The organism is Nonomuraea sp. NPDC049695 (genome assembly GCF_040674955.1).
Taxonomy (GTDB): domain Bacteria; phylum Actinomycetota; class Actinomycetes; order Streptosporangiales; family Streptosporangiaceae; genus Nonomuraea; species Nonomuraea helvata.
In genome coordinates, this window is sequence record NZ_JBFANV010000004.1 from 111,825 (window position 1) to 168,932 (window position 57,108).

A 57,108-nucleotide genomic window follows, 5' to 3' on the forward strand; every position below is an offset into this window, starting at 1 on the left:
TTCCACCACCAGCCGGACCTCAACTACGAGAACCCGGACGTGCAGGAGGCCATGCTGGAGGTCCTGCGCTTCTGGCTGGACCTGGGCATCGACGGGTTCCGGCTGGACGCGGTGCCGTACCTCTTCGAGGAGGAGGGCACCAACTGCGAGAACCTGCCGAGGACCCACGAGTACCTCAAGCGGGTCAGGGCCGAGGTGGACCGGATCTACCCCGACCGGGTGCTGCTCGCCGAGGCCAACCAGTGGCCGACGGACGTGGTGGAGTACTTCGGCGACCCGGTGGGCGGCGGGGACGAATGCCACATGGCCTTCCATTTCCCGCTGATGCCCCGCATCTTCATGGCCGTACGGCGGGAGTCGCGCTACCCCATCTCCGAAATCATGGCGCAAACGCCGAAAATTCCGGAACACTGTCAGTGGGGAATCTTCCTCCGCAACCACGACGAGCTGACGCTCGAGATGGTCACCGACGAGGAACGCGACTACATGTACACCGAGTACGCCAAGGACCCCCGCATGCGGGCGAACGTCGGCATCCGCCGCCGCCTGGCCCCACTGCTGGAGAACGACCGCAACCAGATCGAGCTGTTCACCGCGCTGCTCCTGTCGCTGCCCGGCTCCCCCGTGCTCTACTACGGCGACGAGATCGGCATGGGCGACAACATCTGGCTCGGCGACCGCGACGGCGTGCGCACGCCCATGCAGTGGGACCCCGACCGCAACGCGGGCTTCTCCGACTGCGACCCCGGCCGGCTCTACCTGCCGGTCATCATGGACCCGATCTACGGCTACCAGGGCATCAACGTCGAGGCCCAGCAGAAGAACGCCGGCTCGCTGCTGCACTGGACCAGACGCATGATCGAGATCCGCAAGCGCCACCCCGTCTTCGGCGTGGGCGGTTACGCAGAGCTCAACTCCTCCAACCCGAGCGTGCTCGCGTTCGTCAGGGAGCTGGGGGACGACCGGATGCTCTGCGTGAACAATCTGTCACGCTTCCCGCAGCCGGTCGAGCTTGACCTGCGGAGATTCGTCGGGGTTTCGCCTGTGGAGACCATGGGAGGGGTCCCATTCCCGGCAATTGGCGAACTTCCGTATCTTTTGACGCTTCCTGGGCATGGGTTCTATTGGTTCACTCTCCCGCCGGCGATCACCCAGGAGGAGTAGGACGTGCTTGATGAGCTCCTTGCCGCATGGATCGGACGCCAACGTTGGTTCGGCGGCAAGGGGCGCCCGATCGACGACTTGTCGATCGAATCGGACGTCGAGCTGGCGCCCGGGCTGCGACACCTGGTCGTGGCCGTGTGGCAGGAGGGCTCGCGCGACCGCTACCAGATCCTCCTCGGGGAGCGCACCGAGCTCCCCGACCGCCTGACCCACGCGCTCATCGGCATGCTGGGCGACGTCTACGTGTACGACGCCGTACACGACCCCGACTGCACGAGCCGGCTCCTCGACGGCATGGCCCGCGACGAGACCGACAACGGCCTGCGCATGCGCCACGTGCCCGACATCACGATCGACACCGACCAGCGCAGCCTGGTGCTGGGGGCCGAGCAGTCCAACACCTCGCTCGTGTACGGGGACCTGTACATCTGCAAGCTCTTCCGCCGCCTCATCCCCGGCGTCAACCCGGAGCTGGAGATCATCACCGCGCTGGCCGCCAGGAACGCGCCGCACATCGCGCAGCCGTACGGGTGGATCGAGACGGACCTCGACGGCACGGACACCACGCTCGCGATCATGCAGGAGTACCTGTGCAACGCGAACGACGGCTGGGACCTCGCCCTGACCAGCGTGCGCGACCTGTACGCGTCGCTGCCCGAGCTGCCGGCGGGCGATGCGGGCGGGGACTTCGCGGCCGAGTCGCAGCGTCTCGGGGTCGCCACCGCCCGGGTGCACCACGAGCTGGCCGAGGCCTTCCCCACGGACGTCATCGAGTCGCACGAGGTCAAGCGGATGGCCGAGACCTTCAGGCGCAAGCTGGGCCGGGCGGTGGCGGAGGTGCCCGAGCTGCGCCCGCATGTGAGCGCTATCGAGGACGCCTACCACCAGGTGGACCTGCTCACCCACGTGATCCCCGTGCAGCGGATTCACGGCGACTACCACCTGGGCCAGGTCATGCGCACGCCGACGGACTGGGTGGTGCTGGACTTCGAGGGCGAGCCGGGACAGCCGCTGGCCGAGCGCAGGGCACTGTACTCGCCGCTGCGTGACGTGGCCGGGATGCTGCGCTCGTTCGACTACGCGGCCAGGCACCTGCTGGCCGGCCACTCGGAGGCCGAACGCCTGGAGCCCCGGGCCGCGGAGTGGGCCGACCGGAACCGCGCCGCGTTCCTCGAGGGATACCTGGAAGGCGGCGGAGCGATCACACGAGGGGACGCGGCGCTGCTGCGGGCCTTCGAGCTCTCCAAGGCCGTGTACGAGGTCGTGTACGAGGCCCGCAACCGGCCCACCTGGATCTCGATCCCCCTGGCCGCCTTCCGGCCCCGCTAGAGCTCTTCGACCAGGCCCGACAGCCCCTCGTGGGCGAGCCCCCTGGCCACGCGCCGGTCGATGACGGTCTTCATGGGCAGCAGCAGGTCCGGCTTGACGCCCTGCTCCTGGAAGGCGCGGACCAGGTTCTCCATGCCCGCCCGGTTGACCTCCAGGTTGGACACCTCGGTCCTGTGGTCGCCCGCCTCGATGGCCTCGGCCCATCGGGGCTGCTGTGCCGCCATCGCGTTGAGCCACGGGACCAGCAGGTCCGTGGTGAAGTCCGTCAACGGGTACTTCGCGGAGGTGACCAGCGCGGCGGCCTCCAGGAAACCGGCGATCTGGCCGTACATGCCGGTCAGCATGGCCAGGTCGAGCAGCGGGGCCATGCCCGCGTCCGTGCCGACGTACCGGGGCGCGGCCATGGCCGTGAACGCCTGCTCGTAACGGTCGAAAGCCGGCTGCGAGCCGCTGTAGAGGATGAGCGCGCCAGGTGTGGCGATCATCTGGGGCACGGCCATGATGCCGCCGTCCAGGTAGTCGCCGCCGCGCTCGGCCACCCAGGCCGCCGTCTCACGGGCCTCGGCGGGGCGGCCGGTGGTGAGGTTGGCGACGACGCGGCCCTCCAGCGGAACGTCCTTCAGCACCTCGTGGACGGAGGGGTAGTCGAGCAGGCAGACGATCACCAGAGGGCTCGCCTCGACGGCCTCCGCGGGGGTGGCGGCGCGGCTCGCGCCCTTGGCGACCAGGGGGTCGGCCTTGGCGGGCGAGCGGTTCCACACGGTGACACGGTGGCCGGCCTCGATGAGGCTCGCCGCGAGCGCGGAGCCCATGAGACCGAGGCCCAGCACGGAGATATTCTCTGACATTTCGGTGTTCCTTCTGCTCAGGAGTGATGCGTTCACCCTGCAGGTGCACGGTTATGGTCTGGTTCGGGATCGGTTATGGGGGTGGGATGCGGTTCGGGGTGCTGGGCCCGCTCGCGGTGTGGAACGCGGACGGGGAGCCGGTCAAGGTGCCGGAGGCCAAGGTCCGGGCGCTCCTCGCCGACCTGCTGATCCACGCCGGCCGTCCCGTCTCCGCGGACCGGCTGATCGAGGACCTCTGGGGCGACCGTCCCCCCGCGAACGCGCCCGCCGCTCTGCGGGTCAAGGTGTCGCAGCTGCGCAGGGCGCTGGGTGGGCTGGTCGCTCACCGGGTGCCCGGGTACGTGCTGCGGGTGGAGCCGTCGTCGGTGGACGCCGGGCTGTTCGAGTCACTGGTCGGACGCGCGCAGCGGGCCACCGAGCCGGGGGCGCGGGCCGCGCTGCTGCGCGAGGCGCTCGGGCTGTGGCGCGGGGACGCGTACGCGGAGTTCGCCGGCGAGCAGTTCGCCCTGGCCGCTGTGGCGCGGCTGGAGGAGCAGCGGCTGGTGGCGCTCGAGGAACTGGCCGAGGCGCGGCTCGGGCTGGGCGAGCACGCCCTGCTCGCGGCCGAGCTGTCCGACCTGGTGGCCCGGCACCCCCTGCGTGAACGGCTCCGTGCCGTACACCTGCGGGCCCTCTACCGGGCCGGGCGGCAGAGTGAGGCGCTGGCCGGCTACGGGGAGTTGCGGCGGCGGCTCTCCGAGGAGCTGGGCCTCGATCCCGGACCCGAGCTGGCGACCCTGCACCAGGCGATCCTGCGACAGGACCCGGTCCTGGAGGCGCCCGCGCTCCCCCGCACCAACCTGCCCGCGCCCCTGACGAGCCTGGTGGGCCGGGACGAGGCGGTGGCCGAGGTCCGCTCGCTCCTGCGTGCCGGCCGGCTCGTCACGCTCACCGGGCCGGGAGGAGTCGGCAAGACGCGGCTGGCGCTGGCGGCCGCGGCCGGCCTGGAGTCCGCGGAGGGGTTCGACGGCGAGGTGTGGCTGGTCGAGCTGGCCTCGCTCGGTGCCGGGGCACCGGTGGCCGGGGTCGCCGAGCTGATCGCGGACGTGCTCGGCCTGCGTGATGACGTGCCGGAGTCCATGCTGGAGCGGCTGCCCGCCGCGCTGGCGGCCAAGCGGACGCTGCTCGTGCTGGACAACTGCGAGCACGTGGTGGAGCAGGTGGCGGCGCTGGGAAGCAGGCTGCTGCGGGCGGCCCCCGGGCTGCGCGTCCTCGCCACCAGCCAGGAGGCTCTGCGGATCGAGGGCGAGACTCTGGTGAAGGTGCCGCCGCTCGGGCGGGAGCCCGCGGTGGAGCTGTTCACGGCGCGGGCGGGCATCGAACCCGATGCCGACGTGGCGGAGATCTGCGAGCGGCTGGACGGCATCCCCCTGGCCCTTGAGCTGGCCGCCACGAGGATGCGGGTGCTGACCCCGCGCCAGCTCGCCGAGCGCCTCGACGACCGGTTCCAGGTGCTCACCTCAGGAGTGCGCGGCGCCCCGGCCAGGCAGCGGACGTTGCGGGCGATGATCGACTGGAGCTGGGAGCTGCTGGGTGACGCCGAGCAGGTCGTGCTGCGGCGCCTGGCCGTACACGCCGACGGCTGCACGCTGGAGGCGGCCGAGGAGGTGTGCGCCGAGCCGGGCGTGGACGTGCTCGACACGCTGGCCAGGCTGGTGGACCGGTCGCTGGTGGTGCGGGCGGCCGGGCCCCGTTTCCGGCTGCTGGAGTCGGTGGCGGCCTACTGCCAGGAACGGCTGCGCGAGGCGGGCGAGGACGACCAGATCGCGCTGCGGCACGTCCGTTACTACACCGCGCTGGCCGAGCGGGCGGAGCCCCGCCTGAGAGGCCATGAACAGCGGCTCACGCTCGCGCTGCTGGACGCGGAGGGCGCCAACCTGAGGCTGGCGCTGGAGACGGCGGTGCGGCTGGGCGCGGCCGGCGAGGCGGTGCGGCTGGTCAACGCGATGGCCTGGTACTGGGTGCTGCGCGGCAAGCTGGGCGAGGGCCGTCGGGCACTGGAGAGCGCCCAGGCCCTCGCCGGGGGCTCCGCGGAGACCGAGGTGTGGCTGGCCGGGCTGCGGATGCTGGCGGGGCGGCCCAGCATGCCGGACGCCGCCGTGTTCGAGGCCATCGCCGACCCGCTCGCCAGGGCCAGAGCGCGGTGGTTCACCGGGTACGCGCTGTTCGGCTACGACGACCTGTCGGCGAGCGTGGACCTGCTGCGGAGCGCGCTGGAGGGCTTCCGCGAGCTGGGCGACGCCTGGGGCACGGCCGCGGCGCTGAGCGTACTGGCCAGGTACGCCGCCATGCGGGGCGACCTGGACGCGCTGCGGCGCGACGGGGAGCGGGGCCTGGCGCTGTTCAGGGAGGTCGGCGACCGGTGGGGCGAGATGCGGGCCGCGGAGAACCTCGGCACGCTCGCCGAGATCACCGGAGACTACGAACGGGCCGCCGAGCTGCGCAGGGAGGGCCTGCGCATGGCGGAGGAGCTCGGGTTGTGGAGCTCGGTGTCCGACGCGCTGTCGCGGCTGGGCCGGATCGCCCTGCTGACGGGCGACTACGCGGCGGCCGACGACTACCACGAGCGGGCCAGGCGGCTGGCGGTGGCGCAGTCGAACCGGCCCGCCGAGGAGTTCGCCGAGCTCGGTCTCGCGCTGGTGGCGCGGCGGCGCGGCCGTCTCGACGAGGCCGAGTCGCTGCTGCGCAAGTGGCTGGACTGGGTCATGGACGTGGCCGGTGAGCCCGGCGCCGCGCTGATCCTGGCCGAGCTGGGGTTCACCGCCGAGCTGCGGGGCGACGCGGCCGGAGCGCTGGAGCTGCAGCTGCGCGGGTTGGTGGTGGCCCGCAAGGTCGGCGACCCGCGGGCCATCGCGCTGGCGCTGGAGGGACTGGCGGGCGCGCGGGCCCTGAGCGGGCGGCACGAGGAGGCGGGACGGCTGCTGGGGCGGGCGGCGGAGCTCCGGGCGTCGGTGGGTGCGCCGCTGCCGAAGGCCGAGCGAGCCGACGTCGACCGGATCACGGCCGTGGTGGAGACCGCCCTGGGTCAGGAGGCGGCCGGAGCGGCCATGTCCCGGGGCGCGATCCTGCCGCTGGACGGCCTCCTGGCCGAGTACGGCTAGTAGGCCGGATATGCCCCGGGAAGGCCGGGTGCGAAGGCCGCCGAGCGGTGCTCTTCCTGGGCGCCGGTGATGCGCTGGATGACGAGGATCGCGAGCACGGCCGCCCCGAGCATCAGCCCGATGCACACCACGTCGAAACTGGCCGCCGCGGCGACCTGCTCCGGCTCGTCGGCCCTGAACAGCAGGCGCGCTCCTACGTTGGAGACCCAACTGCCGACCAGCCAGGCCGCCCACCAGGCGTTGAAGAGGCCCCTGGAGCGGGACGGAGTACGGCGCGAGGCGTCCCAGATGTCGTTCACGATCTGCTTCGGGATCCAGAACGAGATGATCGGGATTATCCAGCCGAAGACCAGCCAGGGTTTGGCGTTCCGGTGCCCGTGGGGCGCGAGGATCTCGGCGTTCGCCCTGACCCTGAAGAGCCAGATCAGGAACGCGACGATCGCGCCGACGTACACGCCGGTCTCCAGGATGCCGGAGAGCCCGTAGACGAGGTCGCCCGCGTTGATCTCCGATTCCGGCACGGAGTCGACGTCGGCCATGATGCGGTCGATGAGGTCCGCGTACCAGAGATCGATGACCGCGGCGATGACGCCCACGAGCGAGTAGCAGACGAGCATCACCACTGCGAAGATCGCGAGTCCGCGGACCGGGCGTAACGGCGGGGGCGGTGGTGGCGGGTAGCCGTGAGCGGGGGGTGGCGGGTACATGACTGCGGCCTTTCTCGGTGCTGGTTAAACCTAGGATTTCGCACTTTCGGTGATTGTCTCGGTGAAAGCGGGCAGTGCCTGAGGTGGACGGTCATCATAGGGCAGTGTTGGGAGCATGCCGATGAGGACAGAGCTCGACCGCCTCGCGGGTGGGGCGCACCACGATCCGCACTCCGTGCTCGGAGCGCACCCCGGGACCGGCGGGGTGGTTTTCCGCACCTTGCGCCCGCTGGCCGAGCGGGTGCGGGTGGTGCTGGACGACGGTACGGCCCATGACATGAAACACCAGGCCCACGGGGTGTTCGAGGTCACGGTCCCGGGGCTGGACAAGGTGCCCGACTACACGCTGAGCGTCAAGTACGCCGGCCACGACCCGTACGAGGTGCGCGACCCGTACCGGCACTGGCCCACGCTCGGCGAGGTGGACCTGCACCTCATCGGCGAGGGGCGGCACGAGCGGCTGTGGGAGGCGCTCGGCGCCCGCGTGATGAAGCACGAGGACGTGGAGGGCACGGCGTTCGCCGTCTGGGCGCCCAACGCGCGCGGCATCCGGGTCGTCGGCGACTTCAACCACTGGGACGGCACCGCCTACCCGATGCGCTCGCTGGGCCGCTCGGGGGTGTGGGAGCTGTTCGTCCCCGGGGTCGGGGTGGGCGAGCGGTACAAGTACCAGATCCTGGGCGCCGACGGCGTGTGGCGCGACAAGGCCGACCCGATGGCCAGGCGCACCGAGGTGCCGCCGCTGACGGCGTCCGTGGTCGACAAGTCGGCCTACGCCTGGGGCGACGACGCCTGGCTCGCCGAGCGGCGCGAGAAGCGTCCGCTGGACGAGCCGATGAGCGTCTACGAGGTGCACCTGGGGTCGTGGCGCCCCGGGCTGTCGTACGTGGAGCTGGCCGACCAGCTCTCCTCGTACGTGTCCGACATGGGTTTCACGCACGTGGAGCTGCTGCCGGTGGCCGAGCACCCGTTCGGCGGGTCGTGGGGCTACCAGGTGACGTCCTACTACGCGCCGACGGCCAGGTTCGGCACGCCCGACGAGTTCCGCCATTTCGTGGACCTGATGCACCAGCGCGGCATCGGCGTGCTGCTGGACTGGGTGCCCGCGCACTTCCCGATGGACGACTGGGCGCTGGCGCGCTTCGACGGCACCCCGCTCTACGAGCACGCCGACCCGGCCAGGGGCGAGCATCCTGACTGGGGCACGTACGTGTTCGACTTCGGCCGCAGGGAGGTGCGCAACTTCCTGGTGGCCAACGCGCTCTTCTGGCTGAAGGAGTTCCACATCGACGGGCTGCGCGTGGACGCGGTCGCGTCGATGCTCTACCTCGACTACTCGCGGCGCGAGGGCGAGTGGACGCCGAACATCTACGGCGGCAGGGAGAACCTCGACGCGGTCGAGTTCCTCAAGGAGATGAACGCCGTCGTCTACCGGGAGGCGCCCGGCATCTCGACCGTCGCCGAGGAGTCGACGGCCTGGCCGGGGGTCTCGCGCCCGGTCCACCTGGGCGGGCTCGGGTTCGGGTTCAAGTGGAACATGGGCTGGATGCACGACACGCTCGAATACCTCCGCCACGAGCCGGTCTTCCGCCAGTACCACCACCATCAGCTGACGTTCTCGCTGCTGTACGCCTACTCCGAGAACTACGTGCTGCCGCTCTCCCACGACGAGGTCGTGCACGGCAAGGGCTCGCTGCTCGGCAAGATGCCGGGCGACGAATGGCAGCGTTTCGCGCAGCTGCGGGCGTTGCTGGCGTTCATGTGGGCACATCCGGGCAAGCAGCTGCTGTTCATGGGCGGCGAGTTCGGCCAGGGGTCGGAGTGGTCGGAGGAGCGCGGGCTGGACTGGTGGGTGCTGGAGTTCGACGGGCACCAGGGCGTGCAGCGGCTGGTACGCGACCTGAACCGGATCTACCGCGAGACCCCGGCGCTGTGGGAGCAGGACGCCCGGCCGGAGGGGTTCCGGTGGATCGACGCCGACGACGCCTCAGGTAACACGTTCTCGTTCCTCCGGTACGCGAACGACGGGTCCGCGGTGGCGTGCGTGATCAACTTCAGCGGCGCGCCGCATGAGAACTACCGGCTCGGCCTCCCGTACGCGGGCCAGTGGTCGGAGGCCGTCAACACCGACGCCTACGACTACTGGGGCAGCGGCGTGGGCAACCTCGGGACGGTCGAGGCCGACGGCGAGCCCTGGCACGGGCTGCCGCATTCGACCACGCTCCGGGTGCCGCCGCTCGGCGCGGTGTGGCTCACACACGAGGGAGACACACTGAACGTTTGAGGTGCATGCGCTGAAAGTTCGGTGAGAAACGGCCAGGGGGTCTGTGCCTGTCCGATAAATCACCCTAAACTCCGAGATCATCCCCCTCGGAGGACGCGTGCGACTTCGCCCCCTGATCGTAAGCACGATCGTGCTGGCCCTGCTGCCGCTGTCTGGTCCGGCCTACGCCGAGGACCCGACACCCACCCCCAGCGTTTCGCCGAGCGAAACCAAGGTGGAGGAGGGGTTAGGCGTCGACGGCGGGGCCGTCCGGGCCATCGTCGAACTGACCGACCCCGCCCAGAACGCGCCCGTGGCGGCCCAGGCGACGACCGAGAGCGTGGATGTGCTGCTCCAGCCGCCCAGCCAGCCCTTCATGGTCGTGGAGGGCACCGCCGAGGAGCTGGCCAGGCTGTCCGAGGACCCGCGGGTCACCTCCATCCACCGGGACAGGACGTACTCGCCGGTGGACGTCGGCCCCAACCTCAAGCTGATCGGCGCCGACCAGGCGCAGGCCAAGGGGTACACCGGAGCCGGGCAGGCGGTGGCCGTGCTGGACACCGGCATCGACGAGGACCACCCGTGGTTCCAGAACCGGATCGTGGCCGAGGCCTGCTTCTCCGCCGTGGAGGACGGGGTCCAGTCGCTCTGCCCGAACGGCCAGACCTCGCAGATCGGCACGGGCGCGGCGAACGCCACGACGGCCAAGTGCCTGGCGGACGGCGTGAACCTGTGCGAGCACGGCAGCCACGTCGCGGGCATCGCGGCCGGCACCGGAGGGGTGGCACCGGGGGCGAACATCGTGGCGGTGCAGGTGTTCAGCCGGGTCGACGACGAGGACGCCTGCTTCGGCGAGTCCGCGTGCCTGCTGGCGTACGAGTCGTCGCTGCGGCAGGCCATGGACTACGTGACGGCGCTGAACCAGCCGATCGCCGCGGTCAACCTGAGCCTGGGCGGCGAGCTCTCCGAGACCGACTGTGACACCAGCGAGGAAGGCGCGATCTTCAAGCCGAAGATCGATGCCCTGCTGGCCAAGGGCATCGCGACCGTGGTGGCCGCGGGGAACGAGTACTTCGAAGGGGCCTCGTACCCGGCCTGCGTCTCCTCCGCGGTGGCGGTCGGGGCGAACGACAACAACGACGTCATCGCGCCCTTCTCCAACCGCGGGGCCACCGTGGACCTGTTCGCGCCTGGCGTGGACGTCGAGTCGTCCGTCCCGGACAACCGGACGGCCGTGTTCAGCGGCACCTCGATGGCGAGCCCGCACGTGGCCGGCGCGCTGGCGCTGATGAAGGCGGCCTCGCCGGGCACGCCGATGACCGATCTGATCAACAAGCTGAAGTCGACCGGCAGGCCGTACGTGTACGACGTCAACGGCACGCAGGTCACGACGCCGCGGCTGGACCTGGCGGCGGCCCTGACCGGGGCGGCGCCGCAGCCGTCCGTCTCGCAGTCGCCGCCGACCATGCCGACCGACGACCCCGACCCCGAGCCGGGCCCGTCGGACAGCAGCGGCCCCACCCCCGAGCCCGAGGACCCGGGTGACCAGACGCCGGAGCAGCCCTCCACCTCCAGCACCCCGGTCCCGCTGCCCACGGTCACCGTGACCGTGACGGTCACGCCGACCCCGAAGACCACGGCGCAGGTCTGCACGCGCGGCACGGCCGCGGCGAAGCTGACGGCCGCCAAGTGGGCCGTGGAGATCCACCGCAGCAGCGGCACGATCCCGGACGCCACGCTCACCTGCTACCTGAAGCTGATCGGCAAGTCGAGCAAGGTGTTCCCCGAGGTGACCAAGGCGTCCTCGCTCGGCAAGGCGTACCGGGTGCTGAAGAACACGAAGACCAGCAAGGCCAAGCTGGACCGCGCGCTGCTCACGGCCTGGCTGAACTGGGCCCACGGCACGAACGGCACCACGAAGCTGACCGCCGCCGAGAAGGTGCGGCTGAGCGGCAAGTCGTCCGCCACGGCGCTGAGGAAGGCGGCGAAGAACGTCAAATAGCGAGCCTCTGGCCCGCACGAAGGCAAAAACGCCTCCAACGTTTCTCTGGGCGACATACGCCACCGACATCACTGTTGTCGCAGGTGGGGAAGTATGCGGCTGTGGATGAGCCGGAAGCCGGGAGGAACACGTGAGGCCACGATCCCTGCTGGGCGGCGCCCTGGCGCTGGTCGCGACGTCCGCCGTGCTCTTCGCGGCCCCGGCGCTCCTGGCGGAGAGCGAGCCGCCGGTGGGGCCGCCGGTGCCGCGCGCCGCGGGCAACGGGCCGCTCATCAGCCCCGCCCTCGTGGCGGAGGTCCGGACGAGGTCCAGGGTCCGCTCCATCATCCAGCTCAAGCCGGGAGAGAGCGTCGCAGCCGTCGCGAAGGACGTGGAACAGGCCTCCGTGAGCAGCCGGGTCGTGGACGCCACGTCGTCGCCGCACTTCTTCGTCGCCGAGGTGGACCGCGTGACCCTCGCGAAGCTGGAGAAGGACGCCCGGATCCAGGCCGTCTACAAGGACGAGCTGCGAACGACCACCCTCGACGACAACAGCACCGCCCTCATCCGCTCGGACCAGGCGAACCAGGCAGGCTGGACCGGAAAGGGCACGACGGTCGCCATCCTGGACACGGGGATCGACCGCGACCATCCCTACCTCGCCGGCCGGATCGTGGACGAAGCATGCTTCTCCACCTCAGACCCCCGCGACGGCACCGTCTCGCTCTGCCCGAACAACCGGCCCACGCAGACGGGCCCCGGGGCGGCCGACGCCGAGACGGCCCAGTGCATCGTCAGGGGCGCGAACGCCTGCTCCCACGGCACGCACGTGGCGGGCATCGCCGCCGGCCGGATGACCGCGGGCGCGCCCGCCAACGGCGTCGCCCCCGACGCGGGCATCCTGCCGATCCAGGTCTTCAGCCGCGTGGACAACGCGGCGACCTGCGAGGTGGGCCGTACTCCCCCGCCGTGCTTCCTCAGCTACCTCTCCGACGAGAAGCTGGCGCTCGAGTACGTCGCGCGGGTCGTCAGGGCCCACAACATCGCCGCGGTGAACATGAGCCTCGGCGGCGGCGGCCCGTACACCGAGGCGTGCGACACGGACGCGGCCGCCTCCGCGGTCAAGCCGGAGTTCGACACGCTGGTGAGCATGGGCGTGGCACCTGTGGTGGCGGCGGGCAACAACGGCTTCGCGAACGGCATCGTCGCCCCCGCCTGCCTCTCCAGCGCCATCGCGGTGGGCGCCACCGACGGCTTCGACCAACCGGCCCGCTTCACCAACCGGGGGCCGATGCTCGACCTGTTCGCTCCGGGCGTGAGCATCAGGTCCTCGGTGCCCGACGACACGTACGTCGAGCGCAGCGGCACCTCGATGGCCGCGCCGCACGTGGCGGGGATGTTCGCGCTGATGAAGCAGGCATACCCGGACTTCACGGTCGCGCAGAGCCTTCAGCGCCTGCAGGGAACGGGCGCGGCGATCCGCTACTCCGCCGCGGGCACCCTCGTGACCACGGCCAGGATCGACGCGCAGCACGCCACCGCGGCCGCGCACGCCTGAGCCCTATGACACCAGTTGTCCAATTAACTACACTTCTGCAACAAACGCCCCCGATCCCCCCGGAGGAACAGTTGAGACTGTCGTCTCTACTGGCCGGCGCCATCGCGTTAGCCGCAACCTCGGCCGCGCTGGTCGCCACACCCGCTCTCGCCGACCCAGAATCCAAGATCGACCCTGCGATCACCACGACCGGCGAGCACCGCGCCATCGTCCGCGTGCAGCAGCCCGCACAGGTGAAGTCCGTGCAGTCCAGAGCGGAAGCGGTGAAGCGGGACAAGAAGAACGTCTACGCCGAGCCGCCTGCAGAGGTGGCGGACAAGCTGGACTTCTTCGTCTACCGGGGCACCCGCGCCGAGCTCGAGCAGATCGCCGAGCAGTCCGACGTCGTCTCCATCCGCAAGGACCGGCTCAACGAACCGTCGCTGGTGGAGAGCATCCCGCTGATCGGCGCGGACCGGGCGCACCGGCAGGGCTTCACGGGCAGGGGCACCGCCGTCGCGATCCTGGACTCCGGCATCGACGACGATCACCCTGCCTTCGGCAACCGGATCGTCGCCCAGGCCTGCTTCTCCTCCGCCGATCCTGCCGACAACTCCACGCCGCTCTGCCCGAACGGCAGCCAGTTCCAGATCGGTGACGGCGCGGCCGACGCCGAGACGGCCGCCTGCATGACGGGCGCCCCGCAGCCGCAGTACGGCCTGTGCTACCACGGCACGCACGTCGCGGGCATCACGGCCGGCCAGGCCACCGCCGACTTCCCGGCGAACGGCGTGGCACCCAAGGCCAAGATCATTCCGGTGCAGGTGTTCAGCCGCTTCGACGACTCCCCGTACTGCGCCGGCCGCCCGGTCTGCGTCCTGGCGTACGACTCCTCGATCCTGACCGGTATGGCGTACGCCGACCTGCTGGCCGACCAGTACGAGATCGCCTCCGTGAACCTGAGCCTGGGCGGTGGCCAGTACACCGAGGTCTGTGACGAGGGCGACGGGGCCGACTTCAAGGCCGAGGTCGACAAGCTCCTCGCCAAGGGCACCGCCACGGTGGTCGCGTCCGGCAACAACGGCTTCGACGCGGCGGTGTCGTGGCCCGCGTGCGTCTCGAACACGGTCGCGGTGGGCGCGACGGACAAGCAGGACGCGGTGGCCTCCTTCTCGAACCGGGGGGCGCTGCTGGACGTGTTCGCGCCCGGGGTGGCGATCAAGGCGGCGATCGCGGGCAACACGTACGCGACGCTGAACGGCACCTCGATGGCCGCTCCGCACGTCACAGGCGCCCTGGCCCTGCTCCACCAGAAGCGGCCCCGCGCAGGGGTGGACCAGCTGGTCGACCTGCTGCGGCGCACGGGCAAGCCGATCACGTACACGAGCGCGGGGGCCGAGGTCACGACGCCCCGCATCAACGTGTACGCGGCCCTGCACAGCCGCTGAATCCGCAGGCCGGGGCAGCGGACGCCCGTTGCCCCGGCCAGCGCTAGATCAGTTCCCGGAGCACGTCGTCGACCGGGGTGGCGCCCACGCCGAGGATCTTCTCGGTCTCCGAGAAGTCGACGACGAAGGGGTGGCCGGGCTGGATGAGCACTTCGTGCATCTCCCCCCAGAGCGGGTCGGTGAAGCCGAGCAGGGTCAGGTCGCGTTCGGTCATCTCCTCCATCCGCGGCTCGGGCGCCCCCGCGAGCCGCGCGAGCCGCCGGGCCAGCTCCCGCACCGACAGGGTCGCGGTGGGCACGTGCCAGGCCCTGCCGTACGCCTGCTCGTCGCGGCTCGCGGCGACCAGCGTGCGCGCGGTGTCGCCGATCGACGAGTAACTGTGGGGCACGTCGAGCTCCTGCGGCACCAGGGCGAGCCGGCCTTCCAGGACAGGCCGCTGCACCATGAAGCTGAACACGGAGAAGGCGCCCGCGCCGTAGAACTGGGCGGCCCGCACCTCGGTGACCTTCACGCCCGAGGCGGCGGCCTCCTCCCATGCCCGCGCCCTGGCCCGCCCCTTGGGCCCGGTGGCGGCCAGCGGGAAGTCGGGCGCGACCGGCCTGTCCACCGGCCCGTAGGCGTACATGTTGCCGAGCATCACGTAAGCGGTCCCGGTCCGCTTCACCGCCGTGAGCAGCGACGCCGTCAGGATCGGCAGCTGCTCGGGCCAGGTGTGGTACGGCGGCACGGCGGTGGTGAACAGCGTGTCCGCGCCCTCGGCCAGCTCGGTGAGCCGATCGGCGTCGGTCGCGTCCGCGGCGACCTTCTCGACGAGCGGATGGTCCGGCCCGCCGCCGCTGCGGCTGATCATTCGTACCCGCTCGCCGTCCTCGGCCAGCAGCAGAGCGGTCTTCGACGCGGCGGCCCCGCGTCCCACGATCACATGAAATTTCATGATGACAACGGTGCCGACCTGTGATCCCGTAGCCTAGTGGCCGGAATGCCATCTATCCGGAAGATCTGGCCATGCACCGTGTCGCCGCAGTGATCGTGCCTCCCGTGCTGAGCTTCGACGTCTCGATCCCTCTCATGGTGTTCGGCGACGAGTCCCGCTACGACGTGCGCGTCTGCACGGCGCGGCCCGGCCCGGTGCCGACCGTCGGGGGTCCCGACGTGCTGGTGAGGGACGGCCTGGACGCGATGGAAGGCGCGCACACGGTGCTCGCCGTAGGGAGCGGCGGCGAGGCGGCTCCTCCTGAGGTCCTCGACGCCTTGAGGAAGGCCGCGGCCGGCGGAGCACGGATCGCCTCGCTGTGCACGGGGGCGTTCGTGCTGGCCCAGGCAGGCCTGCTCGACGGGCGCCGCGCCACCACCCACTGGGGGCTGGCCGCCGACCTCGCCGCCCGCTTCCCGGCGATCGACGTCCGGCCCGACGTCCTGTTCGTCGAGGACGGCGGCATCTTCACCTCTGCGGGCGCCGCGGCCGCCATCGACCTCTGCCTGCATCTGATCAGGCTCGACTACGGGGCGGCGGTGGCCAACGCGGCGGCACGGCTCGCGGTCGTCTCTCCCGTACGGCCGGGCGGTCAGGCCCAGTTCATCGAGACCCCGCTGCCTCCCGAGCGCGGCACCTCACTCGCCCCCACCCGGGCCTGGGCGCTCGAGCACCTCGACCGCCCGCTCACCCTGGCGGACCTGGCCGGCCATGCCAGGGTGAGCGTGCGGACGCTGACCAGGCGCTTCCACGCCGAGACCGGCCTGAGCCCGCTCCAGTGGCTGCTGCACCGGCGCGTCGACCGGGCCAGGGAGCTGCTGGAGACCACCGAGCTGCCCATGGACCAGGTCGCCGAGAAGAGCGGCCTGGGCAGCCCGGACTCCCTCCGCAAGCATCTGGCCGGCCGGGTCGGGCTCACTCCCACGGCCTACCGCGCGAGCTTCACCCGCATGGGATGATCGCTCGTCAGGGGTTCCGGGCCCCCGCCACCAGCCGGATGGCGGCGTTCAGGCGGTTCCACGCGTTGACGTTGGCGATGGCCACGAGCAGCCCCGCCAGCTCGGTCTCGTCGAAGTGGCCGGCCGCCTCCCGCCACCCCGCCACCGACCAGATCCGCTCGTCGGACTCGCCGTCCTTGTAGCTGTCCGGCAGCAGCTTCACGGGGTGTGCCATACGTGCTTGCATGGTTCGCTCCAAGTCCAGGTTCCGGCTGTCAGCGGTAGGACGGGGCGGCCGGCCAGAATGTGACAGCCGTGGTGAGCGCGCGGTGAGCAGGCGGTGAGCCCTCCGGAGCAGGCTCTCCGTCATGAAGAGCCTCAACGTCCTGATCTCCGGCGCCTCGGTCGCCGGCCCCGCGCTCGCCTACTGGCTCCACCGCCACGGCTTCAACGCCACGATCGTGGAGCGCGCCCCCGCGCTCCGGGACGGCGGCTACGCCGTCGACTTCCGCGGCGAGGTCCACCTGTCGATCCTGCGCAGCATGGGCATCCTGGCCGACCTCGAGCGCGCCCGCACCGGCATGGGCTCCATGGCGTACGTCAACAGCGCGGGCAAGGTGCAGGCCAAGATGCCCGCCGACCTCTTCGCCGGGGACATCGAGATCCTCCGGGGCGACCTCGTACGCATCCTGTACGACGCCACCAAGGACCACACCGAGTACATCTTCGGGGACTCCATCACCTCGCTCACCGAGGACGACCACGGCGTGACCGTCGCCTTCGAACGCACCCCGCCCCGCCAGTTCGACCTGGTGATCGGCGCCGACGGCCTGCACTCCAACACCCGCCGCCTGACGTTCGGGCCGGAGGAGCAATTCGTCAAGCACCTCGGCCTCTACTGCGCGATCTTCACCACCTCCAACTACCTCGGACTCGACCACACCGGGCACGCCTACCGCACCGGGGGCAAGGTGGTCATGCTGCACAGCTCCCGCCACAACGCCGAGGCCAGGGCCGTCTTCTACTTCTCCTCCCCGGAGCTCGACCTCAACCGCCGCGACGTGAGCAGGCAACAGGCCGTCCTCGCCGAGCAGTACACCGGCAACGGCTGGCAGAGCGACCGGCTGCTGAACGAGATGCGGCACGCGCCCGACTTCTACTTCGACTCGGTCGGCCAGGTCCACATGGATGCCTGGACGCGCGGCCGGGTCGCCCTGGTCGGCGACGCCGCCTACTGCCCCTCCTCCCTGTCGGGCATGGGCTCGGGGCTCGCCCTGGTGGGTGCGTACGTCCTGGCGGGAGAGCTGGCCGCGGCGCAGGGCGACCACCGCGTCGCGTTCGCCCGCTACGAGGAGGAGATGCGTGAGTACGCCGTCGGCTGCCAGAAGATGGGCGACGGCGTCGCCGGCCTCATGGTTCCGGGCAGCCGCTTCGTGGCCGGGCTGCTCAACCGCTACTACAAGCTCATGCCGTACCTGCCGGGGAAGAACATGGCCGCCAAGATCGCCCGCAGGACCGCCGAGAACATCACGCTACGGGACTACAAGGACCTCGCCCGGTCATAGCGACGGTCTGCAAACAGCCAAGCCCATTTCGAATCGCGTCGCTTAGGGTGGCTTCTATGGACGCAGGCAAGGCGATCTTCGAAACCGTCGACAAGCTTCGCCAGCGGCGCACGGCCCCGCTGGTGCTCGAGCTCGATCTCACAGAGGGCATCACCGAGGGCCCGCCGGCGGACCCGCTCGCCGCGGTGCTGTCCATGCGCAAGACGCGCCTGTCCGACGTCCTGTCGGGCCTCAAGCGCGCCAGACAGGACTCCAGGGTCAAGGCGCTGGTGGTGAAGATCGGCAGCAACCCGCTGGGCCTGGCCATGGTGCAGGAGCTGCGCCAGGCCGTGATCCAGTTCAGGGCGGCGGGCAAGCTGACCGTCGCGTTCGCCGAGACGTTCGGCGAGTTCGGCGGCGGCACGGTGCAGTACTACCTGGCCACCGCGTTCGAGCGCGTCTACCTGCAGCCGAGCGGCGACGTCGGGCTCACCGGGGTGGCGCTGGAGCAGCGCTTCGTCAAGGGGGCGCTGACCAAGCTGGGCGTGGGCTACGAGGCCGGGCAGCGGCACGAGTACAAGACCGCCGTGAACACCTTCACCCAGGACCACATGACCGACCCGCACCGCGAGTCCATGAGCCGCATCGTCGAGTCGGTCACCGAGAGCCTCATCACGGGCATCGCCGACGGGCGCCGGCTCGACCCGGGCAAGGTCCGCGAGCTGATCGACCGCGGCCCGTTCACCGCCGGCGAGGCGGAGGAGGCCGGGCTGGTCGACCGGCTGGCCTACCGCGACGAGGTGTACGACGAGGTCAAGCAGGCGGCGGGCGACGAAGCCCACCTGCTGTTCATCTCCCGCTACGCCCGGGGCGCGGCCGTGAAGAAGCTGCCGAACCCGATGGCGGACGGGGTCGCGCTCATCCACGGCACCGGCATGATCAGGACCGGCCGCAGCGGCCGCAGCCCGCTCGGCGGCGGCGGGGCGATGGGCTCCGACACGGTCAGCGCCGCGTTCCGCGCGGCCCGGCGGGACGAGCACGTCAAGGCCGTCGTGTTCCGGGTGGACAGCCCCGGCGGCTCGTACGTGGCCTCCGACACGGTGTGGCGCGAAGTGATCCTGACGCGCAAGGTCAAGCCGGTGATCGTCTCCATGGGCGACATGGCGGCGTCCGGCGGCTACTTCGTCGCGATGGCCGCCGACGTGATCGTGGCCCAGCCCGGCACGCTGACGGGCTCGATCGGCGTGTACGGCGGCAAGCCGGTCCTCACCGAAATGCTGGAAAAAATCGGGATAAATTCAGAACTTGTCGCCGCGGGCACCAACGCCGGCATGTTCTCCACCTCTCGCGGCTTCTCCCCCGAGCAGTGGGAACGCGTGAACGCCTGGCTCGACCGGATCTACGACGACTTCGTGGGCAAGGTGGCCCAGAGCCGCGACCTCACCCGTGAGCGCGCGCACGAGCTGGCCCGCGGCCGCGTGTGGACCGGCGCCGACGCGCACGCCAGCGGGCTCGTGGACGAGCTGGGCGGCCTGGAGGACGCGCTGGCCCTGGCCAGAAAGCGCACCGGCCTCGCCGACGACGCCCCCGTGCGCACCTACCCCCGGCTCAACCCGCTGGAGCGGCTGCGCGGGCCCGAGTCCAGCGAGGACAAGTCCGCCGCCCTGGCGCGGATCCGCCTCGACGCGTGGGGCCCGCTGGCCCGTCTCTCCGCCGAGCTGGGCCTCCCGGCCACCGGCCCGCTCCTCCTGCCTGCCTGGTACACGATCCGCTGACCGCGCACGTGGGAGGCCATCAGCTTCCTGCGGCGCGGTAGCGGCCGCGCAGCCGTACCAGAGGGTGGAGTGAGGGGCTGACGTAGGGGACGGCGAGGACGGCGGCGATGAAGAGCGTGTGGTCCCCGGCCGGGACCACCTTGGTGGTCTCCGCCTCCAGGGCGGCCACGCCGCCCTCCACCACCAGCGCGTCCGTGTGCGCGCCCCGGTGGTGCGGAGTGCCGGCCAGCAGCAGCCTCGCGCTGGGCCGGCCCGCGGTGGCGAAGCGGCTGGCGACAGCCGCCTGGCCGGATGACAGGAGGGAGGCCGCCCAGCGGTCCTGGCGGAGCAGGACCTCGTTGAGGTAGCCGCTGCTCGCCAGGCTCACCAGCACGAGCGGGGGCTCCAGCGAGACCGACATCAGCGCCGACACCGTGACGCCCAGGTCGTCGCGCCCGTCGCGTACGGTCACCACCGCCACCCCGGCCGCGAGCTGCGCCATCGCCTCAGTGAACTCGCTCACAGATACAGTCTGGCCGAGGGCCCCCGGCGAGCGGGGACCCTCACCGGGGTCAGCCGAGGCCGTTGGAGGTCAGCCATTCCTTGGCCACCGTGGCGGGCTCGTCCTTGTTGACGGAGATCTTCTGCATCATGTCCAGGAGGGACTGCGTGGTCAGCTTCGCCGAGACGGCGTTCAGCGTGGTCTTGATCGTGTCGGTCGCGCCCGCCTTGTAGAGCAGCGGCGTCACGTTCTGGGCGGGGAAGATGTTCTTGGGGTCCTGCAGCGGCACGAGGTTGTTCGCCGTCATCTTGGGGTCGGTGGTGAACACGTTGCCGACCTGGATCGTGCCGTCCTTGATCGCGTCAGCGGTGGTCGGGCCCGTGGGCTTCCACTCCTTGAACTGGATCCCGTAGACCTCCTTGAACCGCGCCTCCCACCGCTTCTTGAACTCGGGCGGCCCGCCCACGACGAAGCTCTTGGAGACCTTGGCCAGGTCCTCCATGGTGTTCAGCGACTGCTTGGTCTGGGTGTCCTTGCTGATCGACAGGCTGTCCTTGTCCTCGGCCGGCGAGGAGTCGAGGACCTCCAGCTCGGCCGGCAGCTTCTCCTTCAGCGCGGTATTGACCTCGTCGGTGGTCGCGGCCGTGTTCTTCAGGTCGACGAAGGCCAGCAGGTTGCCGTTGTACTCGGGCACGATCGTCAGGCCGCCACTCTTGACCTGGTCGAACACGGCCTCACGGCTGCCGATGCGCGGCTTCTCCGTGACCTGCACGCCCTTGGCCTCAAGCGCCTGCGCGTAGATGGACCCGAGCAGCACGCTCTCGTCGAAGTCGAAGGACCCGATGACAGCCTTGCCCCCGCCCCCGCCCGAAGCCGAACCACTGGGGGCCGCGCTCGAGGCGTCGAGCGGGTTGCCTCCAGTGCTACCGCCACCACCACCGCAGGCGGCCATCCCGAGCATCGCCGACATGAGCACCGCGGCGATGCCGTACTTGCGTCCCATTTCGATTCTCCTTTTAAGCGGGAGGTAATAGGGGAGACTACCGAACCTTCACCCTCCGGCTCACCCCTGGGGAGACCGTCACCCTCTGGGCGAGCGTGAACAGTACCTGCACCACGAGGGCAAACAGCACAATCAGTACTGAACCCCCAACAACACTCGCGTAATCCTTCGTCGCGAAACCGTCGATCACATACCTTCCGAGACCGCCGAGCCCGGTGTACGCGGCCACGGTGGTGGTGGCCACGACCTGGATCGCCGACAGGCGGCATCCCAGCAGGATCAGCGGCAGCGCGACCGGCACGAGCACCTGTCCGAGCACCTGCCCGCCGCGCAGCCCCATCCCGTACGCGGCGTCGCGCAGCTCGGGGTCGACCCCCTTGATGCCCTCGAACGTGTTGACCAGGATCGGCGGGATCGACAGCAGCACCAGCGGGATGATCACCGGCCAGATCGAGGCCGTGCCCAGCAGCAGCACGAACATCACCAGCAGTCCGAGCGTGGGCAGCGCCCTGGCCAGGTTCGCGGAGACGACGACGATCACCTCGCCCCGGCCGGTGTGGCCGATCAGCAATCCCAGCGGCACCGCGATCAGCACGGCCAGCACCAGCGCCAGCGCCGAGAACTCGAAATGCTCCAGCAGGCGCATGGGGATGCCGGAAGAGCCCGACCAGTTGTCGCCGTTCCCGAAGAACTCGGCCAGCCAGCCGAAGAACGCGGTCAGCCAGCTCACGAACCCGTCCCCTTTCGCGCCCGTACCCATGGAGTGAGCAGCCGCTGCGCCAGCACCAGCAGCCCGTCTGCGATCAGCGCCAGCGCCACGATCAGCACGATGCCGACGATCACCGGCGGCATGAACGGATTCTGGTACGCCCGCGTGAACAGGCCGCCGAGCCCGCCCTGCCCGATCAGCGCACCCACGCTGACCAGGCTGATGCTGGAGACGGCCACCACCCGCAGCCCCGCCAGCACCACGGGGACGGCGATCGGGAGCTCCACCGCGATCAGCCTGCGCAGCGGCGTGAACCCCATCGCGACGGCCGACTGCCGCACGTGGTCGGGCACCGAGCCCAGCCCGTCCACGACGGCCGGGATCAGCACGGCCATGCCGTAGAAGGTCAGCGGGATGATCACCGTGGCCTGCGACAGCCCGGTCACCGAGATCAGCAGCATGAAGACGGGGAGCGAGGGGAGCGCGTAGACGACGTTCATGAAGCCCGAGGTGGGCTGGTAGAGCCAGCGCCAGCGCACGCAGGCGAGTCCGAGCGGCAGCGCGATGACCAGCGCGACGAGGATCGGCACCAGGGACATGGTCAGGTGGTCGAGGAGCAGGTTCTTGATGCTGTCGACCCGGCCGGTGTCCCAGTTACGCCCGATCCACTCCCAGATGGAAGGGGGGCCGTCAGCCATCTGCCGCCTCCGCGAGCGCCTGGTCGAGCGCCTCCCTGGTGGCCACGCCCACGGCCTTGCCCTGCTCGTCCACGGCCACGGCACAGCCGGACGGCGACAGCAGCGCCGCGTCGAGCGCCGTGCGCAGGGAGTCCCGCCCGTGCACGAACGTCCCGTACGGCTCCAGCTCGTCGGGCCGCGAGGCGGAGACCCACCCGGTCGGCCGACCGTCCGCGTCCACGACGAGCCGCCACGGATCGTCCGCGGTGCCGGTCAGGTCGGTACGCAACCGCAGCCCCTCCGTCGAGACGAACTGCAACCGCCTGATCCCCCTGTCATGCCCGAGGAACTCCTGCACGAAGTCGTCGGCCGGGTCGGACAGCAGCGTCTTGGGGTCGGCGATCTGCGCCAGCCTGCCGCCCACCCGCAGCACCGCCACGCGGTCGCCCAGCTTGATGGCCTCGTCGATGTCGTGGGTGACGAACACGATGGTCTTGTTCAGCTCGGACTGGAGCCTGAGCAGCTCGTCCTGGAGGCTCGTGCGCACCACCGGGTCCACCGCGCTGAACGGCTCGTCCATGAGCAGCACGGGCGGGTCCGCGGCCAGCGCCCTGGCCACGCCCACGCGCTGCTGCTGACCGCCCGAGAGCTGGAACGGGTAGCGCCCGGCGAGCCCGGGGTCGAGGCCGACGCGTTCGAGCAGCTCCATGGCCCTGTCGCGAGCCTTCTTCTTCTCCCAGCCGAGCAGGTAGGGGACGGTCGCGATGTTGTCGACGATCTTCCGATGCGGGAACAGCCCGGCCTGCTGGATGACGTACCCGATGCCGCGCCGCAGTGTCGGCGGGTCGATGCCCTGCACCGGCGTGCCGTCGAGGAGGATCTGCCCCTCCGAGGCGTCGATCATGCGATTGATCATCCGGAGCGACGTGGTTTTCCCGCAGCCCGACGGGCCGACGAGCACGGTGATCTCGCCCGTGGGAGCCTCGAGGTCGAGGCGGTCCACAGCGACCGTTCCGTCCGGATAGCGTTTGGTGACAGCGTCAAATGTGATCACGCGCGAACTCTCGCTTCAGGCTTCTGGGGCAGGGGTCGCAGCCCCCTGCCACGACCGCCGCATGATCTCTTGGACCACAGACTACGGCGGTGCGAAGTGCCCTGTCCTCCCCAGTACCGCCTGAAGCGTTTCAGTTGACCTGGATATTTACCTTAAATCCTCATCTGGTAGTGCGCCGGACCATGGTCTGTTGCATGATTACCTCCACGAACTTCTTCCTCACCCTCAGCTTCCGCACAAGCCATCAGCTCCCTCACCCGCAGCGTCCCCACAAAGCAACAAGAGGATCCGGCCCCGTGTCCCAGCCGCTCACCGATCAGCGTCAACGCGCCGAGTTGATCGCAGAGCTCTACGACCGTCATGCCGCCGGGCTGTTCGCGTACTGCGCCGACCAGCTCGGCGACCTCGGCTCTGCGTCCGACGTCCTGGTGTCCCTGTTCTCCAGCGTCGCCGGGTTCCCGTCCCTCGAGGAGCCGCCCCGCGCCTCTCTCTACGCGTTCGCCCGCCGCGAGATCCACCGGCGGGACATCGTCTACGTGCCGGCCGCCGTCGACCCGCTGATCGACCCGGCCACCGCGCTCGTCGAGCGCGTCGTGCGCGAGCTGCGCCCGCACCAGCGCGAGGTGCTGGTGCTGCGCGCGGTGTGCGGGCTGAGCATGGCGGAGCTGGCGTGGGTGCTGGACGTCGCGCCGGACACCGCCGAGGAGCTGGCGGTGGGAGCCGACCACCACTTCAGGCAGGCCCTGGGGGCGGCGCTCGCCTCGATCGGCGCCCGCGTCCCCAAGCCGGTGGCCGACGTGTACGGCGCGCTGAGCGTCGCCCCGCTCCGCGACGTCCTCGGCCGCCTCCCCTGGCCCCAGCCCCCGGGCGCGCTCCGCTTCCATTTCGTCGGCTCCCGTACGGCCGCCCCCGGCCCGCTGTTCGTGAAGCCCCGCTGGCCCAGCCCGCCGAACTGGCCCCAGCCCTTGGCCGACGGGGACCCGGCGACCAGCACGGTCATCTTCCCCGCCGAGCTCCTGACGCCGCCATCGGACTCGCGGACCCCCGCACACGACGCCACCACGGCCCCCATGCCCAAGCTCCGTGAGTCCGCGGACTCGTCCCTGCCCCGCAGGGATCCGCTGGCCTCCACCGAGTACTTTCCCCTCAGGGACCCGTTGGGCTCTCTGCCCCCGCTCCGGGACCCCCTGGGAGCCGTGGACGGCGCGCGGCCGTACGTGACCGGGAGCCGGCAGGCCGGGACCTCCGTGCCGCCTGACGAGCGCCCGTTCTTCCTGGCCCCGCCCGAGCCCGCGGGCGGCCTCGAGCCGTTCGCCACCGGCGACGTGATCTTACCCAAGGACGCCCCTGAGCCCTTCGCGACCGGCGACGTGCTCTTACCCGGCAACCTCCCGAAGCCGTTCGCAGCGGACCTTCCCAAGCCGTTCGCGGGTGACGGCGACATCCTCGCCCCCAGAGACGTCCTGGTCCACAAGGGCCCGGCCCGCCCGCTCCCGCACCCGCCGCAGGCCGACGAGCCCAGCCGCGACGCGGCCCCGCTGTTCCGCCCCCGCACGAAGTCCTCCAGACGCCCCGAGCCGGCCGCGCCTGCTGCCCCGGCCAGGCCGGCTGAGCCGATCTACCGGCTGCCTGCGCACGACGAGGAACCCGCGCTCCCGCGCGAAGAGCCCCCGATCCTGCGCAAGGAACCCGCGCCGGCTCCCACCGCTTCCCACCCGAAGCCCTCGAAGGCCCGCACCTCGCGGGAGAGCCCCTCGGCCGCCCGCCTCTCGGGCCAGAAGGCTCCCGCTCCCCAGAGCACCCCCGCGCCATCCCCCGCGCCATCCGCCGTGGAGTCCTCCCTCCTGGCCCCGCGCCCGGTCCGCGCCCGCCCGACGCCCAAGAAGCGGCCGGAGTACCGGGCCCGGCCCGAGAAGGTACGGCGCCGCAGGGACCGGCACTTCGACTGGGCCTGGGAGGCCGTCGGGTTCCTGATCTGCGTGGCGATAGCGATGATCGTCTTCTTCTCGATGCCCATGTTCGGGCATCCGTAAGAGACGTCGTCAGCCCGGCGGCGAGTCCCGCCGGCATGAGCCTGATCCCGCGCTCGAAGCGTTCGTCCCCCGTACGGGCGGTCAGGTCGTCGGCCACCCTCGCGATGCGCCGCCGATCTGCGCTCCCTCCTGGACAAGGGCGTCACCCATCTCATCCTCCGGCCGTCCGCCCCTGGTGGCGGGGAGGCGGGCGGGCCGGGTCAGAGCCAGGTGGTGCCCAGCCAGGCGGTCGCGGCCGCGGCGGCCAGGAGAGCGATGTTGAGCCCGATCAGCCGGGCCTCGCCGCGGGAGAGGTGGAGCGCGATACCGCCGACCTGGATCAGGACGAGCCCGATCGCCGCGGCGATGGCGAGCCATGGCGCGATTCCGCTGAGCGGCGGCAGGATGAGGCCGGCGGCACCGAGGAGTTCCAGCACGCCGATGAGCCGGACGAGCGGCATGGGAACGCGGTCGACCCAGCCCATCATGGGCTGGAGCTGTTCCTGACTCTGTACGGCCTTCTTGCCTCCGGCGTAGAGGTAGAACACCGCCAGAAGGGCGGCAATGATCCAGTAAGCGAGGTTCATATGGGCTCCGCGGCAAATGGTTACCGTTCGTAAGTTGCCCCATGATGCGTCACTATTGAGAGCCTTACAAAAGGCATATGCGTGTTCGTTAGGCACAAGGGGCTGTCATGTCGCAGTACGAGCACACCTGCATGATCCGCGGAGACGGCGGCCGGACGATCCGCACGATCCTCGACCGGATCTGCGACAAGTGGACCCTGCTGGTCGTGGCGACCCTTGACCAGCAGCGGCTGCGCTTCACCGATCTGCACCGGCAGATCCCCGGGATCTCCCAGCGGATGCTGACACTGACGCTCCGGAACCTGGAGCGCGACGGCCTGGTCTCCCGGACGGCGTACGCGGAGGTTCCGCCGAGGGTCGAGTACGCGCTGACCCCCACTGGACGGAGTCTCATTCCGCCCGCGCTGGCCCTTGCCGGCTGGGCCATCGAGCACATCGCCGACATCGAGGCCAGCAGGGCCGCCTACGAGACCCGGACCGCATCCTGAGCAACCCGCCCTCCCCAACCAGCCGAAGCGGTCCGGCATTTCCTGTAACGCCGCAGCTCAACAACCCATCAGAGCAACGATCGGGAAATCGTCAGTCCCTCCTGCGAAGCTCGCTCCGATCTTGATCCTTCAAAATTTCAGCGCGTTCGTGACGTCCTTGGAGACGAGCTGCGGTGAGGAGCAGCCATGCCGCTGAGCGATCACAGCGTTACTGAGCCCGGCGATACGCATCTGAAGCGCCTGGTAGCGGAGCAGCAATTCACCTCGACCGCGAACCGGGCACTCTCCGGCAACGGGCGCGCCACACGTCCTCGACCAGCGGCGCAAGCAGCAAGTGGGAGCCGCCTACCGCAATGTCTCTTCCAGAAGGCGAATGAGAGGGATCCAGACAACGGTGATGATCAGAACTAGTAGGCAAATCCCGACCAGGGAGAACGTCCACACATTGAACCAGCGGAAGCCAAGGGCCAACAGAGCCAAAACCTCACCGATAAGGAAAACCGCCGCAGCCCCCAAGGCAATCTTCAAGCCTGTCACCAGATCTGCATCCGTCCACTGCGGCTCGGAACCGCCGCCAACCTCCTCGCCGAAGTGCTTCGTCGCTTCCTTGGCAATCCTGAAGATCGCCCCGAATTCGATCACCAGCGCGATCATCAACGTCGGTAGAACCTGTGCCGCAGTGGCGTAGAACGTCTCGGATCCCATGCCAAGTATTCGCGACCGTGCCACCCTATGTTCCACCGCGCGACCAAGAACGCCTGCTCGGCACAATGAGCCACAGACCACTACCTGGCTCCACCAGGACGGGATTCAGCTACGGTCGTTGGACCCGAGCAGGGGCTGTGGGAAGACGGGCACTGCGCACGGTGCGACATCAAGGTCACCTCGAACGCCAAACGGGCTTACTGCCCGGCGTGCAACACGCCCTGCACGCTGACCTGAACGGGCCGAGGAGCTACGTCAGGCAACCGTTCTCATCCCTCAGGCGGCTTGATACGCGGTGGTCCTGAAGAACGGCGATGGCCTTGCAGAGGCGGCCAGCCTTGCTCGTGCCCTCGGCACCTTGATGCGCCTTGTCGGCGCCGATGGCAGCGGGCCAAGCTGCGCAGCGCCGCCTTGATCGAGACGATGACCGCGTCCGCCCCGCCACCCAGGCGCAGCCGCAGGCAGGCGGCCATGGTGCTGCCCCGCGGCCGCGACCCGCCCGGCTCAGCTGCTCCCGCAGGTCCGCCGGGGCGGTCACCGGCATGGCTTTAAGCTGGGGCCGGGCAACTCCTGCCCTTCATCACCCTCCCTCTGCAGTCTCTAGGGACAGGGAAGGGAACTGGCATGACCCCACAACCGCAGAACTTCATCTCCGTCGGCGCGCCTCTGCCTGAGAAGAACCTACGGGCCATCCGTGCCGCGCTGGTCGTCCTGGAAGATCGCGAAGCTTTTGACGCCGGGCTGAAGGCTGTGCTCGATGAGGTCAGGGTGAGCCTGGATCTCGGAGCACTGAACACTTTTGTGCACCGCTGGTGGATTTCCGCATGTGACACCGCCAAAGACCCCGAGGGGCGCCGTCAGATGCACGTCCGCGCTCAGCAGGCTCTGGCCGGCGAACCTGTAGCCCAAGGAAGGCCGTGGCGGGAGACCCTTGCTGCTCGTGGGATCGATATCTAGGTGTTCAAGCTCATCATCGACCCCGTAGCCGAGGAACAGATCGCCGCACTACCCGATCACGCGTTGCGTCCGCTCGCGGAGCACTTCGCGCGCTTCTGGAGACCGCTCCTTGGAGCGGAGCTCCGTACAACTCCAAGAACCCCAGGGCGAACATGCTTACGCACGCGTTCGGAGAACGTGGTCTCGCCACCTATGTGGTCCTGGACCGGCAGCGCGAGGTCTATCTCGTCAGCATCGAATGGCCATAGGCTGCCCGATAGTCGGCGTAGCGGGCTTCGGCCAGCGGGATGGCTTCTTCATACCAGCGGGACCAAAGCCGATATGACCTCTAACTCATATGGGTGTGGCTCTCTTGTAGGGACCGGTTGAGCTGGGTGTTCGTGCCTGGACTGTTTGATCGCGGGGCTGGCTTCTACCGTGGGTGCAGGCGTGCGAGGCGGTGGTGGCGTTGGGGTCGTTGCAGGAGGAGTTGGCGCGGCGGCTGATCGAGTGAGGAATATGGACTCACCACTTGATCGCCCAGGTCAGTGAGATCTAGCTACACCTGTCTCGAAGACGTGCGGGGAAGCGTTCTGTGAGCGGCTTGTAGTCGTGCTCGGGGAACAGGACCGGCAATGCGTCGAGCATGTTCTCAATTCGATCGCGCACGCGCTCGAACTCTTGATTACCCAGCGGCGCCCGGGTGAACAAGAACTGCCAGGAGAAGGCGCCCTTGGTCAGCTGAAGCATCTCCAGGTACTCACGGTAACCAACATCCATCTTCCAGGCGCCATAGTAAGGCTCGGCCACCCACCAGATTTCGGGTTCGCCCATACCTGGAAGCAGCCGCAGTGCGGCATAGTGACCCGTACCCGTCATGGGGTGGCAATCGATAACGCGCAGCTGCGACGACCGGAAAAGCTCCTTGCCCGTCCACGACTCAATCCACTCCTCCCCCCGCCCTGGGCTGCCCGCCCGCGCGAGGTGGGTGAGGTAGAACTCACCGTTGACATACGGCCCTTCACCCATCCACTGGCGCCACAGCTCCCGAAAGCGCAAAGCACACTGCTCCAGCGCGGCAGGCGCCTTGACCTCCTGCTCGCCCACGAGAGCCGCCCACGAGTCGGCGACATCGGTGAAATCCGTGTCGAGCTCACCCTGCGAGGCGTGAAGGATCTTGATCCGGGGATGGTTGTCCAGGTTGCTGCAGACCTTGTGCCAGCCGGCCTCATATGCCGTCAGTTCCGTCACCACGCACCGTCCAAGCTCCCTGATCATCCAGCCGCCCGACAGGGTACAAGGCGGCAAACACCACTGCGACCTGATCCACAACCTTCCCGCTAGCCGGTCCCTGCAAGAGAGCCGCACCCAACTCATATCGGCGGGTTGATGCGTGCTGTCGTCAACAACGACGACCCTCAGGCCCGTGACTTTGGGGCGTTGGCTGCCCTGGCGACACGATATTCCCGATTCCCGTGGTGGGGAGAGGCACGGCAGGCCGACCGTACAGTCAGGACTGGATCTTGGCCTGGCCCCGATCTCTTTCCTGATCCCGCAGCACACCCCGGGTCATGAGTACCGCGACCGCGGCGGGCATGACCAGCCAGCCAAGTCAGCGCTGGGGCCGTCATCCAGGGCTTGGTCAGCGCTCTCGGGTCTTCGCGGCGCGCACGACGTGGACGAAGCCGGTGATAGCGCAACGCGCGTGAGAGGTCGAGCACCGATGAGAGGCGACGTTCCGCCGGAATTGGATATATGCCGATCAGATTCAAGTTGCCGGTCGTACGGGCAATAAAAGGGCTTATCCAAGATCCTCGAACTCACCCGCCATAATGCCATGACGGAAGGCCGCAAACTCGCTACGAGTGAAGTACAACATGGGGCCGTCCGGGTTCTTGGAGTCGCGTATCACGATCAGAGGCCCGAGGCCAGCCTTGTGTTCGGCGCCAATCGTGCGATATTCGACATCATCATGACTTTCGCCCACTAGCGCTACTTCGACACAATTTCCACCCGTCCCGTTGGAAAAGCTTGACTTACGCCAGGTTATATGCCCCTGCTGCGCGAGATCTTCATCTTTTCCGTGGTTCACCGCATTCCTCCTGCCGCCTGCTCGATCAAGCGCCGAGTCTGATCGGGTCCTATTGCTCGTGCGCGAAGGTGATCGAATAGCCGATTGTAGGCATCTACGTCATCTGGGGCTTCTAGGTAGATACTGCCCCTCCAATACTCAAGGTACACAAGATCCGGGTCCGACAGCTCAGGGAACTTGAGGATGCTGAACCCGCCGTTCATAGCCGGATGCGCTCCGCTGTCGAAGCCGAGTATCTGGATGTTGATGGAGTTCTGCAACGACAGTTCGTGGAGATGCTGTAGTTGACGGCGCATGACGCTCTCGCCTCCCACGCTTCGCCGAATGACCGCTTCGTTCAGCACCATCCACGTCTCGGGTCGCTGGGCAGATGCCAAACGTTCTTGCCGCTTCATACGGATGGAGATGCTGCGGGTCAGCTGCTCTTCCGAGGGCAAGGTCGGCTCGGCGCTCATGACGGCGCGCGCGTACTCCTCCGTCTGGAAGAGGCCGGGGACGTACTCGCTCTCATAGCCGGAGATGGACGATGCGTCCTCTTCGAGACCCACGTAGCTCTGGAAATATTCGGGAATGGTGTCGGACATCTTGTCCCACCAGCCGCGTTTCCGTGCATCGCGGGCCAACTGGAGAAGCACCTCCTTCGTGTGCTCCGGCACCTCGTAGATCTCCAGCATCACGGTCACGTCGGCGATGCGAGCACTGGTCTGGGCGGCTTCCATGCGTGTGATCGTCGGCGGGGAACATCCCAACCGTTCTGCGACCGCCTCTCGGGACATGCCTTTCTCCTTGCGCAAGCTGCGCAAGATGGCGGCAAGGCGCCGCTGGCGTGCTGATGGAGTACTTAACACCTTTGTGCACCGCTGGTGGATTTCCGCATGCGACACCGCAAAGGATCCCGAGGGGCGCCGTCAGATGCACGTCCGTGCGCAGCAGGCTCTGGCCGGCGAACCTGTAGCCCAAGGGAGGCCGTGGCGGCAGATCCTTGCTGCGCGTGAGATTGATACTTAGGCATTCAAGATCATCACTGATCCCGTTCGTGAAACGGAGACTGTACAACTCCAAGAACCCACGGCGGATGTGCTCACGCACGCGCTCTGAGAGCAGGACTATCTGCGATATTCCTCAGGCTGATCGTCATCCACATCGAGGAGCCACTCACTCCCGGGCGATGTCGCCGCTGTTCAGGCTCCCAGTGGTACGGTGACCGTGATCGGTGCGGTTCCAAGCTGACAGCGCGGTCGATTCCCGTACCCGCTCCATGTCTTCAAGTTAGCCGATCTTCGATGTCAGCCCTAAGTGAGGGAGACCGGCGTGGCAACCCCTTCCTGGTACGAGTCACTTCCCGAAGCCATGAGCGAAGCAGAGTATCGAACGTTGCCAGAAGACATCGCCAGGAGCATCGAGGTAGTCCACGGGCATGTGATCAAGTGCGAGTCACCCGCTCCGCAGCACAACCGCATAGCCCGTCGTCTCGCTAGCTCACTGGAAGCCGCTCGTCCAAACAGCGGGCCGTGTCTGAGTGTTGAGACCGACATCGACGTGGTGCTCTGGCGGGTTCCCAAGTTCACCTTCCGACGTCCGGACGTGGTGGTCTACAAGTGTTTGGACGACCCTGGTCAGAAGCCGGACGCGTCCCAGACGCTGGCCGTCGTCGAGGTCTCCTCACCTGGGACCGTCCGTGAAGACCTCACTGACAAACGCACGCAGTATGCCGCCGCCGGCATCCCGCTCTACCTGCTTATCCTGCTCGACGAGAAGTACGAGATCATCGAGGTGAAGGAGTTCCATCTCGATGCCGTAGCCTCCGAATACAGGCTTCATCGGGTACACCAGGCGGACCTCGAACTGGAACTCCCTATCAGGGCGACTATCCCGTTTCTCGTACTGACCGCTCCCTAAGTCGTTACCCCGTCTGCCGGTTGCGCGCTCATTCGCTCAATGACCAGTGGAGACTCATAGCCACTCGGTCAGCATGTGCTCAGGTCAGCAATTCTGATCAGAGGCGTTGGTCTCGAAGGATTTCCGCTATCGTCCCCTGCGACAATGGTCCGGCGCTATCCACGAACATCCGAGCTGATCCGGGCGATTGTCACGCAGCTCGCCACTACTACCGAGGCACTTCCCTGCTCGTCAGCGGTCGCCCTGGACGGACACCAGCTCCTCACTAGCATCTTGGGGCATGGAACCCCACGAGGGCACGCGCGGCGTTCTCTACGTGATCGCGTGCGCCGCACCTGCCGCCAGCGATGTACAGCACCTGGTGTCCCTTGCCCAGGCAGCGGGGTGGCGGGTGCACGTGGTCACCACACCGATGGGTGAACGCTTCCTCAATGTCGCAGAGCTGGAGCGCCTGACCGATGACCTGGTCCGCAGCACGTACCGCATGCCGCAGGACCCCAAGGGTCTCCCTCCCGCCGATGCCGTGATCGTCGCTCCGGCCACGTTCAACACGATCAACAAGTGGGCGAACGGTATCGCCGACACCTTCGCCGTCGGACTGCTGTGCGAGGTGATGGGGTTCGGCGTCCCGATCTTGGCCGTACCGCTGCTGAAGGACGCGCTCGCCCGGCACCTCGCGTTCCAGCGGAGCCTGGACACACTTCGGGAGATGGGCGTGCGGGTCCTGTTCGATCCCGCCGCTCCGCCGCAGTCCCGCATGCCATCCTGGGAACGCATCATGCAGGAGCTACACGCCGTTGTCGGGGGACGACTGACACAGGGGTGATGGCATGGACGCCCGCAGGGAGATCGGCCAGCGGATCGCTCGGGCACGCCGTCGACGTGGACTGTCCCAGGCGGTCCTGTCCGGTCTCGTCGGCCGTTCCGAAAGTTGGCTGAGCCAGGTGGAGCGCGGGCAACGTGTCGTGGACAACCACACCGTGATCAACGCCCTCGCTGACATCCTCGGCCTGCCCGTGGACGAACTCACCATGAAGAAGACGAACGCGATGACGCGCTACCAGGCAGCATCGGCCATCCGGCAGGCGATGATGGGCTACGACGGCCTCTCCTCCCTGATCGATCCCCAGCACGCCCATGGCACCCCCGAGAGCGTCGTGTGGCTGCGGCACGAGATCCGCCGCGTGAACCGGCTCTACCAGGCCACCCACTACGACGAGGTGGGCAGGCGGTTGCCTCGCTTGATCGTGGCCACCGAACTGGGCAGTCGCCATGCTCCCGTCGGCCAGCGCCGGGCGTACCAGACCCTTCGTTCGCTGACTTACCACTCGGCTACCACGACCCTGCGCCGTGTGGGAGAGGCGGAACTCGCCTGGGTGGCCGCCGACCGCTCGCTTGCCGCCGCGCAAGAAGCGGACGGGCCGCTCCTCGCCGCTGTAAGCGCCTACCGGCTCGGCTACGTCCTGGTACGGCTCCGTGAGACGGAACGCGCGCTGCACCTGGTTCTCCAGACGGCCGACGCGCTGCAGCGCGCCACCAGGCGCCCCACTCTGCGCACTCTGCCCATCGTCGGCGCGCTCTACCTGGTCGCTGTCACCGCCGCCGCTGCCGCGTACGACCAGGCCGCAGTGCGCACCTTCCTCGCGCAGGCCCGGCAGATCGCCGACACCCTCGGCGAAGACCGCAACGACTTCTGGACCGCCTTCGGCACCACCAACGTGACCATTCATGAGGTCTCGGCGGCCGTCGAGTTCGGCGACACCCGCCAAGCGATCGGCAGGGGCGAAGCCCTCAACCTGGCACAGCTCTCTGACGGCCTGGTCGGACGCCGCGCCCAGGTGCACCTGGACCTCGCCCGCGCCTACGCCCTGCAGCACAAGGACGCCGCGTCGGTCAACATGCTCCTCGAAGCCGAACGGCTCTCGCCCGAACTCGTCCGCTACGGCGGCCGTCCCCGAGAGCTGCTGACCCAACTGCTCAAGAGGGAGCACCGTGCCAGCACCCCGCAGCTTCGCGGACTGGCCCACCGAGCCGGCATCGTCTGACCCGCACTTTTGTGCGGCTTCTTGACCTTCACCACCATGCGGGCTTCCCCGTTGACCCGCACCTACGGTTCCTCCTGCGTGGCGTGACCTGAGGCCACGTCCCCCAACAGGAGGAACGCCACATGCGGCACGAACAGAGAAACCCGTGGAATCGGTGCGCCTGCTGCCCCGAGCCGCGTCAACCAGTTGCCCTCGACCTCATACGACCTCTGTCGGCGCTGGAAACCGCCGACGAACTCCGCAGAACCTTGGCGCGCATGGAGATCTCCGCCGACGTCCACGAAGGGCGCGGCCTCGCGCTGCTGTCGGTGTGGACCGGGCTCGTGGTGTGGACCGACGGCTTCTGGTACCGGTGGTGGACGGGGCGACGCTCCAGGACGGGCCGATGGCTGTACGCACATCATTCCGTGTTCGAGCCGGAGCGAGCTGCCCGCAGGATCGCTGCTCGGTATGCCGAACTCCGGCGAGTGCCAAGCATCGGGGCAGTAGGCGTGTCATGACGGCTGGCGAAGGTTGCCTGAGCCCGCACGTACCCATGGCCCAACGTGATCACGTCCGGCTCACGTGGCTGGAATCATGCGGTGCCTTGGATCGCGTCCGCGTCGTGGCGTGGACGTGTACATGCCGGGCCGTGTTCTACGAGCTGTGCGAGGGCGGCGGTCAGACCCATATCCGCCGCATCTTGCAGGCCGAAGCCGGGGACGTGGTTCACGAGACCCACCAGTGCTCAATCGTTGAAGCTCGAACGCTCTGGGCGGCACTGCTATCAGGCCAAGCCCGGTAGACAGGCACGAAGGCTGAAATTGCTGCGGGTATCCGTCCCATTGCTGTGCCGCACTCTTTTGGTAGCAAGGCAATGGGTGGCCTCCCAGCGAGCGCAGCGAGCGAGGTTTTCGGGTGGGCTCCAGCAGGCCAACCCGGTAACCGGGTAACGGGCGGGCGATAGCGCCGAAGGCGCGTGCGCCGTGAGGCGCCCAATAAGAGCGCCTGAGCCCCCGTGCGCGAGGCGCCCCCTGGCGAAGACCTTTGCGCGCCGACAGGCGCGGCCCGGGACGAGTGGAAGCGAGGCCTGCTCGGGGCGGGGTCCAGCAGGCCGGCCACCCAGATGGGCAACGGGTGGCCGAGTGCCGGCCCACCTACTCCGTGGTTACTCGGCTGAGAGGATGAGGCCGCTTGTCGGGACGCCTGTTCCCGCCGTGACCAGTACGTTCCGCACGTCCGTGAGCTGGTTGGCCGCTGTTCCTCTGATCTGGCGTACCGCTTCCGCGATGCCGTTCATGCCGTGAATGTAGGCCTCACCCAATTGACCCCCGTGCGGGTTGACCGGCAGGCGGCCGTCCAGTTCTATGCTTCCGGTCCTGAGGAAGGCCGGGGCCTCCCCTCGGTCGCAGAAGCCGAGCTCCTCGAGTTGGGCCAGGACGAACGGGGTGAAGTGGTCGTACAGGATGGCTGTTTGAATGTCTTTGGGCGATAAGCCGGACATGTTCCAGAGTTGCTGGCCGACCAGCGACATTTCAGGGAGGCCGGTCATGTCGTCGCGGTAATAGCTGGTCATCATCATCTGGCCGGTGCCCGAGCCCTGGGCCGCGGCCGTGATCACGGCGGGGGATCTGCGGAGGTCGCGGGCTCGTTCGGCCGACGTGACGACCAGGGCCACCGCGCCGTCGCTCTCCTGGCAGCAGTCGAGCAGGTGCAGCGGCTCCACGATCCACCTGGACGCCTGGTGCTCCTCCAGCGTGATGGGGCGCTGGTAGAACCAGGCGGCCGGGTTGGTGGCCGCGTGCCTGCGCATGGCCACCGCCACCCGGCCGAAGTCCTCCGAGGTCGCTCCGTACGCGTGCATGTAGCGGCGGGCGAACATCGCCACCCACGCCGCGGGCGTCATCAGGCCGAACGGCACGTGCCAGCTCATCTCCAAGCCCTGGGAGGTGGGCTCGCCGGTCAGGCGGCTGTTGGGCTGGCCGAAGCGGCGGCCCGAACGTTCGTTGAAGGCGCGGTAGCACACGACCGTCCGCGCCATTCCCGTCGCCACGGCCATGGCCGCGTGTGCCACGGTTCCGCACGCCGCGCCGCCGCCGTACTCGACCCGCGAGAAGAACGTCAGGTCCCCGATCCCCGTCTCCCTCGCCACGGCGATCTCCTGGTTGGAGTCCTGGGTGTAGGTCGCCATGCCGTCCACGTCGCCGGGTGACAGGCCCGCGTCGTCCAGCGCCGACAGCACGGCCTCCGCGGCGAGCCGCAGCTCGGAACGCCCCGACTGCTTGCTGAACTCGGTGGCGCCGATGCCCGCTATCGCGGCCCGCCCGCTCAGCGGCGCATCCCCGTTCGGCAACGTACGTCCGCTCAACGACGCTCGCCCTCCTCCATCAGGGTGACCGTCCCCGTGGCGTGGTCTCCCAGGCTGACCTTGCCGCGTACCTCGACCGTGAGCCGGCCGTCCTCGCGTGACACGACCGTCCCGTTGAAGCACAGGCGGTCCCCCGCGTACGCCGGTACGCCCAGCTTCACCGCGATGCACTCGATCACGGCCTCCGGACCCGCCCAGTCGGTGACGTACCGCTCGACCAGCCCCATCGTGGTCAGAATGTTGAGGAAGATGTCCTTCGAGCCCTGGGCGCGGGCCATCTCGACGTCGTGGTGGACCGGCGTGAAGTCCATGGTGGCCAGGGCCGTGGAGACGACCACGGTGGGCGTGAGGTCGATGGACAGCTCCGGCAGCGCCGCTCCGATCTCCATCACGCCTCCCCCGGCGTCCACATCGGGAGGACGAGCTGGTCGTCCATCCGCCGGTACGTCACGCGCAACGGCATGCCGACCGCCACCTCCTCGATCGGGCAGTCAACGACGTTTCCCACGATCCGTACGCCTTCCGGCAGCTCCACCACGCCCACCACGAACGGCGTCTCCCTGCCCGGCACCGGGGGATGGTGGTGGACGACATAGCTGTAGAGGGTTCCCCGCCCGCTCGCCACCAGGTGGCCACGGTTGACCGAGCGGCAGCGGGGGCAGAGCGGGCCGGGCGGGTGGCGGAGCTCGCCGCAGTCGGCGCAGGTCTGGATGCGCAGCTCGCCCTGTTTCACGCCTTCCCAGAAGAAGGCCGTGTCCTGGTTGATGGCAGGTTGGAGCGGATAAGGCGTTCGTTCCTTGTCCGGTGGGCTCTCCTTTACGCGCGGGCGAAATTTCAGGACCCGGAACAGCATCTCGGCCACCGGCTCGTCGTCCTCGCCGTACCAGGTGACCGTCCAGGTGGCGAAGAACCCCACCCCCAGAGCCGTCCGCTTGGGCCCGGCCAGGTCCGTGAACCGCGTGGCCGGGGTCAGCCGCTCCCCGATCCGCGCGTACCGGTGATAGGTCTGCTCGCAGTTCGTCGCCACCACGCCCGTGTAGCCGCTCGCGTCGAGCGCGGCCATCATGTCGTCCACCGGCGAACGGTCCTTGGCCGACCGCCGCACGCCCGGCATCGTCCACACCTGGGACATCGCGGGCGGCGCGACCCCTTTCTTCAGGTACGCGGGGTTCTCGTCCCCCATGGCGTCCAGCCAGTGCCTGATCATGGGGGCGTTCACGGGGTCGCGTGCCGGGGTCCCGCGTATCTCCCCGAGCGCCGCCTGCTTCTCCGCCAGCTCGTGCAGCTCCTGGTCGTTCATGGGAGGAGTCATCGCGGCGGCCTCGGCAGGCTCAGGCCGAGCATGGCGATCAGCTCCCGCTGCACCTCGTTCACCCCGCCGCCGAACGTCAGCACCACCGCCCCCTTCACCCCGTGGTCCACGCGTTCGAGCAGCTCGGCCGTCTCCGGGTCGGACGGGTCCCCGTACCTGGACAGGATGTCGCCGACGAGCCTGCCGACCTCCTGCATGCGTTCGGAGCCGTAGATCTTGGTGGCCGAGGCGTCGGGGGCGCCCAGCCAGCCGAGGTCCATGTTCGCGGCGACCTGCCAGTTCAGCAGTTCGTTGGTGCGGAAGGCCGCCCACACCCTGGCCAGCGCCCGCCGTACGTCCGGGTTCGTCGCCAGCCCCGTGCGGCGGGCCCAGGCGAGGAAGCGGTCGTACGTCTGGCCGAGGTTGCCGGCCGGGCCGAGGGTGACGCGTTCGTGGTTGAGCTGGTTGACGATCAGGTCCCAGCCCCGGTCCACCTCGCCGACCACCATGTTCACGGGGACGCGTACGTCGCTGTAGTAGGTGGCGTTCGTGTGGTGGCGGCCGTCCATGGTGACGATCGGCGTCCACGAGAAGCCGGGGTCGTCCGTGGAGGCGATCATCATGGTGATGCCCTTGTGCTTCTTGGCCTCGGGGTTCGTGCGGGCGGCAAGCCAGATGTACTGGGCGTAGTGCGCGCCGCTGGTGAAGACCTTCTGGCCGTTGACCACGTAGTGGTCGCCGTCGAGCGCCGCCGTCGTACGCAGGGAGGCCAGGTCGGTGCCGGCCTCGGGCTCGCTGTAGCCGATGGCGAAGTGGCACTCGCCCGCGAGGATGCGCGGCAGGAAGAGGTCCTTCTGCTCCTGCGTGCCGTACTGCATGAGCGTCGGCCCCACGGTCTGCACCGTGATGATCGGGTACGGGACACCCGCCCGGGCGATCTCGTTGGCGAAGATCTGCTGCTCGAGGGGGCCGTAGCCGCCTCCCCCGTACTCCTTGGGCCAGCCGATGCCCAGCTTGCCGTCGCGGCCGAGGCGGCGGCAGTGCTCCATGTACGCCCCGCCGAACGGGTCCTCCGCGATCTTCCTGCGGTCCTCGTCGGTGAGACAGCCCTGGAAGTACTCGCGGAGCTCGTCCCGGAGGGAGCGCTGGGCGGGGGTCAGGTCGATCAGCATCAGACGAGCGCTCCGATCAGGTCGAGCTGGGCGTCGGCGCCGCCGAGCAGGTGGGACAGGTGCTTGGCCTGGGCGAAGTAGCGGTGCAGCGGATACGTCACGTCCAGCCCCATCCCGCCGTGCAGGTGCTGGCAGGTGTAGAGCGCCTTGAACGCCTCACAGACGTGATACGCGGCCAGCGCCAGATCCTGGTCGGCCGGCAGGACCTCCCCCAGGCGCCAGGCGGCCGACCACATGGCCACGTCCAGGGCCCGGGCCGCGATGTAGACGTCGGCGATCTGCATGGTCACGGCCTGGAACTCGGCCAGCGCCCGGCCGAACTGCTTCCTCGTCCTGACGTAACCCGTGGTGAGCTCCAGGGCGCCGGCCAGCACGCCACTGGCCTGGGCGGCCACGGCCGCCATGAACAGCCGCCTCGCTCCGGCGACCGCCTCCGGGCCCGCGACCCGCTCGGCCGGGGTGCCGTCCAGCACGATCGTGGCGGCGGGCTCGCCGGTGGAGGTGTACTCGGGGGTGGTGGGTGGCGATTCGACCAGGAACAGGCCCTCGTCCGCGCTGACCAGCACCCAGGCCCCGGGGTAGGGCACCGAGACCTTGCGACCGGTCAACGCCCAGCCGCCGTCAACGGGCCGGGCGGTCGTCAGGGGCGGTTCGGCCGGCGCCCTCCCGGGCTCACGAAGCGCGACAGTGGCCCCGTCGCTCAAGCGACGCTGCTGGTCAAGGGTGCCGTAGTGGGCCAGCGTCAGGGTGCTCACCAGCGTGGGCAGCACGGGCACCGGCGCCGCGCGCGCGCCCACCTCGCGCAGCACCACGGCCATCTCGACCGGCCCGAGCCCGGCTCCGCCTGCCTCCTCCGGCACGCACACGCTCATGAGCCCGGCCTGCCGCAACCGCTCGCCGTCCTCCTTGGCCAGCACCTCGGCCGCCAGCTTCCGCAGGTCCTGCTGGGTTTCGTCCAGGTTGAAGTCCATTCAAGCCTCCAAGAGGTGTTGCCTGCCGTGCCGTACGAACTCCTCTTCGATGCCCTTGACGTCCGCGTCGGTCAGCGGCCGGAGCCCGGAACCCGTGCGCCACCAGACCGGGTCGGCGGTGCGCCAGGCCTCGCGGGCGAGGACCCGTTTGAGGACCTTGTGCGAGGGCGTCTGGGGCAGATCCCCAGAAAGGCGGATAAATCGCGGTAAAGACTTGGTACCCAGGTCGCGGCGCGAAGCCAGGAACGCCGTGAACGCGTCCGGGTCGAACCCGCCCTCCAGCACGAGCGCCGCCATGACCTGGTCGCCGGCCGCCGGATCGGGCACCGGATAGACGGCCGCCTCGACCACCCCGGCGAACTCCCTCAGCGCCGCCTCGACGGGCGCGACGGCCAGGTTCTCGCCGTCCACGCGCAGGCGCTCGGTGCCGCGCCCGGCGAAGAACACGTAGCCGTCCCCATCCGCGTACGCCAGGTCGCCCGACCAGAAAGCGCCGTCCCTGATGCGCTCGGCGTCGGCCTCGGGGTCGTTGTAGTAGCCGTCGAACAGCCCCAGCCCGGCGACGTTGACCAGCTCGCCGACGGCCTCCTCCGCGTTGAGCAGGCGGCCGTTCTCGATGCGGCCCGGCGGGCAGGGGCGCCCCGTCACAGGGTCGAGGATCCGAACGCCCTCCGGCAGCCTCCCGAGGCATCCGGGCGGACCGGACGGGTCGGGGGTGAGCGAGATGGCCGTCTCCGTGGAACCGAAGGCGTCGATCACGTGGCACCCGAACCGCTCCCCGAACCTCCTGGTCGCCACCGCGCTGCCCTCGTTCCCGAACGCGATCCGCAGCGGGTTGTCGGCGTCGTCCGCGCGTTCGGGGGTGGCCAGGACATAGGAGAGCGCTTTGCCGACATAGTGCAGGTACGTGCAGCCGTACCGCCTGATGTCCGGCAGCAGGCCTGACGCCGAGAACCGCCGCCGCAGCACCAGCGCCGCCCCCGACGCCACGGCCGGGGCGTAGGCGGCCATCAGCGCGCCGGAGTGGAACAGCGGCATCGAGCAGTGCACGACGTCGGAGGGCGTGAGCCACGACCCCAGGCTCATCCCGGGCAGGGCGAGCTTGCGCTGGGTGATCCGCACGGCGCGGGGCCGGCCCGAGGTGCCGGAGGTGAAGATCAGCATCACGAGGTCCCCTGGCGCGTCCTCCGGCGTGGCGGGCGGCTCGAGCCCGACGGCGGACAGGGGCAGCGCCTCCACCCTCAGCGCCTCGGCCACCTGCCCGGCCGTCGCCAGGTAAGGGGTGTCGGCCAGGAGCAGGTCCACATCGGTGGCGCGGGCATCGCGGATCAGCTCCTCGACCGAACGTGTCGGGTTCAGCGCGACGACCACGTGCCCGGACAGCGCCGCCCCGCCCACCAGGAACACCAGCTCAGGAACGTTCTCGCTGAGCACCCCGACATGCGACCGGGCGCCGCGCCGGGACAGCCAGGCGCCGGAGGCACGGCAGGCGGTCACGTGCTCGCGCCACGACCACGTCATGTCCTCGAACATCAGCCCAGGTCGATCGTCCTCCGCCCGTGCGAGAAGCAGGGCCGCCAGCGTGTCCGCGATCATCCAGGGCCTCCACCAAGCGCTCGGTCAGCCGAATCGCAAACTAGAACAGATTCTAATATCTGTCCAGTGCCCGTCCATGCCGATAAGTCGGGACATATGCGTGTAACGCCGAAGACATGGGGCTATACGGCCACTTTGTGACCCGCGAGTAACAAGCCGCGATATCGAGAAATCAGATAACGTGTTCTTATGCGTACCACGCCGGCGACGATCGCCGCGCCCTCCAGCGACACCGAGGGGACCATGGAGAGCCACCCCACGACGGGCGGGCACAGCGTCCGTACGCGTAGCCAGCACCAACGCCGCAAGCGCATCGTCCAGGCGGCGGCCGCGCTCGCCTCCCGGGGCGGGGTCGAGGCCATGCAGATGCGCACGGTGGCCGAGCGCGCGGGCGTCGCGCTCGGCACGCTCTACCGCTACTTCCCGTCCAAGATGGACCTGGTGGTGGCGGTGGTGGGCGAGGAGATCGACCTGCTGGAAAGCAGCATCGAGCGCAGACCGCCCGGGGCCGCCACGCCGTCGAGCCGCGCGGTGGACGTGCTGATGAGGGCCACGCGCGGGCTGATGCGCGAGCCGGAGCTGGCCGACGCGCTCATCCGCTCGCTGATCATGGCGGAGGTGCAGACGCCGTTCGGCGAGCGCATGACGGGGCTGCTGCTGCGCGTCTCGGCCGGCGGCCTGAGCCTCGAGGAAGCGACCGAGGAGCAGCTCGACCTCGCGGGCTCCCTGGCCAGCGTGTGGGTCCAGGAGCTGCTGGAGATGCTCCGCGGCCGCCGCACTTATGACCAGATCCAGCGTCGCATCGAGACCGCCGCCGCCCGACTTCTCGCCGACATTTAGAACCATCATCTTGTACGGCTGCGCACGGGCAAGCCACCCGCCGCACTCCGGCTGAGGGCCTTCCAGGGGAACGGCCTCTGACCCTTCAGTGGCGGGCCGCCGTTACGGAGCGCGCAGTGGGCCGCCTACGTGGTGTCCGGTGAGCCGGTCACCTAGTTCGTCATGTGGAACGTGCGGCGGTACGCGTGAGGCGACACCCCCACCGCCGCTTGCAGGTGTTGCCGCAGTGACGCCGCCGTCCCGAAGCCCGCGCGGTCGGCGACGCGGTCCACCGGCAGGTCGCTGCTCTCCAGCAGGTGCCTGGCCAGAGCGATGCGCTGCTGGGTCAGCCACTGCCCCGGGCTCATGCCCACCTCCTGCCGGAAGTGCCGGGTGAAGGTGCGCCTGCTCATCCCCGCATGATCGGCCAGGTCGTCCAGCCGGAGCGGGGTGCCCAGCCGTTCCATGGCCCAGGCTCTGGTGGTGGCGGTGCCGGCGCTGGACGGCTCGGGCACCGGGTGCTCGACGTACTGTGCCTGGCCGCCGTCCCGCCACGGCGGCACCACGCACACCCTGGCGACCTGGTTGGCCACCCGGCTGCCGTGATCGCGGCGGACGAGGTGGAGGCACAGGTCCACACCGGCCGACGCGCCCGCCGAGGTGAGCACGTCGCCGTCGTCCACGAAGAGCACGTCCGCGTCCACCCGCACCTTCGGGAACGCGGCGGCGAACCGCTCGGCGTGCCGCCAGTGCGTGGTGGCCGGGCGGCCGTCGAGCAGCCCGGCGGCCGCCAGCACGTACGTGCCGATGCAGATGGACACGACCCGGGCGCCGGGACGGATCCGGGCGAACGCCTCGGCCAGCCCGGCGGGCAGCGAGTCCTTGCCCGTGAGTCCGGCGAACCACTCCGCGGCGGGCACCACCACCGTGTCGGCGCTCTCGAGCACGCTCGCGTCGTGCTCCACCGCGACCGAGTAGTCGGCGGCCGTGGCGACAGGCCTGCCGTCGGGCGTGCAGGTGAACACCTCATAGAGCGGCTCGCCGCCGGTCCCCTGCGCGACGCCGAAGATCCGGGACGGAATGCTCAGCTCGAACGGGATGACCCCGTCGATGGCGAGGACGGCAACGCGATGCATGGCCCAATCTTTACACATCATGGCCTTTGGGCCACTCGCGAGTCCGGTCCCGGAGCCAGCAAGCTGGACCCCATGAAGATGAAAGCGATCAGCCAGGACACTCTGGGTGGCCCGGACGTGCTGAAGATGATTGAGGTGGACAAGCCGGTCCCCGGTCCGACCGAGGTGCTGGTGCGGGTGGAGGCGGCCGGGCTGAATCCGACCGACTGGAAGACTCGCCAGTCGGGCGGCTTCCTGGCGGACAGGCTGCCGTTCGTGCTCGGCTACGACGTCTCGGGCGTGGTCGAGGACTCCGGCGTGGGGCAGGCGCTCCACAAGCCGGGCGACGAGGTGTTCGGCATGCTGAAGTATCCGGACGCCCACGGCGCCTTCGCCGAGTACGTGACCGCGCCGTCCCGGCACTTCGTGCGCAAGCCCGCCAACATCGACCATGTCCAGGCGGCCGGGATCCCGCTCGCGGGGCTGACCGCGTACCAGGCGCTCGTGGACGTGGCCGGGCTCAAGGGCGGGCAGCGCGTGCTGATCCACGCCGCCGCGGGCGGGGTGGGACACCTGGCGGTCCAGATCGCCAAGGCGCGCGGCGCGTACGTGATCGGGACGGCCAGCGCGGCCAAGCACGAGTTCCTGCGCGGTCTGGGCGCCGACGAGCTGGTCGACTACCGGAACGAGGACTTCGCCGAGGTCGTGCGGGACGTGGACGTGGTGCTCGACACCATCGGCGGCGACTACGGGCCGCGCTCGCTGCCCACCTTGCGCCGGAACGGCGTGATCGTCTCGCTCGTGCTCAGGGAGCTCCACCCCGGCTTCCAGGAGCGGGCCACCGAGCTGGGCATCCGCTCGGAGGCCGTGCTGGTGGAGCCGGACCAGGCCGCAATGCGGGCGCTCGCGGCCCTGGTCGAGGCGGGCAGGCTGCGGGTGGAGATCGCCGCCGCCCTTCCGCTGGCGGAGGCCGCCAAGGCCCACGAGCTCGGCGAGACGAACCGCACCACCGGCAAGATCGTTCTCACTGTCGCCCACTGACCTCTGGGGGTCAGAGGCCCGCGTGCAGCGGGAGCTCGTCGTGGGCCTCCTCAGCAGGCTCAGAGCGTCCCGGCTTGAGCACCGTGAGCGCGATGACGAAGGAGACCGCGACGAGGGCCGTCCCGATCAGGAACGCGAGCTGGTACCCGCCGGTCAGCGCCTCCACCTCGGGCCGGCCCTCGGCGGCGAGCCCGGCGGTGCGGGTGGCCGACAGCGTGGCCAGCACGGCCAGCCCCATCGCCGCGCCCACCTGCGTGGTCGTGTTCACCAGGCCCGAGGCCAGCCCGGCGTCGTCCCGCGTGGCGCCCGACATGGCCAGCGCGGCCAGCGCCGGGAACGCGCCGCTGATCCCCACCCCGAGCAGCAGCGTCGCGGGCAGCACGTCCACCAGGTAGCTCCCGTCCACCGGGACCCGGGCGAACAGCGCCAGCCCGGCGGCGATCAGCACCAGCCCGCCCAGCAGGGTGTTCCTGGCGCCGAACCGGGTGACCAGCCGCTCGGAGTACCGCAGCGACAGCAGGCCCATCAGGACGCTGTGCGGCAGGAACGCCAGGCCCGTGGTGAGCGAGTCGCACCCGAGGACCCGCTGCAGGTACAGCGTCCCCAGGAAGAACATCCCGAACATGCCGGCCACGGTCAGCGCCTGGATGGCGTTCGCGCCGGAGACGTTCGCGGAGCGGAAGATCCGCAGCGGCATCAGCGGCATCAGCGGTTCGCGGGCCTTGGCCTCGCGGAGCACGAACAGCAGGAGCAGCAGGACGGCCCCGCCCCCGAGCGTCAGCGTCTGAGGCGCGCCCCAGCCCAGCTCGGCGGCGGGCTTGACGATCGTGTAGACGCCCAGCATCAGGGCGGCGGTGATCAGTACGGCGCCCAGCAGGTCGGCGCCCCGGCCGAGGCCGATGCCCCGGTCCCTGGGCAGCAGCCGCACGGCCGCCGCCCCGGTGGCCAGCCCGATGGGGAGGTTCACGAAGAAGATCCAGTGCCAGTTGATGCTCTGCGTCAGCACGCCACCGGCCAGCAGACCGATCGAGCCGCCCGCGGAGGCGACGAAGCTGTAGAAGCCGAGTGCCTTGGCGCGCTCGCGCGGCTCGGGGAACATGGTGACGATCACGCCCAGGATGACGGCCGAGGTCATCGCGCCGCCGACGCCCTGCACGAACCGCGCGGCGATCAGCACCTCCTGGCTGCCCGCCAGCCCGCACACCAGCGAGGCCAGCACGAACACCGCCAGCCCGGCCAGGAAGACGCCCCTGCGCGAGGTCAGGTCGCCCAGCCGGCCCGCAAGGAGCAGCAGGCCGCCGAAGGCGATCAGGTACGCGTTCACCACCCAGGCGAGGCTGGACTGGGTGAAGCCGAGGTCGTTCTGGATGGCGGGCAGCGCCACGTTCACCACGGTGACGTCGAGGACGATCATCAGCATGCCGGTGCAGAGGACGGCCAGCGCCACCCAGCGCGAACGTTCCTGTTTCATGGTCATTCCTTTGGCTCCGTAAAAGGTTCGCCTTTGTAGACCGGCCGGGTGGCGGAAAGTCATCGGGTCTGTCGGTGGCGCCGTCTATACAAGGGGTATGACCGACAAGCCGACGAACGAGGAGTTCCTCCAACAGGCTGACCCGATGCGGCGCGAGCTGCTGGCGCACTGCTATCGGATGATGGGCTCGGTGCACGACGCGGAAGACCTCGTCCAGGAGACGTACTTGCGCGCGTGGCGGGCCTACGACGGCTTCGAGGGGCGCTCCTCGCTGCGCACGTGGCTCTACCGCATCGCCACCAGCGCCTGCCTCACCGCGCTCGACAGTCGCAAGAGGCGGCCCCTCCCCACCGGTCTGGGCGCCCCCAGCACCGAGGCGACCGCTCCCCTGGTGCAGGACAGCGAGGTGCCGTGGCTGGAGCCCGTGCCCGACGCGCTGGCGGGCGCGGCCGGCGACGACCCCGCCTCGATCGTGACCTCGCGCGAGAGCATCAGGCTCGCTCTCATCGCCGCGCTGCAGCACCTGCCGCCCCGGCAGCGCGCGGTGCTGGTCCTGCGCGACGTGCTCAGGTGGAAGGCCGCCGAGGTGGCCGAGGCGCTGGAGACGTCCACCGCGGCCGTCAACAGCATCCTCCAGCGGGCCCGCGCCCAGCTCGACCAGGTGCAGCCGAGCCGCGACGACCCGATGGAGCCGCTGTCATCCGACCAGCGGGCCCAGCTCGAGCGTTACGTGGCGGCGTTCGAGAACTACGACTTCGAGAGCCTGGTGGAGCAGTTCACCAAGGACGCGATCTGGGAGATGCCACCTTTCGTCGGCTGGTACCAGGGCCCGGAGTCGATCCTGGAGCTCATGAAGACGCAGTGCCCCGCCAAGGGCCCAGGCGATCTCAAGCTGGTGCCGACCGCCGCCAACGGCCAGCCGGCCTTCGCCATGTATCTGCGCGAGGACGGCGTCTACCGGCAGTTCTCGCTCATGGTGGTGACGCTCTGCGGGGAGCGGATCAGCCACGGCGTCATGTTCTTCGAGAGGAAGCTGTTCGAGACGTTCGGGCTGCCGGAGGTGCTGGAGGGTTCCGCAGCAAAGTAGAACGCGTTACAGTCAGCGCCAGAGCGTCGTTCTGGAGGCGACTGTGGGCACACCTGTGATCGTCGAGGCCGTTCGCACTCCCATCGGCAAGCGGGCGGGCTGGCTGGCCGGGCTCAAGCCGCAACAGGTCCTGGCCATCGCCCTGAACGGGCTCGTCCAGCGCTCGGGCGTCGATCCGGCGGCCGTCGGCCAGGTGTTCGCCGGATGCGTGACGCAGGCGGGCGAGCAGGGCGGGCACGTCGGGCGATACTCGTGGCTCTATGCCGGGCTGCCGTACGAGGCCGGGGTGACGACCGTGGACGCGCAGTGCGGGTCGTCGCAGCAGGCGGTGCACCTCGCGGCGGCGCTGGTGAGCTCGGGCGTGATCGAGGCGGGCATCGGGTGCGGCGTCGAGGTGATGAGCCGGGCGCCGCTCGGCAGCAACGTGGCGCCCGCCAGGGCCAAGCCGGACGACTGGAGCATCGACCTGCCCGACCAGTTCACCGCCGCCGAGCGGATCGCGCGGCGGCGTGGGCTGACGCGGGAGCGGCTCGACTGGTTCGGGGCACGCTCACAGCGGCTGGCGGCCAAGGCGTGGGCCGACGGGCGGTTCGAGCGGGAGATCGTGCCCGTCGGGGACGTACGCAGGGACCAGGGATTACGCGAGACCACGGTGGAGACGCTGGCCAGGCTCAAGCCCGTCGCCGAGGGCGCGATGCACACCGCGGGCACCTCGTCGCAGATCTCCGACGGCGCCGCGGCCCTGCTGGTGATGAGCGAGGAGGCGGCCGCGAGGCAGGGGCTGCGGCCCAGGGCGCGGATCCTGGCGCAGGCGCTCGTGGGCGCGGAGCCGCACTACCACCTGGACGGGCCGGTGGAGGCGACGGCCAAGGTGCTGGCGGCGGCCGGGATGACGATCAGCGACATCGACAGGTTCGAGGTGAACGAGGCGTTCGCGTCGGTCGTACTGTCGTGGGCGAGCGTGCACGAGCCCGACTTCGACCGCGTCAACGTCAACGGGGGCGCCATCGCGCTCGGGCATCCGGTCGGCGCCACGGGCGCGCGGCTGATCACCACGGCGCTGCACGAGCTGGAGCGGTCCGACTCGGCCACCGCCCTGGTCACGATGTGCGCCGGCGGTGCGCTCGCCACTGCCACCGTCCTGGAGCGGGTCGGTTAGAACTACGAGATGGGGCCCATGAAGAGCAGACGCAGGCCGTACTCCGAGCAGCGGCCGCAGGACCTCGGCGGCGGGGTGTGGAGCGTGCCGGTGCCGATCCCGGGCAACCCGCTCGGCTACACCCTCGTCTACGCCGTCGAGTCACCCAAGGGGCCGGTGCTGGTCGACGCCGGATGGAACCATCCGGACGCCTGGGAGGCGCTCAGCGGCGGCCTCGCGACGCTCGGGCTCGACGTGGGCACGGTGAGCGGGGTGGTCGTCACCCATTTCCATCCCGACCACGCGGGGCTCGCAGGACAGGTCAAGGAGCGGTCCGGGGCGTGGATCGCCATGCACGAGAACGACGCGGCGCTGGTCAGGCTCATGCACGCGTATCCGGTCGACGAGCACGAGAGCTTCCAGTCCGACATGCTCAGGCGGGCCGGCGCCGACCCCGGCGAGGTGCGCCAGGCGGTGAGCCGGCCGATGCCGCCCGCCCTGCCCGATCGCGAGCTGCGTGACGGTGACCTGGTGGACCTGCCGGGGCGCAAGCTGCGGGCCGTGCACACGCCCGGCCACACCCCCGGGCACATCTGCCTGCATCTGGAGGATGCCGACCGGCTGTTCACCGGCGACCACGTCCTCCCCGACATCACCCCCCACGTCGGGATTTATCCGTATGACCGGGATGATGTCGATCCATTGGGTGATTTCCTGGACTCCTTGGACCGGGTCGGCGAGCTGGGCCCCCTCGACGCGCTTCCTGCGCATGAGTGGATATTTCCTGATGTGGCCGCGCGGGCCGCCGAGATCCGCCACCATCACGAGGAGAAGCTCGTCCGGCTGCGCGCCCTCCTGGCCCAGCGGCCGGAACCGCAGACCATCTGGGAGGTCGCCGCGATGATGACGTGGAACAGGCCGTGGGACGACCTGTCCCCCATGCTGAGAGGCATGGCGGCCGGAGAGGCCGCGGCGCACCTGCGCGCTCTGGAGGCAAGAGGTCAGATTCGCCGGGTCCCCGATGTCGATCCGGTCCGGTTCCAGGCTCTAGACTCCTAGACATCCGATGTCTAGGGAGCGAAGCGTGGCGGTCACCGACGCGGCCATCGACAAGATCAAAGAGATGATCGTCTCCGGCGAGCTGGCGCCAGGCGACCGGCTGCCCAAGGAGGCCGACCTCGCCGAGCGCCTCGGCCTGTCGCGCAACTCGCTGCGTGAGGCCGTGCGCGCGCTGTCCCTGATCAACGTGCTCGACGTGCGTCAGGGCGACGGCACGTACGTCACCAGCCTGGAGCCGCGCCTGCTCCTCGACACCATGTCGTTCGTGCTCGACCTGCACCGCGACGACACGGTGATCCAGTTCTTCGAGGTCAGGCGCATCCTCGAGCCGGCCGCCACGGCGATGGCGACCGAGCTCATGACCGACGAGGAGATCGCGGAGCTGCGCGTCGTCCTCGAGTCCCTGCCCGCCCAGCCCACGGTCGAGGAGCTGGTGGCCAACGACCTCCAGTTCCACCACCGGATCGCGCGGGGGTCGGGCAACAGCGTGCTCTGCTCGTTCATCGAGAGCCTGTCAGGTCCGACCACTCGGGCCCGGATCTGGCGCGGGCTCACCCAGGAGGGCGCGATGGAGAAGACGCGGGAGCAGCACACCGCGATCTACGAGGCCATCGCCGCCCGCCAGGCCGACGTCGCCCGCTCCTGGGCCACCGTCCACGTGGCGGGCGTGGAGTCGTGGCTGCGCAAGGCGCTGGAGCTGGACTGAGGATCACCAGGGGTACGTGCCGCCCTCCTCGCTGAGGAAGACGCCGGTCGGGGCGTCGGGCATGGTGGCCTGGCGGGCCACGTGCTCGCCGCCCTCGTCGGCGGTCAGCACCCCGAGGTGGCCGTTGAGATCGGTGGCGCAGAAGCCGGGCGAGACCGCGTAGACCTTGATCGGCGTGTCGCGGAGTTCCTCGGCGTAGATCAGGGTGACGGCGTTCAGGGCGGCCTTGGAGGAGTTGTAGCCGAGCAGGGTCGCGTACGGGCGCCACTCGGACTTCTCGTCGGCCAGGAACGCGAACGTGCCCAGGCCGCTGGAGACGTTCACCACGCGGCCGGCCTCCGACCTGCGCAGCAGCGGGAGCATGGCGTTGGTCACGGCGACGACGCCGATCACGTTCGTCTCGTAGACCTCGCGGAGGGCGGCGACCGGGAGCCGGCTCGGCGTGCGCTCCTGGTCGCGGGAGATGGCGGCGTTGTTGATCAGCAGATCCAGGCGGCCGTACTCGCGGTCGATGGAGGTGGCGGCCGACTCCACGGTGTCCAGGTCGGTGACATCCAGGTGGACGAAGCGGGCATCCAGGCCCTCCGCCGCCAGCTGCGAGGCCGCCTTCGTGCCTCGCTCGTGGTCGCGGGCGCCGATGAGGACGACATATCCGGCCTTGCCCAGTACGCGGGCGGTGGCGTACCCGATGCCCTTGTTCGCGCCGGTGATGAGTGCGATGTTCATGGCCTCAGCCTGGGCGGAGCGGTGCTCGGGCGGGAGAGACCCGCGGAGCCCCGGATCGGCGGTCCCTGGTTACGGTGGCGCAGGTCAGGCATGCTGAGGGCATGGACCGGATCAACAGGGCGGAGCTTGCGGCGTTCCTGCGCAGCCGCCGTGAGCTGGTGCTGCCGTCCGACGTGGGCCTGGAGGGCGGCGAGCGCCGCCGCACCCCCGGGCTGCGGCGCGAGGAGGTCGCCCGGCTGGCCGGGATGTCGGTCGACTACTACGCCCGCCTGGAGCAGGCGCGCGGGCCGCGGCCGTCGCGTCAGATGCTCGGCGCGATCGCCAGGGCCCTGCGGCTGTCGGACGACGAGCGCTCCCACCTGTACTACCTGACCGGCGAGCCGCCGGGGCCTGCGCCCGGCCCGTCGCAGGAGGTCAGGCCCGGCGTCCTGCACCTGCTCGACCGGCTCCACGACACCCCGGCACTCGTTGCCGACGCCAAGTACGACGTGCTGGCCTGGAACCCGCTCGCCGCGGCGCTGCTCACGGACTTCTCCGCGCTGCCGCCCGGCGAGCGCAACCTCATCTGGCGCTACTTCACCGACCCACAGGCCAGGGCGCGTCACGACCCGGAGGGGGCGTGGCGGTTCGCCAGGGAGTCGGTGGCCGACCTGCGGGCCGCCTCCGCCCGCTATCCGGACGACTCCGGCATCCGCCGGCTCGTCGAACGGCTGCTGGCGAGCAGTCCGGAGTTCGCCGAGCTGTGGGCCGGACACGACGTGACCGTACGCAGGTCGGCGCGCAAGCGCATCAACCATCCGGCCGTCGGCCGGCTGGAGCTCGACTGCGAGACGCTGCACGTGCCCGAGGGCGACCAGTGGGTCGTGCTCTACACCGCCGCGCCGGGGACTCCGTCGTACGAGGCGCTGCGGCTGCTCAAGGTCATCGGGACGCAGGACCTCCGGGTCACGAGGCCTTGACGACGTTGAACGAGATCGGCGGCAGCAGCACGTTCAGCCGGTCGCCGTCGATCGTCGCACCCTGGACCGCACGGGGCTCGACGCGGCGGGGGTCGCGCTCGGTGTTGCGCGCGGCCGGGTCGTCGTCGGCGACCGTGACGTGCGAGATCCCCGTGAGGCGGGGCAGGCCGCGCAGGTCGATCGCCAGCGGCAGCGGGCTCTCACCGCGGTTCACCGCGAAGACCGAGAGCTCGCCCTCGTCCAGCGTGGCGGCGGCGGCCAGCACGGGCACCTCGCCGTAGCGCTCGATCGGCATGACCGGGGCCGTGGCCTCCACCCGCAGCACCCGTCCTCGGGCGTTGGCGGCGGTGAGCGCGAACGGGTGGAAGATCGTCTGCCGCCACGCGGGGCCGCCCGGCTCGGTGCGGATGGGGGCGATCACGTTGGCGAGCTGGGCCTGGCAGGCGATGCCGACCCGGTCGGCGTGGTTGAGCAGGGTGATGAGCAGGCTGCCGACGACCGCGGCGGCGGCCACGTCGTACTCCTCCTCGATGATGCGCGGCGCGTGCGCCCAGTCGAGGCTGCCCTCTCCCTCGAACAGGCTCTGCGACCAGACGTTCCACTCGTCGAAGGAGACCTTGAGCCGCTTGCGGCTGCCGAGCTTGGCCGCCACGTGGTCGGCCGTGGCGATCACGCCCTGGATCTGCTGCTCCATCTCCACCGCCGAGGCCAGGTAGGTGGCCCGGTCGCCGGCCACCGGGTCGTAGTAGGAGTGCGCGGAGATGTAGTCCACCTCGTCGTAGCAGTGCTCCAGCACCGTCGCCTCCCACGAGCCGAACGTGGGGATCCGCATGTTGGAGCTGCCGCAGGCCACCAGCTCGATGCTCGGGTCCACCCGGCGCATGGCCTTGGCCGTCTCGAACGCGAGCCTGCCGTACTCGTCCGCGGTCTTCCCGCCGATCTGCCAGGGGCCGTCCATCTCGTTGCCCAGGCACCACACCTTGATGCCGTACGGCTCGCGTACGCCGTGCTTGACGCGCAGGTCCGACCAGCGGGTGCCGCCCGGGTAGTTGGCATATTCGAGCAGGTCCCGGGCCGCGCTCACGCCTCTGGTGCCCAGGTTGACCGCCATCACCGGCTCGGCTCCCAGCTCCCCCAGCCAGGTCATGAACTCGCCGAGCCCGAACGCGTTCGTCTCGATCTGCCGCCACGCCAGGTCCAGCCTGGTGGGCCGCTCAGGCGCCGGCCCGACGCCGTCCTCCCATTCGTAGTTGGACACGAAGTTGCCACCCGGATAGCGGACGGCCGTCACGCCCATCTCCCGCGCCAGCTCGATCACGTCACGCCGCAGGCCGCCGTCGTCGGCGCTCTCGTGCCCGGGCTCGAACACGCCCGTGTACACGCACCGCCCCATGTGCTCGACGAACGATCCGAACAGCCGCCGTTCCACCGGCCCGACCTCGAATGCCGGGTCCAGCGTGAGCTTGGCGGATTCCATGGACAGTCCTCCTTGGTAGGCTTCGCCCCATCTATACATCGTTGTATTCAACGTTGTAAAGAAGCGCATACACTGTCTGTCCATGGACAAAGCTCGCGTCGGCCTCAAGGACGTGGCCCGCCTGGCCGGCGTCTCGGTGAAGACCGTCTCCAACGTGGTGAACGGCTACGTGCACGTCACACCGGCCACCAAGAGCCGGGTCGAGGCGGCCATCAAGGAGCTCAACTACCGGCCCAATCTCTCGGCCAGGAACCTGCGGCAGGGCCGCACCGGGATCATCGCCCTGGCCGTGCCCGAGCTGGACACCCCGTACTTCGCGGAGCTGGCCCGTTTCGTGGTGGCGGCGGCGGAGGAGCAGGGGCTGACGGTCCTGATCGACCACACGGGCGCCTCGCGGGAGCGCGAGCAGCTCGTCGCCGAGGGCTTCCGCGCCCGCCTGATCGACGGCCTGATCTTCAGCCCGCTGGCGCTGACGCCCGAGGACCTGGCCGCCCGCATGGACGACACGCCGATGGTGCTCCTGGGCGAGCGGGTCTACGAGGGTCCGGCCGACCACATCGTGGTGGACAACGTCGCGGCGGCCAAAGAGGCGACCCTGCACCTGGCCTCGCTCGGCCGCCGCCGCATCGCCGCCGTCGGGGCCAAGGACGACGAGGCGGCGGAGACGGCCCGGCTGCGTCTCGAGGGCTACCGCCGGGCCCTGCGGGAGGCTGGGCTGCCACTGGACGACCGGCTGGTGATCCCGGTGGAGGCGTACCACCGGGCGGACGGGGCCCGCGCGATGGCCGAACTGCTCGACTCCGGCGCCGCGCCCGACGCGGTCTTCTGCTTCAGCGACCTGCTGGCCCTGGGCGCCTTGCGTACTCTGCTCGAACGCGGTCTCAAGGTGCCGGGTGACGTGGCGCTGGCGGGCTTCGACGACATCGAGGACGGCCGGTACGGCACCCCCACCCTGACCACGATCTCCCCCGACAAGCAGTCGATCGCCCGCCAGGCGGTGGACCTGCTGGCTGAGCGCATCGCCGGCGCCTCTCGCGAGGCACGCGAGATCCGGGTGCCGTACGAGCTGATGATCCGGGAGAGCACGGGCGGGTAGTACCCGTGTCGTGTCCGACAAACTGGAGCGATATCGCAGCAAACGCGACGCCGGCCGCACCCCCGAGCCCATCCCCTCGTCGCCGCCCTCCTCCGGGGACGGCCACGCGTTCGTCATCCAGGAGCATCACGCCCGCTCACTCCACTGGGACCTGCGCCTGGAGCGCGACGGCGTACTCGTCTCCTGGGCCGTCCCCAAGGGCCTGCCGGCCGACCCCGGCACGAACCACCTGGCCGTGCATACGGAGGACCACCCGATGGAGTACCTCACGTTCCACGGCGAGATCCCCCAGGGCGAGTACGGCGGCGGCACGATGACCATCTGGGACGCCGGCACGTACGAGGCGGAGAAGTGGTCGGATCGCGAGGTCAAGTTCGTCCTGCAGGGAAAGCGCGCCTCCGGGCGTTTCGTGCTGTTCCAGACGCGCGGGAAGAACTGGATGATCCACCGCATGGACGCCCTGGCCCGCGACCCGTTCCCACAGGTCGAGCCCATGCTCGCCACCGAACGCGCCAGGCCGCCCAAGGACGTCTCGGCCTACGCCTTCGAGTTCGCGTGGGGCGGCCGGCGCCTGCTCGTGCCCATCGAGGGCGGGCGCACCACGGCCGCGCGGGAGCACCCGTGGCTGCGCGGGCTGGCCAGGTCGTTCGGCAGTCGCACGGCGGTGCTGGACGGGGAGCTGGCCACGCTGGGGGGCACTGAGATCCTGGTCTTCTACGACCTGCTGTACGACGACGGCCACTCGCTGCTCGACCAGCCCTACACGGTGCGGCGGGCGGCGCTGGAGGCGCTGGAGCCGGCGGGCGGCCACTGGCAGACCGCGCCGTCGTGGCCGGGCGAGGCGGGGCCGGTGCGCCAGGCGGCCCGCGAACAGGGGCTGCCCGGGATCGTCGCCAAGCGCCTCGACTCCCCGTACGAGCCGGGCCCGTCGAAGTCCTGGCTGTTCATCCCGTCCTGACCTCTCGGCCCCGGGCACGCGGCGTCCACCTCGGCATGGGCGCGGCGGTCCTCTTGACGCTCTGGACAGCGGGCGCGCGGACGGGCGCCACCACCGCGACACGCGGCCACCGTGACACGCGGCGCCCTGGAGGCGCCGCGCCGACCACGTGGACAAGCACCACAGCGGCCGTGATGCCGTCCCGGGACGCGCCGTTCGGGTGGCGGGTGGCGGCCACGCCGTCCGGCGGTCGTCGAGCCCTCTCGCCTCAGGCAGCGCCCTCCGACAGCAGACCCTCCGACTTCAGCTCCTCCCAGAGCGCGTCCGGCACCGGCCTGGACCAGAGGGCGGCATTGGCGGTGACCTCCTCGGGCGAACGGGCGCCCAGGACGACGGCGGCGACGGCCGGGTGGCGCAGGGGAAAGGCCATGGCCGCCTGGGGCAGCGTGACACCGTGGCGCTCGCAGGCATCCGCGATCCTCGTCGCCCGCTCCAGCAGCGGCGCCGACGCGGGCTGGTAGTTGTACGTGCCCGACGGCCGCGGCGTGGCCAGGATGCCGCTGTTGAAGACGCCCGCCGCCAGCACCCTGACCCCGCGTCGCACGCACTCCTCCAGGAGCGGCAGGCCGGACTGGTCGAGCAGGGTGTAGCGGCCGGCAAGCATGACGACGTCGATGGAGGTCTCCTGGACGAAGCGCAGCGGCGCCTGCCACTGGTTCATCCCGACGCCGATCGCCTTCACCACGCCCTGCGCCCGAAGCTCGGCCAGCGCCGGGTACGCCTCCGCGAGCGCCTGCTCCAGGTGGTCGTCGGGGTCGTGGATGAGAGCGATGTCGACGGACGGGAGCCCGAGGCGGGCCAGGGACTCCTCCAGGGACCTGCGCACGCCGTCGCCGGAGAAGTCCCACACCCGTCGGAGCTCGGCGGACACGTCGAAGCCCTCGTCGTCGCGGCCGCCCTGCGAGGACGCCGGCACGAGCAGGCGGCCGACCTTCGTGGACAGGACGTAACCCGAGCGGCCTTTGAGCGCCGCGCCGAGTCGGCGCTCCGAGAGGCCGAGCCCGTAGTGGGGCGCGGTGTCGAACAGGCGCACCCCGCTGTCCCACGCCGCGTCGATCGTGGCGCGCGCCTGCTCCTCCGGCACGTCCTGGAACAGGTTGCCGATCGGAGCCCCGCCGAAGCCGTGACGCGGCAACTCGAGCCCGCCGGCCCAAGACTCACTTTCGGAGCCGGTACGGGGCTCCTCGATCTCGCTCAATCTTGTGCCTTTCCGCCCGCGATCCGGCTGATCATCAGGGCGACGAGAATGATGGCGCCGTAGATCACCGGCTGCCAGAAGCCGGAGACGCCGATAAGAGTAAGGATGTTCTGGACCAGGCCGATGACCAGCACGCCGGTGAGTGCGCCCAGGATCGTGCCCTTGCCGCCGTCCATGCTCACGCCGCCGATGACCGCCGCCGCGAACACCATGAAGATCCACCCGACACCCTGGTTGTTGCCGATCGCCCCGAGACGGCCGGTCTCCAGGATCCCGGCCAGCGCCGCCAGCGTTCCGCCCAGGATGAAGACGCCGTACAGCACCCGATCCACCCGGATGCCGGCGGCGCGGGCGGCGTCGGCGTTGCCGCCGATCGCGTAGAGCGCGCGGCCGAGCCTCAGGTAGGCCAGGCCGAAGATGCCCGCCGCGAACAGCAACCCGGCGATCCAGATGGCGGCGGGCAGGCCGAGCCACACCGCGCTGCCCAGGTAGAGGATCGAGTCGGGG

Annotated in this window: 51 protein-coding genes (2 of these 51 running past the window's edge); 25 read left to right on the forward strand and 26 right to left on the reverse strand. The window is 69.7% G+C overall.

Going from position 1 to position 57,108, the window contains the following annotated elements; all coding sequences use genetic code 11:
• On the forward strand, positions 1-1,164 hold the 3' portion of the coding sequence (treS, locus tag AB0J64_RS05365; protein WP_364020997.1) for a maltose alpha-D-glucosyltransferase. Its footprint begins 540 nt before the window's first position; the window shows 1,164 of its 1,704 coding nt (coding positions 541-1,704); its start codon lies beyond the left edge, outside the window; the stop codon is at positions 1,162-1,164.
• Between the two features lie 3 nt (positions 1,165-1,167).
• On the forward strand, positions 1,168-2,493 hold the full coding sequence (locus AB0J64_RS05370) for an aminoglycoside phosphotransferase (RefSeq protein ID WP_364021000.1): 1,326 nt from the start codon (positions 1,168-1,170) through the stop codon (positions 2,491-2,493).
• Here the strand turns inward: AB0J64_RS05370 and AB0J64_RS05375 are convergent.
• Positions 2,490-3,341 (reverse strand): NAD(P)-binding domain-containing protein, encoded by an 852-nt coding sequence (locus AB0J64_RS05375; protein WP_364021003.1) that lies wholly within the window; start codon positions 3,339-3,341, stop codon positions 2,490-2,492. The genes AB0J64_RS05370 and AB0J64_RS05375 overlap by 4 nt on opposite strands.
• 53 nt (positions 3,342-3,394) lie before the next feature.
• On the opposite strand from AB0J64_RS05375, the gene AB0J64_RS05380 reads away from it, so the two are divergent.
• Positions 3,395-6,481: a BTAD domain-containing putative transcriptional regulator gene (locus tag AB0J64_RS05380; RefSeq protein ID WP_364021006.1), complete on the forward strand. Its 3,087-nt coding sequence runs from the start codon at positions 3,395-3,397 to the stop codon at positions 6,479-6,481.
• Here AB0J64_RS05380 and AB0J64_RS05385 read toward each other — a convergent pair.
• Complete coding sequence (locus tag AB0J64_RS05385; RefSeq protein ID WP_364021009.1) at positions 6,478-7,188, reverse strand: DUF4328 domain-containing protein; 711 nt, start codon at positions 7,186-7,188, stop codon at positions 6,478-6,480. The genes AB0J64_RS05380 and AB0J64_RS05385 overlap by 4 nt on opposite strands.
• 121 nt (positions 7,189-7,309) lie before the next feature.
• Here AB0J64_RS05385 and glgB point away from each other — a divergent pair, with 121 nt between their 5' ends.
• From glgB to AB0J64_RS05405, 4 genes are all read left to right on the forward strand, one after another.
• Positions 7,310-9,472, forward strand: coding sequence for a 1,4-alpha-glucan branching protein GlgB (gene glgB / locus AB0J64_RS05390; protein ID WP_364021012.1), 2,163 nt, complete (start codon positions 7,310-7,312; stop codon positions 9,470-9,472).
• A 97-nt stretch (positions 9,473-9,569) separates the two neighbouring features.
• A complete protein-coding gene (locus AB0J64_RS05395) occupies positions 9,570-11,453 on the forward strand; it encodes a S8 family serine peptidase (RefSeq protein WP_364021015.1) in 1,884 nt (627 codons plus the stop codon).
• Between the two features lie 130 nt (positions 11,454-11,583).
• Positions 11,584-12,990, forward strand: a complete 1,407-nt coding sequence (locus AB0J64_RS05400) for a S8 family serine peptidase (RefSeq protein ID WP_364021018.1) — start codon at positions 11,584-11,586, stop codon at positions 12,988-12,990.
• A gap of 71 nt (positions 12,991-13,061) precedes the next feature.
• Entirely contained in the window at positions 13,062-14,417 is a 1,356-nt protein-coding gene (locus AB0J64_RS05405) for a S8 family serine peptidase (protein WP_364021021.1), read from the forward strand.
• A 43-nt stretch (positions 14,418-14,460) separates the two neighbouring features.
• Here the strand turns inward: AB0J64_RS05405 and AB0J64_RS05410 are convergent, their stop codons facing one another.
• Positions 14,461-15,351: an NAD-dependent epimerase gene (locus AB0J64_RS05410; protein WP_364021024.1), complete on the reverse strand. Its 891-nt coding sequence runs from the start codon at positions 15,349-15,351 to the stop codon at positions 14,461-14,463.
• Between the two features lie 71 nt (positions 15,352-15,422).
• Between AB0J64_RS05410 and AB0J64_RS05415 the strand changes: the two genes are divergently transcribed.
• Positions 15,423-16,349, forward strand: a complete 927-nt coding sequence (locus AB0J64_RS05415) for a helix-turn-helix domain-containing protein (RefSeq protein WP_364021027.1) — start codon at positions 15,423-15,425, stop codon at positions 16,347-16,349.
• Positions 16,350-16,356: 7 nt separating this feature from the next.
• On the opposite strand, the gene AB0J64_RS05420 is transcribed toward AB0J64_RS05415, so the two are convergent.
• Positions 16,357-16,563: a hypothetical protein gene (locus AB0J64_RS05420; protein WP_364021030.1), complete on the reverse strand. Its 207-nt coding sequence runs from the start codon at positions 16,561-16,563 to the stop codon at positions 16,357-16,359.
• A gap of 133 nt (positions 16,564-16,696) precedes the next feature.
• Here AB0J64_RS05420 and AB0J64_RS05425 point away from each other — a divergent pair, with 133 nt between their 5' ends.
• On the forward strand, positions 16,697-17,893 hold the full coding sequence (locus AB0J64_RS05425; RefSeq protein ID WP_364021033.1) for an FAD-dependent monooxygenase: 1,197 nt from the start codon (positions 16,697-16,699) through the stop codon (positions 17,891-17,893).
• 56 nt (positions 17,894-17,949) lie between these two features.
• Positions 17,950-19,647, forward strand: coding sequence for a signal peptide peptidase SppA (gene sppA, locus AB0J64_RS05430; protein ID WP_364021036.1), 1,698 nt, complete (start codon positions 17,950-17,952; stop codon positions 19,645-19,647).
• A gap of 19 nt (positions 19,648-19,666) precedes the next feature.
• On the opposite strand, the gene AB0J64_RS05435 is transcribed toward sppA, so the two are convergent.
• Genes AB0J64_RS05435 through AB0J64_RS05455 form a run of 5 tightly spaced genes read right to left on the reverse strand, consistent with a single transcriptional unit; the run spans position 19,667 to position 23,571 of the window.
• Positions 19,667-20,149 carry a flavin reductase family protein gene (locus AB0J64_RS05435; protein WP_364021039.1) on the reverse strand — a complete coding sequence of 161 codons (483 nt, stop codon included), beginning with the start codon at positions 20,147-20,149 and terminating at the stop codon, positions 19,667-19,669.
• Positions 20,150-20,198: 49 nt separating this feature from the next.
• On the reverse strand, positions 20,199-21,131 hold the full coding sequence (locus AB0J64_RS05440; RefSeq protein ID WP_364021042.1) for an ABC transporter substrate-binding protein: 933 nt from the start codon (positions 21,129-21,131) through the stop codon (positions 20,199-20,201).
• A 37-nt stretch (positions 21,132-21,168) separates the two neighbouring features.
• Positions 21,169-21,861, reverse strand: coding sequence for an ABC transporter permease (locus AB0J64_RS05445; RefSeq protein ID WP_364021045.1), 693 nt, complete (start codon positions 21,859-21,861; stop codon positions 21,169-21,171).
• Complete coding sequence (locus AB0J64_RS05450) at positions 21,858-22,538, reverse strand: ABC transporter permease subunit (protein ID WP_344991909.1); 681 nt, start codon at positions 22,536-22,538, stop codon at positions 21,858-21,860. Before AB0J64_RS05450 ends, AB0J64_RS05445 begins: the two co-directional genes overlap by 4 nt.
• The gene (locus tag AB0J64_RS05455) at positions 22,531-23,571 is read right to left on the reverse strand and encodes an ABC transporter ATP-binding protein (protein ID WP_364021049.1); all 1,041 of its coding nucleotides are present in this window, start codon (positions 23,569-23,571) and stop codon (positions 22,531-22,533) included. Before AB0J64_RS05455 ends, AB0J64_RS05450 begins: the two co-directional genes overlap by 8 nt.
• 296 nt (positions 23,572-23,867) lie before the next feature.
• Between AB0J64_RS05455 and AB0J64_RS05460 the strand changes: the two genes are divergently transcribed.
• A complete protein-coding gene (locus AB0J64_RS05460) occupies positions 23,868-25,604 on the forward strand; it encodes a hypothetical protein (protein ID WP_364021052.1) in 1,737 nt (578 codons plus the stop codon).
• A gap of 200 nt (positions 25,605-25,804) precedes the next feature.
• Here the strand turns inward: AB0J64_RS05460 and AB0J64_RS05465 are convergent, their stop codons facing one another.
• Positions 25,805-26,170 (reverse strand): DoxX family protein, encoded by a 366-nt coding sequence (locus AB0J64_RS05465; protein ID WP_364021055.1) that lies wholly within the window; start codon positions 26,168-26,170, stop codon positions 25,805-25,807.
• A 107-nt stretch (positions 26,171-26,277) separates the two neighbouring features.
• Here AB0J64_RS05465 and AB0J64_RS05470 point away from each other — a divergent pair, with 107 nt between their 5' ends.
• A complete protein-coding gene (locus tag AB0J64_RS05470) occupies positions 26,278-26,658 on the forward strand; it encodes a helix-turn-helix domain-containing protein (RefSeq protein WP_364021057.1) in 381 nt (126 codons plus the stop codon).
• A 345-nt stretch (positions 26,659-27,003) separates the two neighbouring features.
• Here AB0J64_RS05470 and AB0J64_RS05475 read toward each other — a convergent pair whose 3' ends face one another.
• Positions 27,004-27,363, reverse strand: a complete 360-nt coding sequence (locus tag AB0J64_RS05475) for a hypothetical protein (protein ID WP_364021060.1) — start codon at positions 27,361-27,363, stop codon at positions 27,004-27,006.
• A gap of 624 nt (positions 27,364-27,987) precedes the next feature.
• Between AB0J64_RS05475 and AB0J64_RS05480 the strand changes: the two genes are divergently transcribed.
• Complete coding sequence (locus AB0J64_RS05480) at positions 27,988-28,320, forward strand: DUF6247 family protein (RefSeq protein WP_364021063.1); 333 nt, start codon at positions 27,988-27,990, stop codon at positions 28,318-28,320.
• A 534-nt stretch (positions 28,321-28,854) separates the two neighbouring features.
• Here the strand turns inward: AB0J64_RS05480 and AB0J64_RS05485 are convergent.
• The 3 genes from AB0J64_RS05485 to AB0J64_RS05495 form a co-directional block, all read right to left on the reverse strand.
• A complete protein-coding gene (locus AB0J64_RS05485; protein ID WP_364021065.1) occupies positions 28,855-29,553 on the reverse strand; it encodes a hypothetical protein in 699 nt (232 codons plus the stop codon).
• 547 nt (positions 29,554-30,100) lie between these two features.
• Positions 30,101-30,391 (reverse strand): DUF397 domain-containing protein, encoded by a 291-nt coding sequence (locus AB0J64_RS05490; protein WP_364021068.1) that lies wholly within the window; start codon positions 30,389-30,391, stop codon positions 30,101-30,103.
• Entirely contained in the window at positions 30,388-31,275 is an 888-nt protein-coding gene (locus AB0J64_RS05495) for a helix-turn-helix transcriptional regulator (RefSeq protein WP_364021071.1), read from the reverse strand. The genes AB0J64_RS05490 and AB0J64_RS05495 overlap by 4 nt, the downstream gene beginning before the upstream one ends.
• Before the next feature lie 427 nt (positions 31,276-31,702).
• Here AB0J64_RS05495 and AB0J64_RS05500 point away from each other — a divergent pair, with 427 nt between their 5' ends.
• From AB0J64_RS05500 to AB0J64_RS05510, 3 genes are all read left to right on the forward strand, one after another.
• On the forward strand, positions 31,703-32,290 hold the full coding sequence (locus AB0J64_RS05500) for a Uma2 family endonuclease (RefSeq protein ID WP_364021074.1): 588 nt from the start codon (positions 31,703-31,705) through the stop codon (positions 32,288-32,290).
• Between the two features lie 280 nt (positions 32,291-32,570).
• The gene (locus AB0J64_RS05505) at positions 32,571-33,116 is read left to right on the forward strand and encodes a flavoprotein (protein WP_364021077.1); all 546 of its coding nucleotides are present in this window, start codon (positions 32,571-32,573) and stop codon (positions 33,114-33,116) included.
• Positions 33,117-33,120: 4 nt separating this feature from the next.
• Positions 33,121-34,335 (forward strand): helix-turn-helix transcriptional regulator, encoded by a 1,215-nt coding sequence (locus AB0J64_RS05510; RefSeq protein ID WP_364021080.1) that lies wholly within the window; start codon positions 33,121-33,123, stop codon positions 34,333-34,335.
• 1,147 nt (positions 34,336-35,482) lie between these two features.
• Here AB0J64_RS05510 and AB0J64_RS05515 read toward each other — a convergent pair.
• Genes AB0J64_RS05515 through AB0J64_RS05540 form a run of 6 tightly spaced genes read right to left on the reverse strand, consistent with a single transcriptional unit; the run spans position 35,483 to position 41,712 of the window.
• On the reverse strand, positions 35,483-36,682 hold the full coding sequence (locus tag AB0J64_RS05515; protein WP_364021083.1) for a lipid-transfer protein: 1,200 nt from the start codon (positions 36,680-36,682) through the stop codon (positions 35,483-35,485).
• Positions 36,679-37,071, reverse strand: a complete 393-nt coding sequence (locus AB0J64_RS05520; RefSeq protein ID WP_364021086.1) for a MaoC family dehydratase — start codon at positions 37,069-37,071, stop codon at positions 36,679-36,681. Before AB0J64_RS05520 ends, AB0J64_RS05515 begins: the two co-directional genes overlap by 4 nt.
• Complete coding sequence (locus tag AB0J64_RS05525; protein ID WP_364021089.1) at positions 37,071-37,982, reverse strand: bifunctional MaoC family dehydratase N-terminal/OB-fold nucleic acid binding domain-containing protein; 912 nt, start codon at positions 37,980-37,982, stop codon at positions 37,071-37,073. Before AB0J64_RS05525 ends, AB0J64_RS05520 begins: the two co-directional genes overlap by 1 nt.
• Positions 37,983-37,990: 8 nt before the next feature.
• The gene (locus AB0J64_RS05530) at positions 37,991-39,145 is read right to left on the reverse strand and encodes an acyl-CoA dehydrogenase family protein (RefSeq protein WP_364021092.1); all 1,155 of its coding nucleotides are present in this window, start codon (positions 39,143-39,145) and stop codon (positions 37,991-37,993) included.
• Positions 39,145-40,116 carry an acyl-CoA dehydrogenase family protein gene (locus AB0J64_RS05535; RefSeq protein ID WP_364021094.1) on the reverse strand — a complete coding sequence of 324 codons (972 nt, stop codon included), beginning with the start codon at positions 40,114-40,116 and terminating at the stop codon, positions 39,145-39,147. The genes AB0J64_RS05530 and AB0J64_RS05535 overlap by 1 nt, the downstream gene beginning before the upstream one ends.
• Positions 40,117-41,712 (reverse strand): AMP-binding protein, encoded by a 1,596-nt coding sequence (locus AB0J64_RS05540; protein WP_364021097.1) that lies wholly within the window; start codon positions 41,710-41,712, stop codon positions 40,117-40,119. It lies immediately after the preceding gene.
• A 243-nt stretch (positions 41,713-41,955) separates the two neighbouring features.
• Between AB0J64_RS05540 and AB0J64_RS05545 the strand changes: the two genes are divergently transcribed.
• Positions 41,956-42,552: a TetR family transcriptional regulator gene (locus tag AB0J64_RS05545; RefSeq protein ID WP_364021403.1), complete on the forward strand. Its 597-nt coding sequence runs from the start codon at positions 41,956-41,958 to the stop codon at positions 42,550-42,552.
• A gap of 152 nt (positions 42,553-42,704) precedes the next feature.
• Here AB0J64_RS05545 and AB0J64_RS05550 read toward each other — a convergent pair whose 3' ends face one another.
• Positions 42,705-43,667, reverse strand: a complete 963-nt coding sequence (locus AB0J64_RS05550; protein WP_364021100.1) for a helix-turn-helix domain-containing protein — start codon at positions 43,665-43,667, stop codon at positions 42,705-42,707.
• A 78-nt stretch (positions 43,668-43,745) separates the two neighbouring features.
• Here AB0J64_RS05550 and AB0J64_RS05555 point away from each other — a divergent pair, with 78 nt between their 5' ends.
• Positions 43,746-44,687 carry an NADP-dependent oxidoreductase gene (locus AB0J64_RS05555; protein WP_364021406.1) on the forward strand — a complete coding sequence of 314 codons (942 nt, stop codon included), beginning with the start codon at positions 43,746-43,748 and terminating at the stop codon, positions 44,685-44,687.
• Positions 44,688-44,697: 10 nt separating this feature from the next.
• On the opposite strand, the gene AB0J64_RS05560 is transcribed toward AB0J64_RS05555, so the two are convergent.
• Positions 44,698-46,158, reverse strand: a complete 1,461-nt coding sequence (locus AB0J64_RS05560) for an MFS transporter (RefSeq protein WP_364021103.1) — start codon at positions 46,156-46,158, stop codon at positions 44,698-44,700.
• A gap of 97 nt (positions 46,159-46,255) precedes the next feature.
• Between AB0J64_RS05560 and AB0J64_RS05565 the strand changes: the two genes are divergently transcribed.
• Genes AB0J64_RS05565 through AB0J64_RS05580 form a run of 4 tightly spaced genes read left to right on the forward strand, consistent with a single transcriptional unit; the run spans position 46,256 to position 50,148 of the window.
• Complete coding sequence (locus tag AB0J64_RS05565) at positions 46,256-47,245, forward strand: sigma-70 family RNA polymerase sigma factor (RefSeq protein ID WP_364021106.1); 990 nt, start codon at positions 46,256-46,258, stop codon at positions 47,243-47,245.
• 43 nt (positions 47,246-47,288) lie between these two features.
• Positions 47,289-48,404 (forward strand): steroid 3-ketoacyl-CoA thiolase, encoded by a 1,116-nt coding sequence (locus AB0J64_RS05570; RefSeq protein ID WP_364021109.1) that lies wholly within the window; start codon positions 47,289-47,291, stop codon positions 48,402-48,404.
• A gap of 18 nt (positions 48,405-48,422) precedes the next feature.
• The gene (locus tag AB0J64_RS05575) at positions 48,423-49,442 is read left to right on the forward strand and encodes an MBL fold metallo-hydrolase (protein WP_364021112.1); all 1,020 of its coding nucleotides are present in this window, start codon (positions 48,423-48,425) and stop codon (positions 49,440-49,442) included.
• A gap of 25 nt (positions 49,443-49,467) precedes the next feature.
• Complete coding sequence (locus AB0J64_RS05580; protein ID WP_364021115.1) at positions 49,468-50,148, forward strand: FadR/GntR family transcriptional regulator; 681 nt, start codon at positions 49,468-49,470, stop codon at positions 50,146-50,148.
• Between the two features lie 3 nt (positions 50,149-50,151).
• Here AB0J64_RS05580 and AB0J64_RS05585 read toward each other — a convergent pair whose 3' ends face one another.
• A complete protein-coding gene (locus AB0J64_RS05585) occupies positions 50,152-50,874 on the reverse strand; it encodes an SDR family oxidoreductase (RefSeq protein WP_364021117.1) in 723 nt (240 codons plus the stop codon).
• Between the two features lie 101 nt (positions 50,875-50,975).
• Between AB0J64_RS05585 and AB0J64_RS05590 the strand changes: the two genes are divergently transcribed.
• Positions 50,976-51,833, forward strand: coding sequence for a helix-turn-helix transcriptional regulator (locus AB0J64_RS05590; RefSeq protein WP_364021120.1), 858 nt, complete (start codon positions 50,976-50,978; stop codon positions 51,831-51,833).
• Here the strand turns inward: AB0J64_RS05590 and AB0J64_RS05595 are convergent.
• A complete protein-coding gene (locus AB0J64_RS05595; RefSeq protein ID WP_364021123.1) occupies positions 51,820-53,310 on the reverse strand; it encodes an alpha-N-arabinofuranosidase in 1,491 nt (496 codons plus the stop codon). The two genes, AB0J64_RS05590 and AB0J64_RS05595, sit on opposite strands and share 14 nt — an antisense overlap.
• Positions 53,311-53,392: 82 nt before the next feature.
• On the opposite strand from AB0J64_RS05595, the gene AB0J64_RS05600 reads away from it, so the two are divergent.
• Together AB0J64_RS05600 and AB0J64_RS05605 are read left to right on the forward strand one after the other, a co-directional pair.
• On the forward strand, positions 53,393-54,406 hold the full coding sequence (locus tag AB0J64_RS05600) for a LacI family DNA-binding transcriptional regulator (RefSeq protein ID WP_364021126.1): 1,014 nt from the start codon (positions 53,393-53,395) through the stop codon (positions 54,404-54,406).
• Between the two features lie 10 nt (positions 54,407-54,416).
• Positions 54,417-55,364: a DNA polymerase ligase N-terminal domain-containing protein gene (locus AB0J64_RS05605; protein WP_364021129.1), complete on the forward strand. Its 948-nt coding sequence runs from the start codon at positions 54,417-54,419 to the stop codon at positions 55,362-55,364.
• 247 nt (positions 55,365-55,611) lie between these two features.
• On the opposite strand, the gene AB0J64_RS05610 is transcribed toward AB0J64_RS05605, so the two are convergent.
• Together AB0J64_RS05610 and AB0J64_RS05615 are read right to left on the reverse strand one after the other, a co-directional pair.
• On the reverse strand, positions 55,612-56,601 hold the full coding sequence (locus AB0J64_RS05610; RefSeq protein WP_364021132.1) for an aldo/keto reductase: 990 nt from the start codon (positions 56,599-56,601) through the stop codon (positions 55,612-55,614).
• Positions 56,598-57,108: the 3' portion of an ABC transporter permease gene (locus tag AB0J64_RS05615; RefSeq protein WP_364021135.1), read on the reverse strand. Its footprint extends 479 nt past the window's final position; 511 of the gene's 990 nt are visible here — the last part of the coding sequence; the start codon falls outside the window, past its right edge; the stop codon is at positions 56,598-56,600. Before AB0J64_RS05615 ends, AB0J64_RS05610 begins: the two co-directional genes overlap by 4 nt.

Bases quoted from the DNA above. Each gene is read 5' to 3' on its own strand.
- AB0J64_RS05410 (WP_364021024.1), bottom strand. From the start codon at position 15,351: ATGAAATTTCATGTGATCGTGGGACGCGGGGCCGCCGCGTCGAAGACC.
- sppA (WP_364021036.1), top strand. From the start codon at position 17,950: ATGGACGCAGGCAAGGCGATCTTCGAAACCGTCGACAAGCTTCGCCAG.
- glgB (WP_364021012.1), top strand. From the start codon at position 7,310: ATGAGGACAGAGCTCGACCGCCTCGCGGGTGGGGCGCACCACGATCCG.
- AB0J64_RS05510 (WP_364021080.1), top strand. From the start codon at position 33,121: ATGGACGCCCGCAGGGAGATCGGCCAGCGGATCGCTCGGGCACGCCGT.
- AB0J64_RS05530 (WP_364021092.1), bottom strand. From the start codon at position 39,145: ATGCTGATCGACCTGACCCCCGCCCAGCGCTCCCTCCGGGACGAGCTC.
- AB0J64_RS05565 (WP_364021106.1), top strand. From the start codon at position 46,256: ATGACCGACAAGCCGACGAACGAGGAGTTCCTCCAACAGGCTGACCCG.
- AB0J64_RS05545 (WP_364021403.1), top strand. From the start codon at position 41,956: ATGGAGAGCCACCCCACGACGGGCGGGCACAGCGTCCGTACGCGTAGC.
- AB0J64_RS05590 (WP_364021120.1), top strand. From the start codon at position 50,976: ATGGACCGGATCAACAGGGCGGAGCTTGCGGCGTTCCTGCGCAGCCGC.
- AB0J64_RS05505 (WP_364021077.1), top strand. From the start codon at position 32,571: ATGGAACCCCACGAGGGCACGCGCGGCGTTCTCTACGTGATCGCGTGC.
- AB0J64_RS05555 (WP_364021406.1), top strand. From the start codon at position 43,746: ATGAAAGCGATCAGCCAGGACACTCTGGGTGGCCCGGACGTGCTGAAG.
- AB0J64_RS05535 (WP_364021094.1), bottom strand. From the start codon at position 40,116: ATGGACTTCAACCTGGACGAAACCCAGCAGGACCTGCGGAAGCTGGCG.
- AB0J64_RS05380 (WP_364021006.1), top strand. From the start codon at position 3,395: ATGGTCTGGTTCGGGATCGGTTATGGGGGTGGGATGCGGTTCGGGGTG.
- AB0J64_RS05415 (WP_364021027.1), top strand. From the start codon at position 15,423: ATGCACCGTGTCGCCGCAGTGATCGTGCCTCCCGTGCTGAGCTTCGAC.
- AB0J64_RS05420 (WP_364021030.1), bottom strand. From the start codon at position 16,563: ATGGCACACCCCGTGAAGCTGCTGCCGGACAGCTACAAGGACGGCGAG.
- AB0J64_RS05550 (WP_364021100.1), bottom strand. From the start codon at position 43,667: ATGCATCGCGTTGCCGTCCTCGCCATCGACGGGGTCATCCCGTTCGAG.
- AB0J64_RS05480 (WP_364021063.1), top strand. From the start codon at position 27,988: ATGACCCCACAACCGCAGAACTTCATCTCCGTCGGCGCGCCTCTGCCT.
- AB0J64_RS05465 (WP_364021055.1), bottom strand. From the start codon at position 26,170: ATGAACCTCGCTTACTGGATCATTGCCGCCCTTCTGGCGGTGTTCTAC.
- AB0J64_RS05440 (WP_364021042.1), bottom strand. From the start codon at position 21,131: ATGGGACGCAAGTACGGCATCGCCGCGGTGCTCATGTCGGCGATGCTC.
- AB0J64_RS05450 (WP_344991909.1), bottom strand. From the start codon at position 22,538: ATGGCTGACGGCCCCCCTTCCATCTGGGAGTGGATCGGGCGTAACTGG.
- AB0J64_RS05540 (WP_364021097.1), bottom strand. From the start codon at position 41,712: ATGATCGCGGACACGCTGGCGGCCCTGCTTCTCGCACGGGCGGAGGAC.
- AB0J64_RS05575 (WP_364021112.1), top strand. From the start codon at position 48,423: ATGAAGAGCAGACGCAGGCCGTACTCCGAGCAGCGGCCGCAGGACCTC.
- AB0J64_RS05375 (WP_364021003.1), bottom strand. From the start codon at position 3,341: ATGTCAGAGAATATCTCCGTGCTGGGCCTCGGTCTCATGGGCTCCGCG.
- AB0J64_RS05585 (WP_364021117.1), bottom strand. From the start codon at position 50,874: ATGAACATCGCACTCATCACCGGCGCGAACAAGGGCATCGGGTACGCC.
- AB0J64_RS05520 (WP_364021086.1), bottom strand. From the start codon at position 37,071: ATGGAGATCGGAGCGGCGCTGCCGGAGCTGTCCATCGACCTCACGCCC.
- AB0J64_RS05425 (WP_364021033.1), top strand. From the start codon at position 16,697: ATGAAGAGCCTCAACGTCCTGATCTCCGGCGCCTCGGTCGCCGGCCCC.
- AB0J64_RS05600 (WP_364021126.1), top strand. From the start codon at position 53,393: ATGGACAAAGCTCGCGTCGGCCTCAAGGACGTGGCCCGCCTGGCCGGC.
- AB0J64_RS05475 (WP_364021060.1), bottom strand. From the start codon at position 27,363: ATGGGATCCGAGACGTTCTACGCCACTGCGGCACAGGTTCTACCGACG.
- AB0J64_RS05470 (WP_364021057.1), top strand. From the start codon at position 26,278: ATGTCGCAGTACGAGCACACCTGCATGATCCGCGGAGACGGCGGCCGG.
- AB0J64_RS05595 (WP_364021123.1), bottom strand. From the start codon at position 53,310: ATGGAATCCGCCAAGCTCACGCTGGACCCGGCATTCGAGGTCGGGCCG.
- AB0J64_RS05525 (WP_364021089.1), bottom strand. From the start codon at position 37,982: ATGAACGACCAGGAGCTGCACGAGCTGGCGGAGAAGCAGGCGGCGCTC.
- AB0J64_RS05560 (WP_364021103.1), bottom strand. From the start codon at position 46,158: ATGAAACAGGAACGTTCGCGCTGGGTGGCGCTGGCCGTCCTCTGCACC.
- AB0J64_RS05385 (WP_364021009.1), bottom strand. From the start codon at position 7,188: ATGTACCCGCCACCCCCCGCTCACGGCTACCCGCCACCACCGCCCCCG.